General features: G+C 69.0%; 56 protein-coding genes, 4 tRNA genes and 3 pseudogenes (2 of these 63 running past the window's edge). 25 read left to right on the top strand and 38 right to left on the bottom strand.

Features of this window, described 5'->3' with window-relative positions; genetic code table 11:
* On the bottom strand, positions 1-429 hold the 5' portion of the coding sequence (locus DDV73_RS13485) for an ArsI/CadI family heavy metal resistance metalloenzyme (RefSeq protein WP_109507768.1). It extends 66 nt beyond the left edge of the window; only the first 429 of its 495 coding nucleotides appear in the window; its start codon is at positions 427-429; its stop codon lies beyond the left edge, outside the window.
* Positions 430-556: 127 nt separating this feature from the next.
* Here DDV73_RS13485 and DDV73_RS13480 point away from each other — a divergent pair, with 127 nt between their 5' ends.
* Both DDV73_RS13480 and DDV73_RS13475 read left to right on the top strand, forming a co-directional pair.
* Positions 557-916: an ArsR/SmtB family transcription factor gene (locus DDV73_RS13480; protein WP_109507767.1), complete on the top strand. Its 360-nt coding sequence runs from the start codon at positions 557-559 to the stop codon at positions 914-916.
* Positions 917-1097: 181 nt separating this feature from the next.
* Positions 1098-2033 carry a DMT family transporter gene (locus tag DDV73_RS13475; protein WP_109507766.1) on the top strand — a complete coding sequence of 312 codons (936 nt, stop codon included), beginning with the start codon at positions 1098-1100 and terminating at the stop codon, positions 2031-2033.
* Here the strand turns inward: DDV73_RS13475 and DDV73_RS13470 are convergent.
* From DDV73_RS13470 to DDV73_RS13445, 6 genes are all read right to left on the bottom strand, one after another.
* A complete protein-coding gene (locus DDV73_RS13470) occupies positions 1944-2654 on the bottom strand; it encodes an aquaporin (protein ID WP_240617269.1) in 711 nt (236 codons plus the stop codon). The genes DDV73_RS13475 and DDV73_RS13470 overlap by 90 nt on opposite strands.
* Positions 2655-2659: 5 nt before the next feature.
* Positions 2660-3430: a phosphate ABC transporter ATP-binding protein PstB gene (pstB, locus tag DDV73_RS13465; protein ID WP_206050864.1), complete on the bottom strand. Its 771-nt coding sequence runs from the start codon at positions 3428-3430 to the stop codon at positions 2660-2662.
* Positions 3431-3566: 136 nt separating this feature from the next.
* A complete protein-coding gene (pstA, locus tag DDV73_RS13460; RefSeq protein WP_109507763.1) occupies positions 3567-4475 on the bottom strand; it encodes a phosphate ABC transporter permease PstA in 909 nt (302 codons plus the stop codon).
* Positions 4475-5407, bottom strand: coding sequence for a phosphate ABC transporter permease subunit PstC (gene pstC, locus DDV73_RS13455; protein ID WP_109507762.1), 933 nt, complete (start codon positions 5405-5407; stop codon positions 4475-4477). Before pstC ends, pstA begins: the two co-directional genes overlap by 1 nt.
* A gap of 28 nt (positions 5408-5435) precedes the next feature.
* On the bottom strand, positions 5436-6395 hold the full coding sequence (locus DDV73_RS13450; protein WP_109507761.1) for a PstS family phosphate ABC transporter substrate-binding protein: 960 nt from the start codon (positions 6393-6395) through the stop codon (positions 5436-5438).
* Between the two features lie 212 nt (positions 6396-6607).
* Positions 6608-7477, bottom strand: coding sequence for an NUDIX hydrolase (locus DDV73_RS13445; protein ID WP_109507760.1), 870 nt, complete (start codon positions 7475-7477; stop codon positions 6608-6610).
* Positions 7478-7520: 43 nt separating this feature from the next.
* Here DDV73_RS13445 and DDV73_RS13440 point away from each other — a divergent pair, with 43 nt between their 5' ends.
* Positions 7521-8585, top strand: a complete 1065-nt coding sequence (locus tag DDV73_RS13440; RefSeq protein WP_109507759.1) for a hypothetical protein — start codon at positions 7521-7523, stop codon at positions 8583-8585.
* A gap of 4 nt (positions 8586-8589) precedes the next feature.
* Here the strand turns inward: DDV73_RS13440 and DDV73_RS13435 are convergent, their stop codons facing one another.
* A complete protein-coding gene (locus DDV73_RS13435) occupies positions 8590-10185 on the bottom strand; it encodes an ABC transporter permease (RefSeq protein WP_109507758.1) in 1596 nt (531 codons plus the stop codon).
* Positions 10182-11090: an ABC transporter ATP-binding protein gene (locus tag DDV73_RS13430; protein WP_109507757.1), complete on the bottom strand. Its 909-nt coding sequence runs from the start codon at positions 11088-11090 to the stop codon at positions 10182-10184. Before DDV73_RS13430 ends, DDV73_RS13435 begins: the two co-directional genes overlap by 4 nt.
* A 60-nt stretch (positions 11091-11150) precedes the next feature.
* Here DDV73_RS13430 and DDV73_RS13425 point away from each other — a divergent pair, with 60 nt between their 5' ends.
* Positions 11151-11621, top strand: a complete 471-nt coding sequence (locus DDV73_RS13425; protein WP_161962385.1) for a GbsR/MarR family transcriptional regulator — start codon at positions 11151-11153, stop codon at positions 11619-11621.
* Positions 11622-11729: 108 nt separating this feature from the next.
* Here DDV73_RS13425 and DDV73_RS13420 read toward each other — a convergent pair whose 3' ends face one another.
* The 6 genes from DDV73_RS13420 to DDV73_RS13395 form a co-directional block, all read right to left on the bottom strand.
* Positions 11730-13955 (bottom strand): heavy metal translocating P-type ATPase, encoded by a 2226-nt coding sequence (locus DDV73_RS13420; protein WP_109507755.1) that lies wholly within the window; start codon positions 13953-13955, stop codon positions 11730-11732.
* The gene (locus tag DDV73_RS13415; RefSeq protein WP_109507754.1) at positions 13945-14925 is read right to left on the bottom strand and encodes a hypothetical protein; all 981 of its coding nucleotides are present in this window, start codon (positions 14923-14925) and stop codon (positions 13945-13947) included. The genes DDV73_RS13420 and DDV73_RS13415 overlap by 11 nt, the downstream gene beginning before the upstream one ends.
* A complete protein-coding gene (locus DDV73_RS13410; RefSeq protein WP_109507753.1) occupies positions 14922-15128 on the bottom strand; it encodes a heavy-metal-associated domain-containing protein in 207 nt (68 codons plus the stop codon). Before DDV73_RS13410 ends, DDV73_RS13415 begins: the two co-directional genes overlap by 4 nt.
* A gap of 28 nt (positions 15129-15156) precedes the next feature.
* A complete protein-coding gene (locus DDV73_RS13405) occupies positions 15157-15450 on the bottom strand; it encodes a metal-sensitive transcriptional regulator (RefSeq protein ID WP_109507752.1) in 294 nt (97 codons plus the stop codon).
* A 66-nt stretch (positions 15451-15516) separates the two neighbouring features.
* Positions 15517-15702: a hypothetical protein gene (locus DDV73_RS13400; protein ID WP_109507751.1), complete on the bottom strand. Its 186-nt coding sequence runs from the start codon at positions 15700-15702 to the stop codon at positions 15517-15519.
* 206 nt (positions 15703-15908) lie between these two features.
* Positions 15909-16112, bottom strand: a complete 204-nt coding sequence (locus DDV73_RS13395; RefSeq protein ID WP_109507750.1) for a cold-shock protein — start codon at positions 16110-16112, stop codon at positions 15909-15911.
* A 371-nt stretch (positions 16113-16483) separates the two neighbouring features.
* On the opposite strand from DDV73_RS13395, the gene DDV73_RS13390 reads away from it, so the two are divergent.
* From DDV73_RS13390 to DDV73_RS28730, 5 genes and pseudogenes are all read left to right on the top strand, one after another.
* Positions 16484-16559, top strand: a tRNA-Lys gene (locus tag DDV73_RS13390).
* Between the two features lie 175 nt (positions 16560-16734).
* Positions 16735-17454: pseudogene (locus tag DDV73_RS27965) on the top strand (IS1634 family transposase); the annotation flags it as partial.
* Positions 17455-18051: 597 nt separating this feature from the next.
* Positions 18052-18315: pseudogene (locus DDV73_RS29180) on the top strand (reverse transcriptase N-terminal domain-containing protein); the annotation flags it as partial.
* 40 nt (positions 18316-18355) lie between these two features.
* Positions 18356-19606 (top strand): group II intron reverse transcriptase/maturase, encoded by a 1251-nt coding sequence (ltrA, locus tag DDV73_RS29175; protein ID WP_338066396.1) that lies wholly within the window; start codon positions 18356-18358, stop codon positions 19604-19606.
* An 86-nt stretch (positions 19607-19692) separates the two neighbouring features.
* A pseudogene (locus tag DDV73_RS28730) lies at positions 19693-20569 on the top strand (IS1634 family transposase); the annotation flags it as partial.
* Between the two features lie 575 nt (positions 20570-21144).
* Here DDV73_RS28730 and DDV73_RS13370 read toward each other — a convergent pair.
* From DDV73_RS13370 to DDV73_RS13350, 5 genes are all read right to left on the bottom strand, one after another.
* Positions 21145-21774: a hypothetical protein gene (locus DDV73_RS13370; protein ID WP_109507748.1), complete on the bottom strand. Its 630-nt coding sequence runs from the start codon at positions 21772-21774 to the stop codon at positions 21145-21147.
* 32 nt (positions 21775-21806) lie between these two features.
* Complete coding sequence (locus DDV73_RS27960) at positions 21807-23057, bottom strand: hypothetical protein (protein WP_154402757.1); 1251 nt, start codon at positions 23055-23057, stop codon at positions 21807-21809.
* Positions 23058-23333: 276 nt separating this feature from the next.
* Positions 23334-23879 (bottom strand): hypothetical protein, encoded by a 546-nt coding sequence (locus DDV73_RS13360; protein ID WP_420818477.1) that lies wholly within the window; start codon positions 23877-23879, stop codon positions 23334-23336.
* 298 nt (positions 23880-24177) lie between these two features.
* Positions 24178-25320 (bottom strand): hypothetical protein, encoded by a 1143-nt coding sequence (locus tag DDV73_RS13355; protein ID WP_109507746.1) that lies wholly within the window; start codon positions 25318-25320, stop codon positions 24178-24180.
* Between the two features lie 312 nt (positions 25321-25632).
* Entirely contained in the window at positions 25633-26298 is a 666-nt protein-coding gene (locus tag DDV73_RS13350) for a TetR family transcriptional regulator (protein WP_161962384.1), read from the bottom strand.
* 67 nt (positions 26299-26365) lie between these two features.
* Here DDV73_RS13350 and DDV73_RS13345 point away from each other — a divergent pair, with 67 nt between their 5' ends.
* The gene (locus DDV73_RS13345; protein WP_161962383.1) at positions 26366-27223 is read left to right on the top strand and encodes an oxygenase MpaB family protein; all 858 of its coding nucleotides are present in this window, start codon (positions 26366-26368) and stop codon (positions 27221-27223) included.
* A gap of 10 nt (positions 27224-27233) precedes the next feature.
* Entirely contained in the window at positions 27234-27470 is a 237-nt protein-coding gene (locus tag DDV73_RS13340) for a hypothetical protein (RefSeq protein WP_109507743.1), read from the top strand.
* A 20-nt stretch (positions 27471-27490) separates the two neighbouring features.
* On the opposite strand, the gene DDV73_RS13335 is transcribed toward DDV73_RS13340, so the two are convergent.
* The 5 genes from DDV73_RS13335 to DDV73_RS13315 form a co-directional block, all read right to left on the bottom strand.
* Complete coding sequence (locus DDV73_RS13335; protein WP_109507742.1) at positions 27491-28435, bottom strand: lysylphosphatidylglycerol synthase domain-containing protein; 945 nt, start codon at positions 28433-28435, stop codon at positions 27491-27493.
* Positions 28432-29127, bottom strand: a complete 696-nt coding sequence (locus DDV73_RS13330; protein WP_109507741.1) for a class I SAM-dependent methyltransferase — start codon at positions 29125-29127, stop codon at positions 28432-28434. The genes DDV73_RS13335 and DDV73_RS13330 overlap by 4 nt, the downstream gene beginning before the upstream one ends.
* Positions 29124-31226, bottom strand: a complete 2103-nt coding sequence (locus DDV73_RS13325) for a hypothetical protein (RefSeq protein ID WP_109507740.1) — start codon at positions 31224-31226, stop codon at positions 29124-29126. Before DDV73_RS13325 ends, DDV73_RS13330 begins: the two co-directional genes overlap by 4 nt.
* On the bottom strand, positions 31223-32143 hold the full coding sequence (locus DDV73_RS13320) for a glycosyltransferase family 2 protein (protein ID WP_161962382.1): 921 nt from the start codon (positions 32141-32143) through the stop codon (positions 31223-31225). Before DDV73_RS13320 ends, DDV73_RS13325 begins: the two co-directional genes overlap by 4 nt.
* 100 nt (positions 32144-32243) lie before the next feature.
* Positions 32244-32690, bottom strand: coding sequence for a DUF3291 domain-containing protein (locus DDV73_RS13315; RefSeq protein WP_161962381.1), 447 nt, complete (start codon positions 32688-32690; stop codon positions 32244-32246).
* A gap of 58 nt (positions 32691-32748) precedes the next feature.
* Between DDV73_RS13315 and DDV73_RS13310 the strand changes: the two genes are divergently transcribed.
* Both DDV73_RS13310 and DDV73_RS13305 read left to right on the top strand, forming a co-directional pair.
* Positions 32749-33339, top strand: a complete 591-nt coding sequence (locus DDV73_RS13310; protein ID WP_109507737.1) for a TetR/AcrR family transcriptional regulator — start codon at positions 32749-32751, stop codon at positions 33337-33339.
* Positions 33340-33357: 18 nt separating this feature from the next.
* A complete protein-coding gene (locus DDV73_RS13305; RefSeq protein ID WP_109507736.1) occupies positions 33358-33885 on the top strand; it encodes a hypothetical protein in 528 nt (175 codons plus the stop codon).
* A 10-nt stretch (positions 33886-33895) separates the two neighbouring features.
* Here the strand turns inward: DDV73_RS13305 and DDV73_RS13300 are convergent, their stop codons facing one another.
* From DDV73_RS13300 to DDV73_RS13290, 3 genes are all read right to left on the bottom strand, one after another.
* Positions 33896-34714, bottom strand: a complete 819-nt coding sequence (locus DDV73_RS13300; protein ID WP_206050854.1) for a C1 family peptidase — start codon at positions 34712-34714, stop codon at positions 33896-33898.
* Between the two features lie 158 nt (positions 34715-34872).
* Entirely contained in the window at positions 34873-36198 is a 1326-nt protein-coding gene (locus DDV73_RS13295) for a CehA/McbA family metallohydrolase (RefSeq protein ID WP_109507735.1), read from the bottom strand.
* Positions 36199-36311: 113 nt separating this feature from the next.
* Positions 36312-37802 (bottom strand): NAD(P)/FAD-dependent oxidoreductase, encoded by a 1491-nt coding sequence (locus tag DDV73_RS13290; RefSeq protein ID WP_109507734.1) that lies wholly within the window; start codon positions 37800-37802, stop codon positions 36312-36314.
* A gap of 227 nt (positions 37803-38029) precedes the next feature.
* Here DDV73_RS13290 and DDV73_RS13285 point away from each other — a divergent pair, with 227 nt between their 5' ends.
* The 4 genes from DDV73_RS13285 to DDV73_RS13270 are packed head-to-tail and all read left to right on the top strand — an operon-like array spanning position 38030 to position 40149.
* Complete coding sequence (locus tag DDV73_RS13285) at positions 38030-38947, top strand: ATP-binding protein (RefSeq protein ID WP_109507733.1); 918 nt, start codon at positions 38030-38032, stop codon at positions 38945-38947.
* A gap of 22 nt (positions 38948-38969) precedes the next feature.
* A complete protein-coding gene (locus DDV73_RS13280) occupies positions 38970-39389 on the top strand; it encodes a fluoride efflux transporter FluC (RefSeq protein ID WP_109507732.1) in 420 nt (139 codons plus the stop codon).
* Positions 39386-39718, top strand: coding sequence for a fluoride efflux transporter FluC (locus DDV73_RS13275; RefSeq protein ID WP_109507731.1), 333 nt, complete (start codon positions 39386-39388; stop codon positions 39716-39718). Before DDV73_RS13280 ends, DDV73_RS13275 begins: the two co-directional genes overlap by 4 nt.
* A gap of 32 nt (positions 39719-39750) precedes the next feature.
* Positions 39751-40149, top strand: a complete 399-nt coding sequence (locus tag DDV73_RS13270; RefSeq protein ID WP_109507730.1) for a YunG family protein — start codon at positions 39751-39753, stop codon at positions 40147-40149.
* Between the two features lie 10 nt (positions 40150-40159).
* On the opposite strand, the gene DDV73_RS13265 is transcribed toward DDV73_RS13270, so the two are convergent.
* The 4 genes from DDV73_RS13265 to DDV73_RS13250 all read right to left on the bottom strand — a co-directional run bounded on the left by DDV73_RS13265 (position 40160) and on the right by DDV73_RS13250 (position 41139).
* Complete coding sequence (locus DDV73_RS13265) at positions 40160-40513, bottom strand: metallopeptidase family protein (protein ID WP_109507729.1); 354 nt, start codon at positions 40511-40513, stop codon at positions 40160-40162.
* A gap of 58 nt (positions 40514-40571) precedes the next feature.
* Positions 40572-40727, bottom strand: coding sequence for a type II toxin-antitoxin system VapB family antitoxin (locus DDV73_RS13260; protein ID WP_109507728.1), 156 nt, complete (start codon positions 40725-40727; stop codon positions 40572-40574).
* Positions 40728-40823: 96 nt separating this feature from the next.
* Positions 40824-40897: transfer RNA gene (locus DDV73_RS13255), tRNA-Asp, on the bottom strand.
* Between the two features lie 169 nt (positions 40898-41066).
* Positions 41067-41139 (bottom strand) — tRNA-Glu (locus DDV73_RS13250).
* Between the two features lie 83 nt (positions 41140-41222).
* Here DDV73_RS13250 and DDV73_RS13245 point away from each other — a divergent pair.
* From DDV73_RS13245 to DDV73_RS13235, 3 genes are all read left to right on the top strand, one after another.
* A tRNA-Phe gene (locus DDV73_RS13245) sits at positions 41223-41296 on the top strand.
* Positions 41297-41356: 60 nt separating this feature from the next.
* Positions 41357-42190 carry a helix-turn-helix domain-containing protein gene (locus tag DDV73_RS13240; protein WP_109507727.1) on the top strand — a complete coding sequence of 278 codons (834 nt, stop codon included), beginning with the start codon at positions 41357-41359 and terminating at the stop codon, positions 42188-42190.
* A gap of 201 nt (positions 42191-42391) precedes the next feature.
* Entirely contained in the window at positions 42392-43294 is a 903-nt protein-coding gene (locus DDV73_RS13235) for a hypothetical protein (protein WP_109507794.1), read from the top strand.
* Here DDV73_RS13235 and DDV73_RS13230 read toward each other — a convergent pair.
* Together DDV73_RS13230 and DDV73_RS13225 are read right to left on the bottom strand one after the other, a co-directional pair.
* Entirely contained in the window at positions 43254-44183 is a 930-nt protein-coding gene (locus DDV73_RS13230) for an FAD-dependent oxidoreductase (RefSeq protein WP_109507726.1), read from the bottom strand. The two genes, DDV73_RS13235 and DDV73_RS13230, sit on opposite strands and share 41 nt — an antisense overlap.
* A gap of 12 nt (positions 44184-44195) precedes the next feature.
* The gene (locus tag DDV73_RS13225; protein WP_161962379.1) at positions 44196-45323 is read right to left on the bottom strand and encodes a glutamate-cysteine ligase family protein; all 1128 of its coding nucleotides are present in this window, start codon (positions 45321-45323) and stop codon (positions 44196-44198) included.
* Between the two features lie 99 nt (positions 45324-45422).
* Between DDV73_RS13225 and DDV73_RS13220 the strand changes: the two genes are divergently transcribed.
* Positions 45423-47924 (top strand): SCO7613 C-terminal domain-containing membrane protein, encoded by a 2502-nt coding sequence (locus tag DDV73_RS13220; protein ID WP_109507724.1) that lies wholly within the window; start codon positions 45423-45425, stop codon positions 47922-47924.
* A gap of 284 nt (positions 47925-48208) precedes the next feature.
* Positions 48209-49303 carry a hypothetical protein gene (locus DDV73_RS13215; RefSeq protein ID WP_109507723.1) on the top strand — a complete coding sequence of 365 codons (1095 nt, stop codon included), beginning with the start codon at positions 48209-48211 and terminating at the stop codon, positions 49301-49303.
* Between the two features lie 6 nt (positions 49304-49309).
* Here the strand turns inward: DDV73_RS13215 and DDV73_RS13210 are convergent, their stop codons facing one another.
* Positions 49310-49870 (bottom strand): RNA polymerase sigma factor, encoded by a 561-nt coding sequence (locus DDV73_RS13210; protein WP_109507722.1) that lies wholly within the window; start codon positions 49868-49870, stop codon positions 49310-49312.
* A 53-nt stretch (positions 49871-49923) separates the two neighbouring features.
* Between DDV73_RS13210 and DDV73_RS13205 the strand changes: the two genes are divergently transcribed.
* Positions 49924-50982, top strand: a complete 1059-nt coding sequence (locus tag DDV73_RS13205) for a serine/threonine-protein kinase (protein WP_161962378.1) — start codon at positions 49924-49926, stop codon at positions 50980-50982.
* Positions 50983-51104: 122 nt separating this feature from the next.
* On the opposite strand, the gene DDV73_RS13200 is transcribed toward DDV73_RS13205, so the two are convergent.
* Entirely contained in the window at positions 51105-51296 is a 192-nt protein-coding gene (locus DDV73_RS13200) for a BldC family transcriptional regulator (RefSeq protein WP_109507793.1), read from the bottom strand.
* 260 nt (positions 51297-51556) lie between these two features.
* On the opposite strand from DDV73_RS13200, the gene DDV73_RS13195 reads away from it, so the two are divergent.
* The gene (locus DDV73_RS13195; protein ID WP_109507720.1) at positions 51557-52651 is read left to right on the top strand and encodes a Glu/Leu/Phe/Val dehydrogenase dimerization domain-containing protein; all 1095 of its coding nucleotides are present in this window, start codon (positions 51557-51559) and stop codon (positions 52649-52651) included.
* A 137-nt stretch (positions 52652-52788) separates the two neighbouring features.
* Entirely contained in the window at positions 52789-53577 is a 789-nt protein-coding gene (locus DDV73_RS13190; RefSeq protein WP_109507719.1) for a CPBP family intramembrane glutamic endopeptidase, read from the top strand.
* Between the two features lie 208 nt (positions 53578-53785).
* Here DDV73_RS13190 and DDV73_RS13185 read toward each other — a convergent pair whose 3' ends face one another.
* Together DDV73_RS13185 and purM are read right to left on the bottom strand one after the other, a co-directional pair.
* The gene (locus DDV73_RS13185; protein WP_109507718.1) at positions 53786-53980 is read right to left on the bottom strand and encodes a DUF3073 domain-containing protein; all 195 of its coding nucleotides are present in this window, start codon (positions 53978-53980) and stop codon (positions 53786-53788) included.
* A gap of 177 nt (positions 53981-54157) precedes the next feature.
* Positions 54158-54547, bottom strand: the 3' portion of a protein-coding gene (gene purM / locus DDV73_RS13180; RefSeq protein WP_206050853.1) for a phosphoribosylformylglycinamidine cyclo-ligase. It continues 672 nt past the right edge of the window; only the last 390 of its 1062 coding nucleotides appear in the window; its start codon lies off the right edge, out of view — the gene reads right to left on this strand; its stop codon occupies positions 54158-54160.

The raw sequence follows: 54547 nt of genomic DNA, 5'->3' as shown, positions 1-54547 counted from the left end.
GCAGCCGGTGTTGGCGCGATCGACCGCTGCAACCTCGGCGCTGCTCTTACCCTCGAGCTCAGGCTGGGCGTCAGCGAGCACGACGTAGTTCTCCCACCGCTGACCGTCAGGTCCGGTGACCCAATGCTTGTCCTGGCGGGCGTAGCAGCACACGACGTCGCCTTCGACATCAAGCGAAAGCCCGGCGGCTTCGAGCCGGTTGGCCTCGGCTTCGACCTCCTCCATCGAGACACGCTCGACTCCGACGTGGTTGAGAGTGCCAGTGGCCGTCGGGTTCTCGAACAGAACGAGCTTCACCGGCGGGTTCTCCACCGCGAAGTTGGCGTACCCGGGGCGGCGCTTGGCCGGCTCGGTGTCGAACAGCGTCGAGTAGAACTCGACCGCGGTGTCGATGTCGTCAACGTTGAGTGCGAGCTGGATGCGGGACATACGAGGCCTCCTGATGAGAGCGAGCGATCTATCGACGGTTGTCGATGGATTGAAATCGTACCGATCCATTGATGGAAGTCAATGGATCAGGCAAGATGGGTTCTGAACATCGAGAGAAGGAGACCTCGTGGGGGTCAAGGAGCTACCGGTACTAAGCCCGTCGGATCAGGCGACTCCGTGCTGCACGCCGCTGGTGACGACCTTGCTACCCGAGCCGGAAGCACAGATCCTCTCGGAGCGCTTCGCGGCCTTGGGCGACCCGGTGCGGCTGCGGCTGGTGTCGCTGTTGGCCAACGCGGAGGGCGGCGCCATCTGTGTCTGCGACCTCACCGCGCCGGTCAACAGGTCTCAAGGCACGGTCAGCCACCATCTCAAAGTGCTCAGCAAGGCTGGCCTGGTCACGAGCGAGAAGCGTGGCCGCAACATGTGGTACTCGGTGGCGCCGTCGGCTCTCGAAGCGCTACGCGCTGCACTCGTAACCAGGTAGCCACCATCAGGGGTAGCGTGGCGGGCATGGCACTGCACGTCTCCTCGCGTCGGCCGGCGAAGCCGTGCCGGGTGCCGGCCTACGACTGCTGCGACTGCGAAGACGCGACGAGCTGACGTCGCCGGCGCAACGTACGCGCCAGCACTCAGCTCTGCTCCTCTCGTCTTCCCTCGGAGTTGCCATGCACCATCACACCTCACTCGGTCGCGCCTTTACGGCGTGGACCTCGATCGCTGCGCTGATCGCTGCCGCTGCCTGCTGGGGACTAGGCACCGTCGTGACCAAGCAGGTCGTCGATGACGTCGTACCTCTGACTCTCCTCCCCATGCAGCTGGCCGCGAGCTGTGCGCTGCTGTTCCTGAGCACGCTGGCCCGCCACGAGACTTTCGGCTGGACACCACAGGGGCGTCGGCTCGCGGCTCTCGGGATCCTCAATCCCGGAATCGCCTATGCGTTGGCCCTCATCGGGCTGACCACGATCACCGCGAGCATGTCCGTCCTGCTGTGGGCACTCGAGCCGGCCGCGATCCTGTTGCTCGCCATGCTCGTGCTCCGCGAGCGCATCCCGGTCGAGCTTGCGATCTTGATCGGCGTCGCCATCGTCGGGGTGCTTCTCGTTGTGTACCAGCCCGGCACCGCCGGCAATACCGTCGGCGTCACGCTCACCGTGGTGTCGATCGGGTTCTGCGCCCTGTACACGGTGCTCACCCGACGCCTCATGCTGGACGACTCGTCGCTCAGCGTGGTGCTCGCCCAGCAGACCGCGGCCCTGATCTTCGCTGTCGTCCTGGCGACCGTCATTGAGATAGCGGGCGGCCCAGGTTGGGACATCGGCGGGCTCACCGCCGGCGAATGGCTCGGTGCCGCCGCTTCCGGGATCCTCTACTACGGGATGGGCTTCTGGTTCTACGTGTCGGGCCTTCGCCACGTCTCAGCGTCCTACGCGGCCGCGTTCCTGCCACTCATCCCTGTCTTTGGTGTCGCGGCCGGCTACTTGGTCGGCGAGCGGCTGGAGGCGCGGCAGTGGCTAGGCGCGGTCGTGATCGTGGCTGCCACCATCGCGATCGCGATCGGACAGCGCACGCGCGACGATCACGGCCAGCGCCGCTCCGACTAGCTGCATCAGCACGAACATCGACACCGATCCGGGTTCGATCCCGGCGAACGTGTCGGAGAACATCCGCGCGACGGTCACCGCCGGGTTGGCGAAGCTGGTCGAGCTGGTGAACCAGTACGCCGCGGTGATGTAGCCGCCGACGGCGTACGCGATGGAGTCGCCGCGTCCGCTCCGGCTCATCATGAGGACGACGAGCACCAGGCCCAGCGTCGCCACCACCTCGCCGAGCCAGAGATGCGAGCCGCTGCGGTCGGTCGTCGACCAGGTGACGGCGTGGAGGTCGAACATCAAGTTCGCCACCACCGCGCCCACGATGCCGCCGGCAACCTGCGCGGCGACCAGCACGCTCGCGGCCAGTGCGGCTGTCCTGGTCACCGGACCGGTGACCAGCTCCGCCAGCGTCACCACCGGGTTGAACGCCGCCGAGACCGGCTGCAGGGCCAGGATCAGCGCCACCAGTACGGCGCCGGTCGCGAGGCTGTTGGCCAACAGCTGCAGACCGACGTCGTCGGTCAACTCGGTCGCCATGATCCCCGAGCCCACCACCGTGGCCACGAGGAACGCCGTACCAACGAGCTCCGCGGTCGCCCGACGGGCGACCGCGGAGTCCAGCGCAAGCACGTTGCTCAGCCGAAACGACCCGAGATGTAGTCCTCGGTCCGCTTGTCGTTGGGGTTCGAGAACAGCTTGTTGGTCAGGTTGTACTCGACCAACAGGCCGGTGCGGTTGCCGGTGGTCTCGTCGGGCTTCGCGGTGAAGAATGCGGTCCGGTCGGAGACGCGAGCGGCCTGCTGCATGTTGTGGGTGACGATGATGATCGTGTACTGCTCGCGCAGCTCCAGCATCAGGTCCTCGATGCGCGAGGTGGCGATCGGGTCGAGCGCGGAGCACGGCTCGTCCATCAGGATCACGTCGGGCTTGGTCGCGATCGTGCGGGCGATGCACAGACGCTGCTGCTGGCCGCCGGAGAGACCGTACGCCGACTGCTTGAGCTTGTCCTTGACCTCGTCCCACAGCGCCGCGCCACGCAGGGCCTCCTCGACGACGTCGTCCATCTTGTCGACCTTCATCCCCGTGACCCTCGGGCCGTAGGCGATGTTGTCGTAGATCGACTTCGGGAACGGGTTCGGCTTCTGGAAGACCATGCCGATGTGGGTGCGGACCATGATCGGGTCCACGCCACGGGCGTAGATGTCCTGGCCGTGGTAGGTCACCTGGCCCTCGACCCGGGCACCCGCCACCAGGTCGTTCATCCGGTTCAGGCAGCGCAGCACGGTCGACTTGCCGCAGCCCGACGGACCGATCAGGGCGGTGATCTCGTTCTTGCCGAACGACAGCTTGACGTCATGCACGGCGTGGAAGTCGCCGTAGAAGACGTTGAGGTCGATGGCTTCCATCACCGGGTTAGGCGGCAGGTCGGGAAGCTCGCGCTCGGCCTCCTGGTGGACCTGGGCGAGTGATCCGACGTGGCCGTCGTCGTCGCCGCCCTTGCGGATCGTGACGGTGGCAGGTGGGTTCGGCATGTGTGGTCCTTTACCAGGATCGCTGGAACTTGTTGCGGATGAAGATGGCCAGAGCGTTGAGACCAAGCACCATCAGGAGCAAGACGATGATGGCCGCGTTGGCAGCTTGCTGATACGCCTCTTGCGAGTTCGACGCTAGACCGTAGATCTGAATCGGCAGCGCACTAGCCATGTCAGTCAGTGAGGCGGGGTCGAAGCGGACTGAGACGAAGATCCCGACCATGACCAACGGGGCCGCTTCGCCGATCGCCCTCGAAAGGCCAAGGATCGTGCCCGTGGCGATGCCGGGAACGGCGGACGGCAGGCTGTTGCGCCAGGTGGTCTGCCATACCGTCGCACCCAAGGCGAGAGAACCCTGCCGGATCTCACTCGGGACCGCGCGAAGCGCTTCTCGCGTTGTGATGATGATGATCGGCAGTGTCAGCAGCGACAGCGCGAGGATGCCGCCGATGACGAGGCCATCTGCCAGACCGAACAGTCCCATGACGCCGAGCGCGAGGATGCCGTACACGATGGCCGGCACGGCGGCGAGGTTCTGGATGTTGATCTCGATGATCCGGTTGTACCACTTCTTGTTGTCCGCGAACTCCTCGAGGTAGGTCGCGGCGGCGATGCCAAGCGGGACGGTGAACAATGCAGTCCCGAGCATCAGCCAGATGCTGCCCAGGATGCCGGCGCGGAAGCCGTGCTTCTCCGGAAACAGCGTCGAGTCGTACTCGGTCAGCAGGTTGCCGTCCATCCGCGGCAGGCCCTTGATGGCGGTGTCGACCAGGAGGACCGTCAGGACGGCGATGCCGAAGAAGAGGCTGAGCCACAGAGCGATCAGGAAGATCAGCGAACCGGGCGTCCGGTCCCTGCTCTTGCCGGTCGCGATCGTGTGGGCCGTGGTCTCGCGGGCGGCGACGGTTGCGGCGCTCATCAGTAGGCCTGCCTGTAGCGACGGACGATCGAGATGCTGATGAAGTTGACCACGAGGGTGATCACGAACAGCAGCATGCCGACAGCGAACAACATGTTGTAGCCCGGCGTACCGACCGGGTCCTCACCGCCGGCCTTGATCGCCATGAACGAAGTCATCGTCTGCATCGACTCGGTCGGGTTGAAGGACAGGTTCTTGAGGGTGCCGGCGGCGATGGTCACGATCATGGTTTCGCCGATCGCGCGGGACATCCCCAGCACGATCGCCGCCATCACTCCGGAGAGTGCCGCCGGCAGCACCACGCGGAGCGTGGTCTGCATCCGGTTGGCACCCATCGCCAGCGAGCCCTGCCGCATCGCCTGCGGTACGGCGCTGAGCGCGTCCTCAGCGAGCGAGGCGATCGTCGGGATCACCATGACGCCGAGGATGAGCCCGGCCGACAGCGCATTGAGCAATCCGAGCGACTGCCAGTTGAACCACTTCTGGAAGAAGATCTCGGAGACAAAGTAGACGGCGAAGAAGCCGTAGACGACCGACGGCACTCCCGCCAGCAGCTCCACGGTGGGCTTGAGGATCTTCCGTGCTCGAGGTGAGGCGTATTCGGAGAGGTACATCGCCGCACCCAACCCGATCGGCACCGCGACGGCGAGTGCGATAACAGTGGTCACCAGCGTGCCCATGACCAGCGGAAGGACCGCGAACTCCTTCTGGTCGTCAGCGCTGAAGAACTCCCCGAACGGAACCTCACGGAAGAAGTCCAGGGTGGGCGCGAGCAGCGCGATGACGATCCCGAAGGTGATCGCGACCGAGAGGACGGCAGCCGTCAGCAGCAGTGCCTTGACGACCGCCTCACCGGGTCGGCTCTTGGCGGCAAGGTTGACGGCGGGCAGGCCCGCCCCGGAGGGCGGGCCTGCCGTCTTGTCTGCACTCATGGCTGACAGTCTGCGTCTGATCGCCTGATTAGGCGATGCCCTCGAGCGCGGCCTGCGTCGTGCCGTAGTCCTCCTCGTTGAGGGGAATGAACTTCGCGGCGGTCGCGATCTGCTCGAGGTGCTCGATGTAGAAGTCGACGTACGCGGCGACAGCCTTGTTGTCGTTGTACTTCTTGTTGTTGACGTAGATGAACAGCGGGCGAGCCAGCGGGCTGTACGAGCCGTCCTGAGCCGTCTCCACCGACGGCGCGACGCACTCGCCGGTCTCCGGGTTCTCGACCTGCAGCGCCTTCAGCTTGTCGGAATTCTGCTCGTAGTAGGTGAAGCCGAAGAAGCCGACTGCACCCTCGGTGCCGGAGACGCCCTGGACCAGGACGTTGTCGTCCTCGGAGGCCTGCACGTCCGAGCGAAGCTCCTCGGACTCGTTCTCGAACACGTCGGCAGCCATGTAGTCGTAGGTGCCGGAGTCGGTGCCCGGGAAGAAGAAGGAGACCTCCTGGTCCGGGAAGCTCGGGTCGATCTCGTTCCAGTTCTTGACCTTCGAGCCCTTGATGAACAGCTTGCTGATCTGGTCGACCTTCAGGCAGTCGATGTCCAGGTCGGGGTGGACCGCGATCGTCAGCGCGTCGGTCGCGACGAGCAGCTCGGTGTACTCGATGCCGGCCTCCTGGCACACCGGCACCTCCTCGTCCTCCTTGATCGGGCGCGAGGCGTCGGAGATGTCGGTCTTGTCGGCGCAGAACTTCTCGAACCCGCCACCGGTACCGGCTGCACCCACGGCAACCTTGATCTTGCCCTGCTCCTCGGACAGCAGCTCGGAGGCCGCCTTGCTCATCGGCTCGACAGTCGACGAACCGTCAACGACGACATTGCCGCTGATCTGCTCGCCATCTGAGCCCTCGCCGTCGTTGCCGCCACACGCGGTCAGGGCGAGGGCCAGGGCGGCCACGGTCGGGACGAGCGCCCGGCGGAAAGAAGTGCGATTCACTTCGGAACTCCTGATGTCTTGATAAGGCTGACCCTGGCACGCTAAGGACGGCAGGTGTCCGGACCCGTGGTCGGTGGTGAACGCGACGTGAACGCTGTGGAGCCGAATGATCACTTACAGGGAGCCACGAGGCGGACATCACATGAACAGGCCCGGTTGGGGCTTGACTCGCGGCCGGATGTCCCCTTTTGTCCCCTCATGTCGCGCTTGGATCAGCGGATCTGGTGCCGCTCGGTCGCGACGACCCGGTCCTTGCGGTGGTGTACAACGAACAGGCCGCCCGGATCCAGGCGCACGTCGTCGACGCCCAGCGCATCGAAGAGCGTCGGCAGGACGGGCCGATGGGTGCAGACGACAGCGCTGTCCTCGGCGTCCAGGAGCTCGTCGACCAGCCGGGCCACGTCGGTGTCGGTCCGCTCCTCCTCGCTGAGCCAGCGATAGGTCTGCAGTTCGCGGCCGGTGACGTCGGCGTACGGCTGCAGGGTGTCGACGCAGCGGGTGCTGCTCGACGAGATCAGCAGCGACACGTCGTACGCCGCCAGCACCGGCACCACCCGCTCCGCCTGGAGTGTGCCCACCCTGAGCAGCGGCCGCTGCCGATCGTCGCCGCGCCAGGCCCGGCGCGACCGCGCCTCTCCGTGCCGGAGTACGACGAGCGCCCGGGTCTTCTTGCGCACCGTGAGCGACTCGCGCAGCGTCTCCCGGTCGTACGGGTAGGACAGCAGCTGCATCGCGTCGTCGTACGGCGCCCACACCACCTGGTCGATCTCGTGGTTGGGCAGGTAGCGGCTGACGTCGTCCTCGCCGACCGCCCGGGCGACCCAGTAGTGGACGGTCTTCATCCGGGCGCCGGTGGAGTAGCGCTGGACCCGCAGCGGCGGGCCGAGCCGAATGTCGATGCCGGTCTCCTCGGCCACCTCGCGCACGGCCGCGGCGGTGACATGCTCGCCGCGCTCGACCTTGCCCTTGGGGAACGACCAGTCGTCGTACTTGGGCCGGTGCACGAGGAGCACCTGCTTGCCGCGACGGGTGACGACGGCACCCGCGGCCACCACGTCGGGCGGCTGCTTCAGCTCCGGCATGCCGTTAGTCTCACATCAGGTCGGAGTACTTGAGGAGTCAACTGTGCGCAAACGTCGTCTGACGATCGTCGGCGTCGTACTCGCACTTGTGGCGGCCGTCGCGATCGGCGTGGTCGTCTGGCAGCGCCAGGATCGCACCGACCTGGAGCGCGCGCTGGAGTTCCTGCCGGGCGAAACCATGCGCGTGGCCTGGACCGACTGGCACGGCGTCCGCGACGAGCTGGGCGCCGACGTGGACGCCGACTCGCCCGGCGAGGACGCCCAGAAGCTCGTCGACGACGGCTTCGAGCCGGACCTCACCTCAGGCTCGGCGATGGTCCAGTCGGCGCTGGCGCTGCACGAGAAGTTCGGCTTCTCCCCGGCGTCGGTCGAGTGGGAGGCGTTGGGACAGTCCGACGAGGGCGCCGTGGTGGCGCTCCGGCTGGCCGACGACGCCGACTTCGACGAACTCGCGAAGAACCTGGTCGCCTTGGGCTACACCGATCCTGCGGAGGAGGACGGCGTCTGGCAGGGCGGCATCGACCTGATGCCCAAGATCGACCCCAGCCTCAACCCTGAGTTCCAGTACGTCGCCCTGCTCGCCGACGAGCGGATGGTGCTGACCTCCGACGAGAGCACCTACCTGGAGACCGCGCTCGAGACCGCGAAGGGCGACCACGACAGCCTGGAGAGCGTCGACGACGTCGCCAGTGTCGCGGCCGCGGCCGGCGACGCCGTGAGCGGCGTACTCATGCAGGGCGAGCACGCCTGCCAGGCGCTGGCGATGTCACAGGCCGACAGCGAGGACCAGCGAATCGCCGAGGACCTCGTCGCCGACGCCGGCGACGTGAACCCACTCACCGGCTTCCTGCTCGCCAGCCAGCCGGGCGGCGAGATCCGTGCCGTGCTCGGCTTCGAGGGCGACGACCAGGCCGAGGCGAACACCGAGTCCCGCCGCCGCCTCGCCGAAGGCCCCGCACCCGGACAGGGCGGCGACTTCAGCGAGCGGTTCTCCGTCGAGTCCGCCGAGCAGGACGGCCGCAACGTCGTACTCACCCTCGACCCGGTCGAAGGTGAGTACGTCGTCTCCGACCTGAGCCACGGCCCGGTCCTGTTCGCGACCTGCTGACCGGTCAGCCGATGTCGCGGCGGCGTACGCCGAGGACGCCGGCCGCGGCCAGCGCCGCCGAGATCACCAGCAGCACCAGACCGGGCGTGACCTCGAACGACTCACTGGGAACCCGCGGCAGGTGCCACAGCGGCGAGATGCCGTCGACCCAGCTGGGGAACTTCAGGGTGTCGCCCAGCAGCGACTGCAGGAACACCACGGCTACCAGCGCCCAGGCGAGCATGGTCCAGCGCGGCAGCAGGCCGGTAAGCGCCATCGCGAAGCCGACCAGCACCAGCACGCCCGGCGCGAACGACAGCTGGTCCACGACGATCTCGCCGACCCGGTCCCACTCGGACATGCCGAACGAGTAGCCGAGTGCGATCCCGATGCCGTTGAGGACCAGGATCACCAGCGTGCCGACGACGGTGACCGCGAGCGACCCGACCACCCAGCCGACCCGGGAGAGCCCGGTCGCCAACAGGGCCTCGGCGCGGCCCGCCTCCTCCTCCGAGCGCAGCCGCAGTACCGACGCGACCGCGAAGGCACCGGTGAGCATGGCCAGGAAGACGTAGCTGTAGGAGAGGAACGAGTTGATCGCCGCGGCTTCGAGGTCGCCGCCCTCGATGCCCAGCGTCTTGCCGATGTCGGGGTTGGACTCCAGCAGTTCCGGGATCATCGGGACCACGGCGCCGTAGATCACCGCGAGGATGAACAGCCCGGCCGTCCAGCCGATCAGGGTGCCGCGCTGCAGGCAGAAAGCCAGACCCGGTGAGGTGCCGAGCACCCGGGTGGCCCGGGGGCTGCCGGGTCGCTCCTGGAGCAGCCCGCCGGCGAAGTCTCGGTGTTCGGCCAGGTACGCCGCCACCGCGAACGCGACCACCGTTGCGGCGGCCAGCAGGCCGAGCGTCCACCACCGCTCGGCGCCGAATGCGTCGATCTCCTGCGCCCAGCCGAACGGCGAGAGCCAGACCAGCCAGTTGTCGTTGATCGCACCGAAGCCGCGGACCAAGTAGGCCAGCGCGATCGCCGTACCGCCGATGGCGAGGGCACCCCGGGCGCTCGTGGACAGCTGGGCGGCCGCAACGCTCACGCCGGCGAAGGTGACGCCGAGCAGGGTCAGGCTGGCGCCGTACGCGAGGCTGCCAGTGACCTCCAGGTCCGCACCGATCATCGCCGCGGTGGTGATCGCGCCGATCAGGACCGCCGCCGCGACCGCGTACAGCGTGGCCGACAGGGTGGCGGCGTGCCGGCCGAGCACCGTCGAGCGGAGCATCTCCGCGCGGCCGCTCTCCTCCTCGGCCCGGGTGTGCCGGACCACCAGGAACAGCACCATCAGGCAGATGCCGAGCGTGGCGACCTGGCCGATCTCGTTGGCGGTGATGCCGCCAATCGTGTCCAGCGCGGCCTGCCGCCCGGACATCAGGAAGCTGACCGCGCTGTCGCCGACGGTCTTCTCATAGCCCGCGATCTTCTCCGGCGTGCCATACGCCTCGGGCACGGCGTACGCGCTGGCCGCGATCACACCGCCCAGCCCGGCCACCCAGAGCGGGAGCCGGACCCGGTCGCGGCGCAGGATCAGCCGGAGCAGGTGGCCGGTGCCGGTGAACGGGGCGCTCACGCCGGCACCTCTTCCCCATACTGGCGCAGGAACAGCTCCTCCAGCGTCGGCGGGTGCGCGGTCAGGCTCTGGATGCCGTGGTCGGAGAGCACCTTGACCGCCTCGTCGAGGTGGTCGGAGTCGACGTCGAAGGTCACCCGGTGCTGGTCGCCGGCGTCGGTGAACTCGGGGCTGTGTACGCCGGGCACGTCGGCGATCCGGTCGGCGCGCGCGCCGGTCTCGGCGATCACCGTGGTCCGGGTCAGGTGCCGCAGCTCGGACAGCGTCCCGCTCTGCACGTTGACGCCGTTGCGGATGATGCTGACCCGGTCGCAGAGCGCCTCGACCTCAGCCAGGATGTGGCTGCTGAGCAGCACGGTGACTCCTTCACTCGTCTTCGCCTCCACCACGCAGCGCTGGAACTCCGCCTCCATCAGCGGGTCCAGACCGGACGTCGGCTCGTCCAGGAGCAGCAGCTCGGCGTCGGAGGCGAACGCCGCGACCAGCGCCAACTTCTGCCGGTTGCCCTTGGAGTAGGTGCGCGCCTTCTTGCTCGGGTCGAGCTCGAACCGATCGAGCAGGTCGGCTCGCTTGGCCTCGTCGAGCCCGCCGCGCATCCGGCCCAGCAGGTCGACCACCTCACCGCCGGTCAGGTTCGGCCAGAGGTTCACGTCGCCGGGCACGTACGCGATCCGGCGGTGCAGCTCGGCCGCCTCCCGCCACGGGTCTCCGCCGAGCATTCGCGCCTGCCCGCTGTCGGCGTGGAGGAGGCCCAGCAGAACCCGCATCGTCGTTGACTTGCCGGCGCCGTTCGGCCCGAGGAAGCCGTGCACCTCACCCGTGGCCACCTCGAGGTCGAGCCCGTCCAGGGCTCGCACCGCACCGAAGGTCTTGACCAGCTCCGAGAGGGAGATTGCAGATGTCATGCGAGCCACGCTACACAGATTTCACAATTTTGTGAATGTTTTGAAGGTAGGATGCGTCGCATGAGTACCGAGGAGGGCCTGATGGCGGCGGTCGAGCGGTTCGGCCAGACCTTGGAGGGCGCCGGCATGGCCCGGATGCCGGCCCGGGTCTTCGCGTACGTGCTGGCCGAGGACCGCGATCGCTACACCGCCCGCGAGCTGGCCGACGGCCTGCACGTCAGCGCCGCCGCGATCTCCGGCGCGGTCCGCTACCTGATCGACGCCCGACTGCTGGTCCGCGAGCGCGCCCTGGGCGGGCGGGGCGACATCTTCCGGGTGGTCGAGGGCGACGTCTGGGCGACCATCATGGGCGCCCGGCTGCCGATGATGCAGGGCATGCTCGAAGCCATCGACGACGCGATCACCCTGCTCGGCGAGGACTCCCCCGGCCGCCGCCGGCTGGAGGAGACACGCGAGTTCTTCGCCTTCACGCTGGACGACATGTCCGGCATGCTCGACCGCTGGCGCGCCTATCGGGTGAAGCCCGAGTAGCCGGCGGCAGTTTCGCAAGGTACCTCGTGAAACGTTCCCAGCCCGTCGGAAACTTCGCACGGGCGAGGACAAATTCACAAGGTACCTTGTGAAACTGCCCGCACCGACTCAGCGGAAGGCGCGGAGGCGGAGGCTGTTGGCGACGACGAAGGCCGAGGAGAGGGCCATCGCTCCGCCGGCGAGCATCGGGTTGAGCAGGCCGGCGGCGGCCAGCGGCAGCGCCGCGACGTTGTAGCCGAAGGCCCAGACCAGGTTGACCTGGATCGTCCGGAGCGTACGCCGCGCCAGCCGGATCGCGTCCGGCGCCACCCGTAGGTCGCCGCGCACCAGCGTCAGGTCGCTGGCCTCGATCGCCACGTCGGTGCCGGTGCCCATCGCCAGCCCGAGGTCGGCCTGGGCGAGCGCGGCCGCGTCGTTGACGCCGTCGCCGACCATCGCCACCACCCGGCCCTCGCTCTGCAGCCGGCGAACGACCGCCACCTTGTCCTGCGGCAGCACGTCCGCCTCGACCCGCTCGATCCCAACCTCGGCCGCGACCGCCTCCGCGGTACGGCGGTTGTCGCCGGTGAGCAGGATCGGGGTCAGCCCGAGCCGCTTGAGCTTGGCGACGGCCTCGGCCGACGTCGGCTTCACGGTGTCCGAGACGACGAGCACTCCGTGCGCGTGGTGGTCCCAGCCGACCGCGACGGCGGTCTGACCGCGCCGCTCGGCCTCGTCGGCCACCTCGGCGAGCCGCTTCGGCAGCGGCATCCCGTCCGCCTCCAGCAGGCTCGGGCGGCCGATCACCACCGTGTGCCAGCCGACGTTGCCGCGCACGCCGTACCCCGGGACGTTGTTGAAGTCCGTGACATCCGGCAGCGCGCCGCCGATCCGGTCCTGCGCGCCGGCGACGATCGCCCGGGCGATCGGGTGCTCCGATGCGAGCTCGAGCGCACCGGCGAAGCGCAGTACGTCGGTCACCGAGTCGCCCGCGGCGGCAACCACGTCGACCAAGGTCATCTCGCCGGTGGTCACGGTGCCGGTCTTGTCGAGTACGACGGTGTCCGCGCGGCGGGTCTGCTCCAGCACCTCCGGGCCGCGGATCAGGATCCCGAGCTGGGCTCCGCGGCCGGTGCCGACCAGCAGCGCGGTCGGCGTGGCCAGACCCAGCGCACACGGGCAGGCGATGATCAGCACCGCCACCGCCGCCGTCATCGCGGCCGTCTGCCCGCCGCCGGCGCCCAGCCAGAAGCCGAATGTCGCCACGGCCAGGGCGATCACCACCGGCACGAAGACGCCGGAGATCCGGTCGGCGAGCCGCTGCACCTCGGCCTTGCCGGTCTGCGCCTCCTCGACCAGCCGCGCCATCTGTGCCAGCTGGGTGTCGGCGCCGACCCGGGTCGCCCGGACCACCAGCCGACCCCCAGAGTTGATAGTCGCGCCGATCACGGCATCGCCGGGGCCGACCTCGACCGGCACCGACTCACCGGTCACCAGCGACGCGTCGACCGCGGACGCTCCGGACTCGACCACGCCGTCGGTGGCGAGCTTCTCGCCCGGCCGGACCACGAAGCGGTCGCCCACCTCGAGGTCGGCGATCGGCACGGTGACCTCGGTCTTGCCACGCAGCAGGGTCGCCTGCTTCGCGCCCTCGTCGTGCAGCGCCCGCAGCGCCGCCCCGGCCTGCCGCCGGGACCGCTTCTCGAAGTAGCGGCCGGCGAGCAGGAACGTCGTGACCCCGGTAGCCGCCTCCAGGTAGATGTTGCCGGAGCCGTCGGTCCGCTCGATGGTGAACCGGAACGGGTGCGTCATGCCCGGGTCGCCCGCCGTACCCCAGAAGAGCGCGTAGACCGACCAGCCTGTCGCCGCCACGACGCCGAGCGAGACCAGGGTGTCCATGGTGGTGGCGCCGTGCCGGAGGTTCAGTAGCGCGGCCCGGTGGAACGGCCACGCGCCCCACACCACGACCGGTGCGGCGAGCGTCAGCGACGCCCACTGCCAGTGCTCGAACTGGAACCGGCTGACCATCGCCATCGCGATCACCGGCACGGTCAGCAGCGCGCTCGCGATCAGCCGTTCCTTCAGGCCCTGGAGCTCCGGGTCCGGGGCGTCACGAACATCGGTCGCGGGAGCGACGGGCTCGCGTGAGACCGGGGTGGCGGCGTACCCGGCCGCCTCGACCGCACGCAACAGCTCCTCGGTGCGTACGCCGTCCCCGTAGGTCACCTTCGCCTTCTCGGTCGCGTAGTTGACGCTGGCGTCGACGCCCTCCAGCTTGTTGAGCTTGCGCTCGATCCGGTTGGCGCAGGAAGCGCAGGTCATCCCGGTAATCGCGAGCTCGACGTCAGTGGTCATGACCGGCCTCTCCCGTCGACTCGGAAGGCTGGGAAACGTCGGCAGCAGGCAGGGTGAAGACCGCGGTTCGCACCACGCCACCGTGTCGGAACTCCACAAAGATCCGATAGAGGTCAGCGCTCGGAATCTCAGCATGGAAGAGAACATCTGGCCCGGCGGCCCCACTCGCCGCGTCGGCGTCCGAATGCACGTGCGCGTAGCCCAGATCGCCGGCCCGCAGCACGACCATGTGTCCGAAGGCGCCGAGGTACGGCTGCAGGTCCTTGACCGGCTTGCCGCGCTTGCTGATCTTGACCGTCAGCGGAGACTCGCCGGGCTTCAGCTCGCCGGTCAGGCTCACCTGGTAGCCGTCGACGCGATAGGACCGCGAAGGCTTCCCGAGCGCCTCCGGCTGGAACTTCCCGGCCACGAACAGATCCGCACCCAGCGCGAGCTTGTCGGCCCCGGTCGGGTGGAAGTCCGCGAGCACCCGCCACGCGCCCGGCCGCAGCTCGGCCTTCGTCGTCCAGCGGCCGGTCGCCTGGTCGAGCGTGGGGTGCAGGTGCTGGTAGCCGGTGAGGTCGCGCCGGACCACGATCAGGTGCAGGCGCCTCTCGTGCTCGACGTCGTACGCCGTCACCGGGCGGCCGTCCTCGCCGAGAATCGTGAACGCCAGTCCCTGCGCCTTGCCGGCGGGGAGTGTGTTCTTCGCGAGCCGGAGCGAGTAGCCCTTCTCGCTGGTGTTGAGGCCACCGACGGTGATCGCCTGCGACGCCGGCACCTCCGGCTCGGGCTCCGCCTGATGGTCACCGTGGCCTTCGCTCTCCGGGTCCGCCGCCGCCGGCGCGTGCTCCTCCTCGTGCGCCTTCGGCTCCGGCTCGTCGATCGGCCCGACCAGCCGGCCGACGCCGAGCCCGGCGACCAGCACGGCCGCCAGCCCCACGACGAAGGCGACCACCCGCAGTGCCCCACTCCCCTCAGCCAGGTTCATGACAGGGCGTACCCCGCTTCACGCACGGCCGTCTCGACCGCGGCCCGCTCCAGGGCGTTCTCGCTGGTGATGTCCAGCGCTCCGCTGGCCAGGTCGACCTCGACCGACTGCACGCCGGGAATCTCGGCGACCTCTTCATTCACCGACGCCACGCAGTGCCCGCAGGTCATGCCGGTGACCGTCCAGTTGCTGATCTCGCTCATTGCCTTCTCCTTCGCGCTTCAGATCTCGTCAGGACCGCACCAGGCGGGTGATTGCGTCGACGGCTTCCTTGACCTTCTCCTGGGCTTCGCGGTCGCCGGTACGCGCGGCGTCGACGACGCAGTGGTTGATGTGCTCTTCGAGCAGACCGAGCGAGACCGCCTGCAGTGCCTTGGTCATCGCGGATACCTGGGTGAGGATGTCGATGCAGTACTTCTCCTCCTCGACCATCCGCTGGATGCCCCGGGCCTGCCCTTCAATACGCTTCAGACGACGCAGGTAGTCGTCCTTGTTGTGCATGTAGCCGTGCTGGTGTTCGGTCATAGAAACACCATACCCCCCTAGGGTATTTTTCAACCCTTATCTTGCGGAGGGTACGGCGAACATCGCTCAGGACTCCGGCTCCACGGGCGTCTCGGCAGCTGCGGTGACGGGTACGACACCGAGGATCCGGTCGATCTCCTCGGTGGACAGGACGCCGTCGGACTCGCTGGCCGCGATGATCAGGTTGGTGGTGAGCTCCACCTCGATGAGAAGGTCGCTGTCTTCCAGCGTGACGTCGAACTGATCGTGCACGCCGCCTCCTCTGGGCCGAATCGAAGCCGGGATGGGCAGGGCTCCGGATGCAGGGTGCCCGCTACCTAGATGCCCAAACCTCCCACCCATCTAAATCGTGGCACGACCTCGCAAACACGCAAGCAAAATCAGACAACCCCGACCCGGATCCCGGGTCGGGGTTGCATGCTGATGAAGTTTCGGACAGGTGCGTCCGAGGTTCAGCCTCAGAGAGGCTTGACGTTCTCCGCCTGCGGGCCCTTCGGACCCTGGGTGACGTCGAACTCAACCTTCTGGTTCTCGTCCAGCGACTTGTAGCCGGTGGTCTGGATGGCCGAGTAGTGCACGAAGACGTCGTCGCCGCCGTCCTCCTGCGCGATGAAGCCGAAACCCTTCTCGGCGTTGAACCACTTCACGGTGCCCTGAGCCATTGCTCGTAACTCCTTTGTCGGGGCGAGGAGCCGTCACTTCAACGGCTCCGCTCCAGATGCGGGTGACACGCCGCTCCGACTTGCGCACCTGGCCGGGTCGCTGAGTGAAACGCCGTTGGATCACAAACTCCGCGGGCGTCAGACCTGCTGGAACTTGCACCTGTTGCACCACAAACAGTATCAAGGAACCTCGCTAGGTGAACCCTCGGACTGGCCGGATCCGGATGGAGCGGCGTGAACTCTTCGGAACGCAGCCGTAACCACCAGGTCAAACCGACCCGTGTCGATATGTCCGAAATTCGGATTCTGAGCGCGCTTCAGCGCGCCCTCATCCGCGCCTCCTCGCGAACGTCAGCCATACTTGGGCGCGCGGGCCCCTAGCTCAGTTGGTAGAGCACCGGACTTTTAATCCGAGGGTCGTCGGTTCGAGCCCGACGGGGCCTACCAGCTGCGGCCTGGGGAAACCCGGCTCTGACCTGGGCAAACACTCCGCAGCATCACGCCGGGCCGTCCGGCCTGACTTGCACAGGTCGAGCCTGATTTCGTGACCGGCTGAGGGTTTGTGCTGGTCAGGGCGGGGTTGGGTCGGCTGGGTGGCACACTAAGCGGCTAGATTTCGGCGGTGGTGTACCTGCGGAAGGTGAAGACGGCCTCGGGCGCCACTGCCGTACAGATCGCTCGTAAGGAAGACCGTCGCGATGTCGTGATCGAGCACCTCGGCTCAGCGCACACCGATGCTGAGCTGGCGGCGTTGATGCAGGTCGGGCGCCGCAAGATCGAGGAGGGCCAGGGCGTTCTCGACCTCGGTCTGGACGCTGGCAGCGACCCGGGCGAGGCGATCGTGGAGTCGCAGGCTTCGCGCCTTCTGGTCGAGGTCGTCACCGCGGCGTGGCGCACCCTCGGGTTCGATGCCATCGCCGATGAGGCGTTCTTCCAGCTCGTGCTGGCGCGGCTGGTCGAGCCGACCTCGATGCTCGATGCTGCTCGGGTTCTTGGCGAGCTCGGGATGACGCCGGCGCATCGCAACACCTTCGCCGCCACGCTTCGCCGGTGCGGCCAACGCGACTACCGCGACACGATCGCCACGGCCTGCTTCAACCATGCCCTGGCCAACGGGGACGTCTCGCTGTGTCTGTACGACGTGACCACGCTCTACTTCGAGGCAGAGAAGGAAGACGATCTCCGCAAGGTCGGTTACTCCAAGGAACGACGTGTCGATCCCCAGGTCGTCGTGGGTTTGCTGGTCGACCGACGGGGGTTCCCACTGGAGATCGGCTGCTTCGAAGGAAACAAGGCCGAGTGCGACACGAGGTCGCATGTGGTGAGTGGATCACGGCGAAGGAGGCTCCTGGTGGTGACGTGATTCCCGGTCCGTGCTCAGTGACCGGTCTCCTCCCTGGCGTGCGTCGCGGGTAACTGCGGGGTGCGAAGCCCAGGGTTCAAGCCGAAGGGTCCTCGTTCCTTCCGAGGGCTACGGGTGAGGAGAAGGGCGGGCGGGCGAACACGGATGAACCCTCGGTTGATGCCTCGTCATGTTGAAGGTCCGGGTGAAGGGAAGCGGGACCGGGCCGAGGTCAGGGACGTGCCGCTGGAATGCGGCGGATGCCGACGGCTGATTGGCAAGCGGTCGGGTGAGCACCATCGTCCCCGGGGTATAGAGGGCGCCCACTCCGTTCGTGTCTTACGCATGTGGAACGTGGAAACCCCGTCTGGGTCCAGCCCTGGTGGCTGGTAGGCCGACCGTGAGGAACGCGCAATCCCCAGCCGGGAACAGGATGACCCGAGAAGCGAACGCCGGCGCGTCGAAAGGCGACGGGAAGGGCTCCACCAAGGGCGGCCGCCTCCTGGTCGTGGTGGAGTCGAACCGGCCGGATACGAGCGGTGTGCTCGGCCCGAGAGGGAGCCCACGCGGGTCAGGTGAGTTCGTGAAGAGAGGACGATGATCGTGACGTCAGCATCTGCGGGGACGTTGGACGCCGCCACTTCGGTGACGGTGAACGGACCGCAGGACCTTGTTGAGGATTGGGACCAGGTCGACTGGGGCCGGGCCGAGGCGGAGGTACGGCGGCTGCGGCAGCGCATCTTCACGGCGTCGAGGGCGGGTGAGCACCGCAAGGTGCGTAGCCTGCAACGGTTGATGCTGCGGTCCCGGGCGAACGCGCTGGTCGCTACGCGCCGAGTCACGCAGATCAACCAAGGGCGACGAACCGCAGGGATCGATGGCTTGACCGCGCTGCACGGGCCTGATCGGGCCGAACTGGCCCGGTGGGGTCCAGCAGGGTGGCCACAGGTCGCCGGCTCTACCGGTCCGTCGGATCTACATCCCGAAGGCGAACGGCAAACGGCGTCCGCTCGGCATCCCGGTGATCGCCGACCGCGTGTCGCAGGCCGTGGTGCTCAACGCGCTGGAGCCCGAATGGGAGGCCCGGTTCGAGCCACGGAGCTACGGCTTCCGGCCCGGCCGGGGCTGTCACGATGCGATCGAGGCCATCTTCACCGTCTGCAAGGGCAAGAGCCCGACGCGGGCGTGGGTCCTCGACGCGGACCTGACAGCGGCGTTCGACCGGATCGACCATGACCGACTGCTCGACCACCTGAACGGGTTCCCTGCCAGGGACCGCGTTGCTCGGTGGCTGAGGGCAGGGGTCATCGAGAACCGGCAGTTCGCTCCGACCACCGAGGGCACGCCGCAGGGTGGAGTCATCAGCCCACTGCTGATGAACATCGCGTTGCACGGGATGGAGGCCGCTGCTGGTGTTCGGTACAAGCCCTGGCGTTCAACGCGAGGGTGGTCAGCACCGGGCACACCGGTGCTGATCAGGTACGCCGACGACCTGGTGGCGCTGTGCCACTCACGGCAAGAAGCCGAACAGGTCAAGGAACGCCTTTCCGCGTGGCTGGCACCCCGGGGGCTGACGTTCAACGAGGACAAGACACGGATCGTGCACCTGTCCGAGGGGTTCGACTTCCTCGGGTTCACCGTCCGCCACTACCGCAACCCGGGGAAGCTACTGATCACTCCGTCGACAGCCGCTGTCAAGCGGTTCCGTGCCCGGCTGCGCGCCGAGGTGCGCAGCCTTCACGGCGCGCCCGCGTCGGCTGTGATCAGCAGACTCAACCCGATCCTGCGGGGATGGGCCGCGTACTACCGAACGGCTGTGTCCAAGAGGGTCTTCGCCGACATCGACTCCACCCTGTGGTGGACGATGTTCAAGTGGGGCAGACGCCAACACAACACGAAGACCGGCCAGTGGATCGTGGACCGCTACTTCGCAGGGTTCAATCCGACCAGACAGGACCGCTGGATCTTCGGCGACCGGGAAACCGGCGCCTACCTGCGGAAACTGTCGTGGACGCCGATCCGTCGCCACCGGATGGTCAAGGCCGACGCGTCGCCAGACGACCCGGCCCTGACCGAGTACTGGCAACAGCGACGACGGCGCCGGCCACCGGACACGCCAGCACCACTGGCTCGTCACCCTCGAGGCCCGTAGGGGCTTGCTTGAGCCGGATGCGGTGAAAGTCGCACGTCCGGTTCTGAGGGGGCCCCGGCCCGGCAACGGGTCGGGGCTACCCGACGACGCTGACCATCGTCCCGATCGTGAAGCAGTTCCAAGAACGACACGGACTCGCGGACATGGTCGTCGTCGCCGACGCGGGGATGCTCTCGTCCACGAATCTGAAGGACCTCGACGAGGCCGGGCTGAGGTTCATCGTGGGGTCCCGGTCGGTGAAGGCACCCAAGGATCTGGAGTCCCACTTCGGCTGGCACGGCGACGCGTTCAGCGACGGCCAGGTCATCGACACCATCACTCCTCGCACCGGTCACAGGGTCGAGAACGACACGAAGGTGAGACACGAAGGTGAAGGCCGAACCCGTCTGGGACCCCGAGCAGCACGTCGGGTCGTGGCGCGCGGTGTGGGCGTACTCGAACAAGCGGGCGGCGCGTGACAACAAGACACTCACCTTGCAGGAGAACCGTGCCAAGCAGGTCGTGGCCGGTCAGAAGGCCGCGCGCACGCCACGGTTCGTGAGGACCAATAACGGTGCCGCTGAACTCGACGAGGCCTCACTCGCCAGGGCCCGACGGCTGGTCGGGTTGAAGGGCTACGTCACCAACATCCCCGCCGACCTCATGCCCGCCGGTGAGGTCATCGCCAGCTACCACGACCTGTGGCAGGTCGAGCAGTCCTTCCGGATGAGCAAGACCGACCTACGTGCCCGACCGAGGTTCCACCACAAGCGCGACTCGATCGAAGCGCACCTGACCGTCGTGTTCGCCGCGCTCGCGATGGCCAGGCATCTTCAGCAGCGGACCGGGGTCAGCATCAAGAAGGCCGTGCAGACCCTGCGGCCGCTACGCGAGGTCACCGTCACCTTCGCGGGGCAGACCATCACGGCCCGCCCCAAGGTCAGCGACGACATCCGGGAACTCATCGACCGAGCGGCACACTAAATCTGTGCAACTCAGGTCCGGCAGTGTCCGGCTGGCAACGGCAACGTACGGCTGGTTCTGCAGAATCGGCGCAGAAGTTTGTCAGACAAGCATCTGACGGGCGACGTCGATCCGGACCGGCGCCGCGACCAGAGTCCAGCCGCCCTACAGCTCATGGCGCCTAAGACCGGGACGGCAGATCTGTGCCCGACTGGGGATCCTCCCGACGCCGACGCCAGGTTCTCCTTGACCTACCGAGCGAAGGCGATCGCGTCGCCAGCTGACGAGCCGGCCGCGGGGGTGCAAGGAAGTAGCCCATCACGCCCAATCGGGCCGTACTCGTCCAGCAGCTCTCGAACGTCGGTGAGGTGGGGTGGACATACGCATTGCCTCTGTCCCAGAGCGTCGGGCGTTGGTCTCTCGCAGAACTCCAGCTCGTCGCCCGCCCACCCGCGCATGCTCGGGTGGGCGGTGGTCCAATCCGTCCTACTTGGATTCCGAGTCGCATAATCTGATCGCGGAGGTTGGCCGCGCTGACTAGACGCTGCGACACCTGGACAGTCTTGAACGAACGGTCGTCACCTACGGGCTGCTGCTCATCCGCCTGCTTCATCGCAGCGGTCGCGGGTGGCCGTGCCGCACAGAACCATCTCCCAGTCGATCTCGAGCGAGTAGGGCCGTCCGTCGGCGATGTAGTCGATAAAGAAGCGGGGGGACGCAGCACCTTTTGCGCCGGACTCGATGGTCAGGAGCAGCTCGGTGAACCCTTCCTTGTGGCTAGGCTCTTGACCCTCGGGCGCGTCCGAGCAGCGCTGCGCGACTCGATAGCCCTTGAGGTCGGAGAAGGTTCCCGCCAGTGTCGGGGCGTGCTCCGCGTACGGCTCATTCCACGCGGGTGGCTCACCGACCCAGCCGCCAAGAGGCAGCAGTTCATCCTTCGCGGGATGTGAGGCGATCAGGCTCTTCTCCACGGTTCGGATCCGGGCCCGCACCGCGATGGGCTTGACCGATGGTGCCAGTCGTACGCGCTCCAGGTCGATCTCGGACTTGTCCCGCGCACACAGAAGGAATGCACCGTACGTGCTCACCCAAGGGACTGGTCCAGGCGCAGGTACAACACCGCCTCCGATCATCGGGCCATCGGTGGTCAGCGGTCCGTCGTCGTCACGTCGCTGTTCGCGCTCGTCAGGACCGCACGCGGAGACGAGGAGCAGCGCGACCGTCATGAGCCACGCTGCTCCCAACCGTCGCCTTCTTGTCACGGTGTCCAGGACGCGTACCGCTCGCGAAGCTTCGAGGCGTAGGCGGGATCGTCGTCCTTGCCACAGATCTTCCGCCCTGTCGGCCGCTGGCTACCGTAGTAGAGCCTTGCTCCGGAACTGTACGCACGCTGTGTGCTGAGGTCGATTCCGATAATCTCGTTGAACTTGACGCCATAGGACAGTTCATAGTCCCGGCCGCGGCTGGTGCCTCGATACCACTGCATTGGCCCGACGTGCTGGCAGTGTCGCCAGTCAGGCGCATTTCCGGGACCGGCAGGCAGAACATTTCCCCATGCGCCTCCGGGCTGACGGATAGGCTGCCACTGACGGTCAGTTTCGGTCGTGCCCCAGAAGCACTTGATAAGGCTGTACCTCACATTGACTCGGTAGGACCGGTTGTAGTTCCTCGGATGAAAGTCCGCACCCCATTCGTCACCCAGGGTCACCGCACCGCGGGCACTCCATGAACCACCTTTGTCCGCGCTGAAACCTACGCCGAAAGTCGTACTGGTGCTTGCGGAGTAGGTGAGCCACGAGTTGTCTTCCCCGACGGGGTAACTCGTGCCGACCGTTGCGCCACGTTCTTGGGTTTGGTCAGTGCGCGTGCAGTGCGGCGACTCTTCCGCGGCGTCGGTGCCAGCCGCGAGACTGGCCGGACCTTCACTCGACGCGAGGCCGCTAATCGCCTGCGGGTCACCTTCGGTGAGGGTCGCCGTCACGGACGGCAAAGCTGCACGTAGCTCGTCAGGTACTGAAGTGCGACTGGTCGGCGCGTCTGCACCGAGGTCGGAGGCCACCAGCGCGGGTGCACGTGAATGGTCGCCAACGGCAGCCCCTCCGCTCTCGTCCAAACTTGCCACGTACTGCATCGGGTCCGCCCAGGCGACGTCGCCATTCACGGTCACGCGCCGAAGACTGGTGGTCGTGACTCCGATCCTCGAGGACGCCGGGTCAACGACGTATACCTTCATGGTGACCAGGCCATCCGCCGCGATGAACTCGTCGGGAATGGATGTCGGATCGACGGCCACAGAGAACTCATTGCCATTTGCGCGAACCGCGTCTGCCGGCAGCCGCAAAGTCGAAAACTCCGAACCAGGCTGCATCCGGTCCAGCGCGATAGAAGGAGGTTGGACAACCGCGATGATCGACTTCCCCTCCAGGGAGGCGACATTCGAGACCGTTCCAGTAAAGGCGATATTTTCGCCTACGTGCAGGTTGTCTGCGCTGGCATCGGACGATGCCACCGAGGGATTCCCGGCAAACGTGGTAACGACGGCGATCCCGAGTAGACCGGCTGCAGATGTACGAACTGACCGTCTGTACGACCGCGCTCGAGAAAGAGGCGGTTCAACCAGTTCCGATAAGATCGATTCAGTTTTGAACCGTGGGTGTTCCGACATAATGTCAGGCCTTTCGTCCCCCGTGGCCCCCGTTGGCTCACGTGGGCAGGATGGTACATCAGCGCTTGTACCAGCCAAAAGGGGCGATCTGGAGGCTGTGGAGGAGCGGAAGGCAGGAAGTCACGCCGCGGCGAGAGCGTCCATGATCCGGCGTCGCAGCACATCCTCCTGACCAACGATGCACTTGGCGTAGATGGTCAGGAGCACCTTGGTGCTGTGACCAGCCCACTCGGCCACCTGAGGCGCCGGGACGCCGGCGTTGAGCCAGGTCGACAGGCAAGCGTGCCGTAGGTCGTACGGGCGACGGGAGAGCGGGGAGGCGACCTCCTCAACCGTTAGCGCATCGCGGCGGGCCTTCTTCCACGCGCGGCTGATCGTGACCTTGGGCAGCTCGTCGCTACGCACGCCATAGAACAGCCGGCCATCCGCCGGGCCATCCGGGAACAGATCGAAGTGGCGCCAGAGCAGCCGGACCATGTGGGGCGGAACTGGCACCGGCCTCGTCGCACCGTCCGCCCGGTGCTTGAGTGCGCGGTCCTCCCGCTCCTCGCCGTCATCGGTCCACTCGCGGCCGGCGACGGGCCGAGCGCGGCGGAGGTCAAGCTCACCCCAATCCTCGAAGGCCACCCGCGGTGGCATCAGGAAGTCATCGCGGCGAACTGCCACGGCCTCCTCAGGTCGAAGACCGCAGTAGTACATCAGGCCGAAGAATGCGACCAGGCGTGGGCCGCTCGGCCTCTGCCGGCGCACCGCCTTCAGCAGTGTCCGGGCGCGCGGAGGGTCCACTACGACCCGCCGGTCAGCCTCCTCGTTTGACTCAGGCGCCTTCCACTTCAGCTCTCGGACCGAGATTGGCGGCGAGCAGGTCCAACTCAACCGCGTAGTCGAGAGCATTGTTCAGGACCACGCGGTGCCGTCGAGCCGTCGAGGCAGCCACCAGCGTGCCATCGAGTTTCGACGTGGATCAGTCGTCTGTGGACTCCGATGTCGTGGCTGGAGGAGGCGAATCTGCTACTACGGCGTCCCCTGATTGCCCACTACCGGGGTCCGGGAGAGTGGCGATCACGGGGTCATCCGTGCTCCACCACGTCGGAGGCCAGCCTGGACTCGGGGGTGAGATTCCTACGTGGTTCGATACCCGCCATCGTTCATCGGCGTAGCGGACCAAGAAGATCATCGCGTCCGGGAGCGCGGTGGCGGACATGACGAAGTACCCGCCTGTCGGCCCAACGGGGGCGAGGATGACGACATCGAGATCGGCCGCGACCCGCCTCCGATTGCCGGCGACTCCGTAGGAATCGAAGTCCACGTCACCCCAAGCGCGCCCGAACTGATGCGCCTCCGAGTTGACGAAGTCGGACCACGTCGCATGACCCGACAGATCCGCGGCCATCTCGTCAAGGTGACTCTCGAGTTCGGGGATGCCCGGTCCGTAGTGCTCGCGGTTGTTCCACAACCAGCTCTGAAGCCGACACAAGAGCCAGTTGTCGTCAGCAAGATCTAGCGCCGCCTCGTACGCGCCGAGTTGGAGGAGCTTTGCGAATCGAAGTACGACGTCCGCCTGCATGCCGGGCTGGAGGCGATTGTCGATACCTCCGGCTGCCGCGAGAGCAAGGGAGGTTGCCACCCGCTCACTCGCCCACTCGGTCGATGCAGCAACAGCGCCGGGCGGCAGCGGACCCTGTTCGTGTGGCGCCTTCTCGCGCCCGGTGACCTGCCCCATGAGCGACAGAGCCATGAGTGCAGCCACAGTTCCCGGGATTACCGAGTACCAGACAAATCCGTCTCGGACGAGCCAGTACGTCCACGCGGCGGATACCAACCCAAGAACCGCGGCGAAGACGACTCCGCCCCAGGGGATCGGCTTCTTGCCCGTGTCCAGTTCCTGACCCGTCAGCTTGGCGACGTCGAGGGCGATGCGACCGTGAAGCCAGCCCGAGACCAGGCTGAACTCTCGCAGCGGCTCTGACTTCTCAATCTCCTCGACCAAAGCGAGGTTCTCGCGGATCTCGCCGCGAAGCCGGCGCTTTCTGCTCCCAAGTCCGACGATTGCCGCCACTGGCGCCCCAACGGTGAGACCCGCCTTTGCGATCGCCTCCCAGTCCATGGGCGAGACCCTACGGCGATCGGGGCGAAGCGACCTCGACTTTCCAGACCTCGCTGTCGGCACGGCTACCGGACCTGCTTGAGGCCGGTACGGCCCGTCTACATCTGGGGCTGGGCTGCCCCGGCTCGTGCTGGCCCTCGAAGGCTCCAGCAACGACGAGCGGACGACCTCAGCCACACCTGCCCTGCACCGCAGAATGCGTGCAGAAGTGTGCTGCGGGTCGCCGGGGGATACGCCGTCTGACCTGGGTAAACGGCCGCGGAGTGCATCGTTCTTGTGATCCGAGGGTCGTCGGTTCGAGCCCGACGGGGCCTACTCCAGCGTTGCGAAGTGGTCGATCGCCGCGAAGAACATCTCCACGACGTCGTCGACCAGGTCCTCCCGCGGCACCGGCATGCCGGCCTCGAGCCAGTCGACGAGCAGCTCGTGGAAGCCACCGGCGAGCATCGTCGCGGCGTGCCGGGCGGTCCGCGCCTCGCGGGCGTCGCGCGGCTGCCGGATCAGGCTCGTTCCCTGCGCCACCATCAGGTCGACGAACGTGTCGATGGCGGTACGCCGGTGCGGCCTCATCACCGGGTGCGCGGACGACTCGACCAGCAGACAGCTCAGCAGCCGGTCGTCGGCAACCCGGTCCACGAAACTGCGCACCGCGGCCGCAGCCGCCGCCCGCGGCGTGGGCGGGGCCTCGGCGACAGCCGCCATCACGCCGCCCACACCGATCGCCAACTGCTCCTCGAACACCGCTAGCAGCAGCTCGTCGACACTGGCGAAGCTCTCGTAGAAGTAGCGCTCGGTCAGGCCCGCGGTCCGGCACACGGCTCGGTAGCTGACAGCGGCCAGCCCGCGTTCGCGGATGATCTCGGCGCCGGCGTCGAGCAGGCGCCTGCGGCGCTCGGCCCGCCGGTCGGCCGCGCTGACTCCGCCGTACTTCCGCTTCACCTGGGACGTCCCGACCATCGCACCCTTCCCGAATCTCAAACTGACACTCTATGATGTCAGAATGAATCTGACGCTACCCGATGTCAGAAATGGGTCGGTAGAAAGCGTGCCGCTCGGACCGGACTCGCTGACCTGGCGGTACTTCGGCGCGTGGATCGGCTTCGCGGGCGGCAGCGTGCCGCAGCTCTACCAGCTGATGCACCCGGTTCTCGGGCACGCGGTCGAGGAGCACTCCAACTACAAGGAGGACCCGTTCGACCGGCTGCTCCGGTCGATGGGACCGATCTACGGCGTGGTGTACGACGGGCCCAAGGCCGAGGCGACCGCGCTGGCGGTCCGCGGGTTCCACCGCCACATCAAAGGCACGATGCCCGACGGCGAGCGCTACAGCGGGCTCAACCCCGAGGTCTTCCGCTGGGCGCACGCGACGTTCGTGCACGGACTGGTCTACGGGTTCTCCGACATCTTCGGACCCTTCAGCCGCTCCGAGCAGAAGCAGCTGTACGCCGAGTCGCGGCAGTGGTACCGGCTCTACGGCATGACCATGCGCGACGTACCGGAGACCCTCGACGAGTTCGACGCGTACTGGCAGCACTACCAGCGCGACGTACTCGAGGCGACGCCCGCGGCGCGGACCCTGCACGCCATCTTCCGGTCGCCACCACGCCCGCCGGGACTCGAGTGGATCCCGGCGCCGCTGTGGCGGCCCCTCGGCCTGGTCGGCGGACACCTGGCCATGGCGTTCGCAGCCGGTCAGCTGTCACCCGAGGCGCGGGAGAAGCTCGGGTTCCCGTGGGGACCGCACCGACGCCTGGAGTACCGCCTGATGTTCCGGCTGGTGCGCACGGTCGGACGCGCCACGCCCCCTCACCGCCGCTTCCACCCACGGGCCGCGGCCGCCTGGCGGCGCGAGGCAAGGCGCCACGGCGTCTCGGTTGCCACGCTGCTCAAGCAGCAGGAGTAGGTTCGTGGGCATGCGAGGCGATCGCGTCGAGATCGTGGTGGACACCGGTGGCGGGGTCCGGGTGTACGACGTGGTGGCCAGCCGGGCCGGCCGCCGAGTCGAGATCACCAGCGGTCGCGGTGTCGTCGAGGTAACCGAGGTAACCCGCAGCGGTACGCCCGTGCGCACCGCTCGCTTCATGACCGGCCGCGTAGTCGCGCTCGTGGAGCACCCGGCCGGCGGACAGCCGACAGAGCACACGCCCTGATCAGGTCCGCGCCTACCTGATCATTCCTCGTCGCCTGCGGAGACAAGGCCGGCTTGGCTGCTCCCTGTCGCCGTACGAGCGCGGCTGGAAAGCCACCAGGTGGCGCCGGCGACGCCGAAGTCCGCCACCAGGTGTACGACGCGCGCGAGCAGGGCCACCGAAGTGGCGACGGCCAGGCCGGTGACCGGGGCGAGCAGGGCGATGAAGGTGGCCTCCCGGGCGCCGAGGCCGGCGGGGGCGACGACGACGATCATGCCCAGGCCGTAGCCGAGGGTGAACCCGCCCGCCAGTGCGACCAGCACTCGCCAGGACGGATCCGGCGTGATCGTCAGCAGGGCGAGCGCGTAGATCGCCCAGACCATCACCAGCCCCACGGCCAGGAACCCCGCGTCCAGGAGACGGAGCCGCAGCTGAGCACCGCCGAAGCGGGCTCCGATCGGGTTTGCAACCACCGGCAGCATCCCGGCGACAGCGACCAGGACACCGGTGGCCACCAGCCACCACGGCAGGGCCACGCCGACACCACCCGCCAGCGCGACCAGGCCACCGGCGACCACGGCGGTCGCGACGTTGTAGCCCACGAAGACCAGCGCGGCGCCGACGGTCACCCGGACCGGCACCTCGTGGCGGCGGGCGAGCTGGGCCTGGGCGCCGATCGCCCAGACCGTGCCCGGCACGTACTTGCCCAACCTGCCGACCAGATAGATCGCGAGGCCGTCCACGAGCGGCAGCCGGCACCCGTAGGCATCGAGCACCCGCAGCCACAGGAAGCCGGTGAGCAGCAGGCCGACGGAGGTCAGGCCCACGGCAGCCAGCATGCCCAGCGGTGAGGTATCGCCGATCGCCCGGCCGATGTCACCGAAGTGCCCGCGCAGGCTCCACCAGGCGAAGAAGGCCACGGCCAGCAGGAGCAGCACCCGCAACAGCGCGAGCACTCCGACCTGACGGGACGCGGGTTCGGTCATGCGGACCGCGAGATCAGGGCGGTGCGGGTCGGGTACGGCAACGACGGGGTCAGGCCGCGGGTCCAGGTCACGTTGAGGTCGGGGCAGTGCTTGTCGATGGCCTCGCGGTAGCGCGCCCGGTCGACGTTGTCGAGCACGATCAGCCCGCCCTCGGCCAGCCGCGGCAGCGCCCGCTCCAGGCACACCTCACGCGCCCGCCCGTCGATCACGATCAGGTCGAAGTCGCCGTCGGTGGCCTCGATCGCCGCGACGTACGACGAGAAGTCGAGGCCCTCGAAGCCGGCCTTCGCCGACTGCACCCCCGCCGACGACGGGAGCGGCTCCACCACCTTCAGCGAGGCGTTGCCGGGCAGCACCTCCGCCATCGTGTCGGCCCATGCCCGGTCGTGCTCGACCGAGGTGACCGTCGCCGAGCGCCGGCCGAGCCAAACCGTCGAGGCGCCCGAGCCCCACTCGAAGACGCGAGCGGCCGGCTTGTCCTCGAGGAAGTCGGAGACCAGGTCGGCGGAGCGGAACGTCCACCACGGCACGTCGTACCGGAGCAGGTCGGCGAGGTCGTAGATCGAGAACAGCGACCGCACCCACACCCCGGCGCGGGACCGGGCCGCCCACCGGTCGAGCAGTGCGAGCACGCCGATCGCGCGGAGCGCCGCGCGCAGGCCGCGCATGACGGTGACGTAGTGCTTCTTCATCGTGCGTCCTCCTGGATGTCCAGTGAGAGCAGGTGTACGTCGGTCTCGGCGTCCGGGTCGGCGAAGGTCAGCAGCAGCCGCCCACGACCATAGGTGTCGGCGAGGGCGGCGGGCACGCGTGCCTCGAACAGCTCGTCGCCGACGGGCGCCAGGTCGACCGGCTCGCCGTTCGCCTCGACGTCGAACGGCGTCGTACCGACGATTTCGAGCCTGACCACCAGGTCGGTCCCGCGCAGCTCGTCGGGCAGCGTGGTCCCGAGCTGGGCGCGGTCCCACTTGATCCAGTCGCCGCGGACCAGCTTGTGTGAGTCCCAGCCGCCGAGCGAGTACGGCCGGCCGTTGCCGCCGGGCTGGCCGTAGGTCACCGGCCCGCCCTCCCACTCCCGCGGCCGCAGGTCGCAGCGGGCGAGGTAGCTCAGGTCGCGCTCGCCCCAGCGGCCGGGCCTGGTGACGTTGTCGACCACCTCGCAGTTCGAGCCGAACTGGTCGGTGTGGAACATCACCGCGTAGAACGTCATCGGCGAGGCGGCCGGCGCCGCCGGCCGCTGGTCGTCGTACGCCGCGAGCGGGCCGACGGTGTCGATGCCGCAGTCGTGGTGGCTCTCGAAGGAGTACCGCATCAGCTCGCCGTCGACGATGCTCGGCGAGCAGGTCACCCAGGCACCGGCCGGGATGCTCGGGGCAAGGGCACGCGCGCTGGTCCGCCAGTAGTCGGACTCGTACGTCGGCACGAAGATCGAGCCCGGCACGCTGCCGTAGCCGTAGTTGTAGGGGAACAGCCGCAGCTGGTCCACCGTGGGTGCGGCGACCGTCAGACAGGCCAGCACCAGTGCGGCGACCCGCTTCCGGCCGTCTGCGACAGCGCCGAAGCGCGCCAGGAAGGCGGCCAGCCCGAGCGTGGCCAGGACGGCGAGGGCCGGCGTCACGAAGAGCAGCTGCCGCAGGCCGTTGTAGAGGTTCGACTCCATCGCCATCGCCACCAGCGGCAGCGTGAACGCCTGCACGCCGACCAGCGTGATCCCGATCGCCCGCGGGTCGAACCGCCAGCGGCCGGCCCACACGATCCGGAGCCCGACCACGGCCCCGCCGAGGGCGGCGATCAGCAGCAGCGTCGGCATGTCGGCGAGCGCGTGCACCGGGACGTACCACCAGTCGGCACTACGGCCGCCGTACGAGCCGGAGGCGGAGGCCGACTCCCGCATCAGTTTCAGCGGGGTGCCGAACGCGACCGGGTAGAGCGCGGCCAGCACGCCGTACGCGATCGGCACCGGCACCAGTGCCTCCGCGAGCCGCCGACGGTTGCGGCGCACGGCACCCACCAGCCCGCCCTCTCCCCACTCCCCCGCGGTGGTGATTACGACGAACGCGGTCACGCTGGCGAACAGCCCCGGCCACATGCCGGGCCGGGTGCCGAGCATGAACAACAGGCCGGCCAGCCCGATCCCGCCGACCAGCAGCCCGCGGCGCCACCCACCGCCGTGCTCACGCGCGGCGAGCACCAGGGCCAGGGTCAGCAGCGCATAGCCGGCGCCGACCGGGATGTCCTTGATGTTGAACATCGCGTGCCCGGTCCACATCGGGGTCGCCAGCAGCACCGCGCCGGCGACCGCGCCCCACTGCCAGCTGCGGAGCAGCTGCCGTGCGGTGGCAGCGACGGCGGCGGCGCCGAGCAGCGCGATCAGGCCGACTCCGACATGGCGGATGGCGAAGGCGTGCGCCGAGTCGGCGATCTCGCCTCGGCCCTCGATGCCCCAGAGCATCGACCAGGCGTGTAGCAGCGTCATCGTGAACGGCGCGTAGACGTAGTCGTCCTTCACCCACTCGCCGGGCTCGCCGTTCACCAGGTCCTGGTCCAGCAGGTACCAGCCGCTGTCCATGAAGTTGCGCATCCGCATCACGTGGTACGTCTCGTCCCACGCGGTGCCAGTCAGCCAGCCGCCGACCAGGATCACCACCGGCATCGTCGCCAGGACCGCGATCGCCACCCACAGCAGCGGCCGCGGCACGGTCACTGCGCCCGGGTGGTCGAGCAGCGAGCCCCGGCGAGCGATGTCGAGACCACCCTCGGCGGGCTTGGTGCGGCTGGGAGCCTGGGTCACGCCCGGCTCTCCGGCCCGCGGTTGCGAGCGTGTACGACGAGCTCGGCGAGCAGGCCGAACAGGGTGAGCTGGAGGCCGACCATCACCATCAGCACGCCGGCGATCAGCAGCGGCCGGTCGCCGATCGTGGCACCGGTGAACTTGAGGCCGGTCATGTACAGCAGCACGCCCATGCCGAGCAGCAGGCTGACGAAGCCGACGCCGCCGAACAGGTGCGAGGGCCTGTGCTCATAGGACAGCAGGAAGCGGACCGTGATCAGGTCGGCGAAGCCGCGCCAGAACCGGGCCAGGCCGTACTTGCTCGAGCCGTGCATCCGGGCGTGGTGCTTGACCGGCACCTCGGCGACCTCGTAGCCCATGCCGTGCGAGATCACGGTGAGGTAGCGGTGCATCTCGCCGTACAGCATCGGCAGCAGGTCCTGCGCCACCTCGGCCCGCATCGCCTTGAAGCCGGAGTTGAAGTCGCGGCCCGGCGCGCCGGACAGCAGTGCCGTGGTCTGGTTGTACAGCCGCGAGGTGGTGCGCTTGACGAAGCGGTCGTTGCGCTCCAAGCGGGCGCCGGTCACCAGGTCGGCGCCCTGGCCGACCCGCTCCAGCAGCCGGCCGAGCTCGGTCGGGTCGTCCTGGCCGTCGGCGTCCATCATCACGACCGTGTCGGCACCGCCGTCGATCGCGCGCCGGAACCCGCGTTTCAGCGCCGCGGCCTTGCCGAGGTTGTGGCGCAGCGTCTCCAGCTCGACGCACGGGTGGTCGGCCATCAGCGCGGCCATCACCTTGCCGGTGTCGTCGGTGGACCCGTCGTCGACCACCAGCACCCGGCCGACCGGGTCGAGCGCGGTGACCTCGGTGACGATGCGCGGGATGAGCTCATCGAGGTTCTCGGCCTCGTTCAGGGCCGGAACGACTACCCAGAGCACGGCTACTCCTGTTCCTCGCGGGACATGGCAACACGGGATAGTCACGCGTTGGAATGAACGAGGCGTGACGACGCCATGTCCTGCGCGTGTAGCGCGGCGTTCATCGCGTCTGGCGCCTCCTCGGGAGCGGGATCGGGATGCCGTAGCGGGGCACCGGCAGTACGCCGCTCAGGTGGTCCTGGTCCGGTCGGTGGAGCTCGACGAAGCGCGGTCTACGCACCATCTGCCGCGAGGCCTCCTCCCAGCTCGGCAGCGTCTCCTCCTCGGTGCGCCAGGCGGTCACCGAGGTCTGGCGTGCCCAGCCGGCCATGCGCGGCACCAGCGCCCCGTGCGCTCCGCCGTCGCGGAAGGCGACCATGCTGCGCCCGTCGCGCCAGACGGTCAGCGTCCAGTACGACAGCCAGGGCTCACCGGTGACCCGCAGCGCGCCCGCCAGGTAGCCCGGCGTACGCCGCGCCTGCAGACCGGCCCGGATGCTGCCGATGCCGAACGGCGCGAAGTACCGCGGCTTGATCAGGACCGTGCGGGTCACAACGGCGACAGGCATATCGACCTGCTCCATCCATAACGTTGTTATATAACAACGTAACCATTAGCCTGAGCGCATGGCAAGGCCGAAGACCCACACTGCTGAGGTCGCCGAACGGCTGATGGAGTGCGCCCTGGAGGCGGTGGCTCGCGACGGGATCGGCTCGCTCCCGCTGCGCAGCATCGCCGAGCGTGCGGAGACCTCGACGACGGCGGTGTATGCGCTGTTCGGCAACAAGGAAGGCATGCAGCGGGCGGTCCTGACCCGGGCCTTCGGTGAGTTCGCCGACGACCAGGAGCTGATCGAGGTGACCGACGACCCGGTCACCGACATCGCGGGCCTCGGGGCCCACTACGTGCAGTGGGCGATCGACCACCCACGGCTCTACGAGGCGATGTACGGCGAGGCGCTCGCGGGGCTGACGCCGTCCGAGGAGCTCAGCGAGGCCCGGCTCCGGGCGGTGGCCCGGATCTCGGACGCCGTGCAGCGGGCGCTTGACAGCGGAGCCTTCCGCCCCGCGGACCACGCCACCGTGGTCGTGTCGCTGTGGGCCCAGGTCCACGGCCTCGCGACGCTGATGATGGCCGGCCACCTACCGGACGGAGCCGATCCGGCCCTCGCGGCGTGGGCCACGATCGAAGGCTGGTTTGCCGACGCCCGGCGCTGAACGGCGGTACCGTCGCTCATGACCAGCCGCCGCGTGCTCGCCGTACTCCCGGTGCTCGCCCTGAGCATGCTGGTCGCCTGCGGCGAGGAGACCCGGCCCGAGGCCGCTGACCCGCCGCAGAAGAACGAGCTGACCTTCACCAAGCCGGACGGCGACACCTTCACCGTCGTCCCCAAGAAGGTGACCTGCGGTCCCAGCGACCACTACGAGTCGGTTCAGGTGGTCAAGGTCAACGACTTCGACAAGTCGTCGATCCTGCTGATCGACGTGGTGCCGGACAAGGTCGACGGCGAGACCTTCGAGCTCCCCGTGGACGCCGGCGACGAAGAGGGTGCTGCGAACGCCCTCCTGTTCTACAGCGCGGAGCGCGCCGAGCTCGACGTCGAGGTCTCCACCGCCCAAGAAGACAGCTCCGGCACGCTCACGATCGTCCGCGCCGGCTGCGACCCCGCGATGCTCGAGCTCGACATCGACGCGCACCTCGACTCCGAGCTCAACGGCGGCACCGAGCTCGACGTGCGGGGTCACGTCGAGCTCGGTGGGTAGCGGGCGTGACTCAGAGGGTCACGCCGTACGACTCACCGAAGAAGGCCTCCTCGATGTACGCCGGCGCCAGATAGCCGAAGCCCTCGTCGCCCCAGCCGGTGCCCCAGCTGTTGCGCACGATGAACCTGCCGTCGGCCCGATAGCCGACGATCGCGATCGCGTGCCCGCCGACGACGGTTGCGGGCTGGAACACGTCGACCAGGCCGTCCTTCTCGGTCGCCTCGTACCAGCTGTCGTCGACCTGGAAGCCGGCCAGGATCGGACCGCGCCCCTCGGCGAGCCACCGCTTCCAGCCCTCGAGGTTCAGGCCGAGGTTGAAGTAGCGGGCGATCTTCCGCTCCGCCGCCTTGGCGTAGTACACGTTCTCGTTGCCGATGTACATCGTGGTGTTGATGTGGAATGGCTGGTCGGTCTCCAGGGCCGCACCGTAGTTGCGCAGTACGTCGACCGCCGGCTTCAGCATCGTCCCGGCGGCCTCGATGAACGTCGACGGGCGGTCGGTGAACTGGTCGGTCTCCTTCGAACCCATCCAGACGTGCCGCGGCGACAGCAGCTCGTCGGCGCCGATCTTGCCGACGGTGAAGAAGTGCCACCGAGCGACGCCGTCGGCGCTCGCCCAGCCCACGCAGGAGCCGGTGCTCTCCTGGTTGTTGATCGTCCACCAGTCGGCCCGCAGGTCGACCGAGGGCGGCAGCGCGGCCGCTTCCTCCAGCACCCCGGCGTCGAGTGAGTCTTCGTAGGTCCAGTCGGTCTCGGTGCCGACCGAAGGGACGAGGTTGGTGATGAACCGGTCTTTCGCCTCGCTCGCCGTCATCTTGTCGTAGGGCATGTCTCTGTCTCCTCCGTACGACGGCCGCAAATCGGCCGTAATACGTGGAAGAGACCAGGCGCAGGTCTTAGATACGGCTACTCGCCCTCGACGCCGACCTCGGCCTCGGACTTAACTTTCCGCACCGGGCCGGTGACGGTGGCGGACGATCCCGGCGGTCAGCTGGTGGCCAGCCACCAGGGGCTGGAGTAGGCGATGCCGAGGTCATTGCAGGGGTGGCCGCCCGGGCCGGGAGTGTCGTTGGGCGCACTCGGGTCGCTGATCCGGAGCACCACCCAGTCGCCGTCGGCCGCCGCGAGCGAAACCCGGAACCGCAGCTCGGGGCCGACCTCGAACTCCACGACGTCGACCACCTCGGGTACTTCGCCGCCCGACCGCAGCACCTGGCAGGCGAGGCGCCGGCCGACCCAGTCGGCGCCGCGAGCGAGGTCGACGGCGAACGTGACCACCCCGGAGGTGTGCGGCAGGGTCGAGCCCATCCGCACCGGCTGGCGGCCGCCTGAGCCACTCGCCGTCGCGGTCGCGTCGAGCCGCAGTCCCGACGTACGCGTGGCGAAGAAGCGCCGCGCCAGCATCGCCGCCTTCACCCCGCGCCGCGAGTGCTCCTCGACCCACATCCCGGTCCGGCCCTTGCCCTCCGGATGACCCCAGTCGGTGCCGTGCTCGTCGGTCACCCCGGACAGCCCGGTCCGCCAGCCCGCGTCCAGGCAGGCCACCAGCGGCGAGCGCCGGCCCTGCTCGTAGCCGCGGAACAGATAGTCGTCCGCCCGGTTGAACATCTCCAGCGAGACCATCCGGTCACGCACCCGCGGGTCGTAGCGGAAGCCGCTGAACCGCAGCGGCTCGCGGCCGGGGTGGTTGAAGCCGGCGATCCCGTCGGCGCCGCCGTCGAGGATCAGTCCGGGCTTGCGGGCCAGCCAGTCGAACAGCAGCGCCATCAGCCCGGCCTGGCGAACGTCGGTGTAGTGCTCGGTGAACCACACGTTCACGTGACCGAGCAGCGGCTCGCTCCACTCGAAGCCGCGGATCGCGGTGAACGCGCCGTCCTCGTTGGCGAGGTCCGCGAGCTCCTTGGTACGGCGCCACCCGGACCTGGTCAGGCCGGCCACGTCGCGGTACTCCGGCGGCAGGATCCCGTCCAGGACGTCGCCAAGCACGTTGTCCGACAGCGTGGCGTGGTCGGTCAGCGCCGCCACGTCGAGCCCGGCGCTGCGCATCGAGGCGAACGCCCGCGCGGGGTCGCCGTCACCGTCGGAGAGCAGCGTGTGGTTATGCAGGTCGGCGTGGAGCAGCGTCGTACCGCTGGAGATGCGGGACGCCCGGTCGGCGCCCGGCAGCGGAGCCGAGCGGCCGGCGCGATCGCTGATCACGCCGGCCTGGGCCGAGGTCGCGCCGGCCATCAGCAGCGCCGAGCCCGCCGCCCCCAGCGCGGTGCGCCGGGTCAGCGAGATCCCGTGCTGCTGCTCTGCGTCGTCCTCACACATGTCTTAGATCTACCCACACCCGGTCGGCGGTGGGGGTGGATTTGGATAGTCCGTCATGGAAACGTCGGTCACGAGCCGCCGTACCAACGTCTCGTGACGGACCATCCCGCGCCTTAGCCGACGGTACGCCGTTCCGCCGGTACGCCGCGCTCCCGGGCGTCGGTGAGGCGGGCCTCCTCGGCCGCGATCGCCTCCAGCTCCTTGCGCCGCTCCTCGAGCGCCGCGTCGTACACACCCGGATCGCTGACCAGGTCGGCGGCGCCGTGTTCGAGCCGGGCCAGGGCGGCGCGGCCGAAGATCTGCTGCTCGGTCGAGGTGCGGTTGGCGCGGCCGCGGCCGACGAAGGCGATCGCCCACTTCATCAGCGCGGAGACCCGGTTCTTGAAGCCGGTGAGGTAGACCAGGTGGACGCCGAGCCACATCAGCCAGGCGAGCAGCCCGCTCAGCTTGAGCTTGCCGACCATCGCGACCGCGCTGAACCGGCTGATGATCGCGATCGAACCCTTGTCGAAGTAGTGGAACGGCTTCTGCGCGGGCTTGCCGGCCAGCCGGCCCTTGATCTCCTTGGCGGCGTACTTGCCGCCCTGGATCGCCACCTGGGCGACACCGGGCAGGTTGTCGAGCGCGATCATGTCGCCGACCACGAACACCTCGGGGTGCCCGGGCAGCGTGAGGTCGGGGTTCACGTGGATCCGGCCGGCCCGGTCGAGCGGCGCGCCGGTCTGCTCGGACAGGGTCCTGGTCAGCGGGCTCGCCGAGACGCCGGCGGCCCAGATCTTGGTGACCGAGTCGATCCGGCGCAGCGTGCCGTCCTTGTCCTTGACCTCGATGCCGCGCTCGTCGACGTCGGTGACCATCGCGCCGAGCTGGACCTCGACGTCGTGCTTCTCCAGCTCCCGCTTGGTCCAGGCGCCGAGCTTGTGGCCGAACGGCGGCAGTACCTGCGGCGCCGCGTCCAGCAGGATCACCCGGGCGGTCCGGGTGTTGATGTAGCGGAAGTCCTTCTTGAGCGTGCGGTGCGCCAGCTCGGCGATCTGGCCGGCCATCTCGACGCCGGTCGGGCCGGCACCGACCACCACGAAGGTGAGCAGGTGGTCGACGTCGTCGCCGCGGCTGGCACCCAGCTCGGCCATCTCGAACGCGCCGAAGATCCGGGCCCGCAGCTCGAGCGCGTCGTCGATGCTCTTCATGCCGGGCGCGAACTCCGCGAACTGGTCGTTGCCGAAGTAGGACTGGCTGGCCCCGGCGGCCACGATCAGGGAGTCGTACGACGTCTCGGTGGGCCGTCCGAGCACCTGGGAGGTGACCACCCGGCGCTCGAGGTCGATGTCGGTGACCTCGCCGAGCAGCACGGTGGCGTTCTTCTGGGAGGCGAGCACCTCGCGGGTCGGCGGCGCCACCTCACCGGCGGCGAGGATGCCCGTCGCGACCTGGTAGATCAGCGGCTGGAAGAGGTGGTGTGTCGTCTTGGCGACCATGGTGACGTCGACGTCGGCTCGCCGAAGCGCCTTGGTGCCGAACAGGCCGCCGAATCCCGAGCCGACCACGACGACCTGGTGGCGCTGGCCCTTCGCTACTCCGCCTGCAGTGCTCGTGCCTGACATCGAAAGCCTCTCTGCCCATTCGCGGCCCGCGGATGTGTGCAGGTGCGAAAGTTCACGACTCTGTCCCTACAACCATCCCACTGCTCATGAGAGGGTTCGTGGGTGCCCATCACTAGTCCTGCGAAACAGTGGTTTGGGACACAATATTTGCGGGTAGTCAGGGCAAGATGGTCTGACCAGTTCACAACACCACTTGCGGGACCGGCTGGTCCCCCGCCCCGCTAAAGGTGCCGGACTTGCCGCTGAACCGAAAAGCACTAGAGCTACCTGCAAATCCGCGGTCCGTACAGGACGCGCGGCGGTGGGTCGCGGGCATCTGCCATGACATCGGCCGTGATGACCTGGTCGACTCCGCCGAGCTGGGCGTCTCCGAGCTGGTGACCAACGCCCTCCTGCATGCCGAGCCGCCGTTCCGGGTGGCGGTGCGCGGCACCGTGGAGCACCCGCGGATCGAGGTCTACGACGGCTCCACCACCCCACCCAGGGCCGACCTCGGGATGACCGACGATGACAACCTGCTGTCCACGATCGGCCGCGGGCTCGGGATGCTCGCGATGAGCTCGAGCGCGTGGGGCGCCGACATCGACCGGCACGGCAAGGTGGTGTGGTTCTTGCCCGTGGCGGAGGCTCGCGCCGACGTCGACCTGGCCGGCCGCATCGACATCGACGACGCGGTGTCCTACGAGCCGCAGCCGGTGGTCGACGGGATCGTCGTACAGCTTCTGAAGCTGCCGGTCGACCTGTACGCCGACTTCCGCCGGCACTACCGGGAGCTGCGGCGCGAGCTGCGGCTGCTGTCGCTGGCCGACGAGACCAGCTACCCGATCGCCAAGAGCCTCTCCGACCTGTTCCTGCAGTTCGAGCGCGAGCTGCTGGTCGGCGTCGAGTCGGACCGGCTGGAGGGGGCGATCCAGGGCGGCCTCACGGTCACCGACCACGAGGTGGAGATCCCCCGCAGCGCCCCGGCCACCATCAAGCAGATGCTGGAGCTGCTGGAGCTCGCCGACGCGTTCTGCCGGGCCGAGCGGCTGCTCGCGCTGGCCACCACCGCCCAGCAGCACCAGTTCCAGCGGTGGTACCTCGGCGAGTTCGTCCGCCAGGGCCGCGGCGAGACGGCGCAGCCCTGGGCGGCGGCGCCCAGGTGAAGCAGCACAAGCAGAGCGCTTCGTGAAAGGTGCCGCTCCGACCCCCCGACTTCTCGCCGCGGTCGCGGTGGGCGGCGCGCTCGGTGCACTGCTCCGCTGGTACGCCGGCGTGCTGGTCGCCGACGGTGCCGGGATTCCTTGGACGACCCTCGCGATCAACCTGTCCGGATCGTTCCTGCTGGCCCTGCTACCGGCCTCGTCGTACATCCGCGACCACCCGGTGCTCCCGGTCTTCCTCGGCACCGGCGTGCTGGGCGGCTACACCACGCTCTCGGCGTACACCGAGCACTCGCGCCGGATGCTTGCCGACGGGTCGACCGCCCTGGCGTTCGCCTACCTGGCCGGGACCCTGCTGTCGTGCGTGGTCGCGGTCCGGCTCGCCCATCTGCTGTCGTCCGCCGAGGCGCAGCACGAGTTCGAGGACGAGGAGGGCAACGAATGACGCCGCTCCTCGTCGCCGTCGGCGCCGCGGCCGGCGCCGTGCTGCGTTACCTCGCCGGCCACTACCTCGACGGCACCTGGCACCGGGGCACGCTGCTGGTCAACGTCGCCGGCTCGTTCCTCCTCGGCGTCTTCTCGGGCTGGGCGCTGTCCGGCGCCTGGCTCGCGCTGCTCGGGACCGGCTTCTGTGGAGGGCTGACGACGTACTCCGCCTTCGCGGTCCAAGCAACTGAGCACGGCCCACGCCGCGGCACGGCGTACGCGCTGGTCACGGTGGCCGCGGGGCTGGCCGCGGCCTACCTCGGCTTCGTGCTCGGACGCGCGCTGTAGCGCGTCTTTGTCGGTGCCGGGCGACATAGTCCATGCCCGCTTGGAGCCTGCTCGACCTCGACCGTGCGCTGCGCGCCAGCTGGTCGGTGGACACCGCATCCCCTGACGATGTCGACGGCTGGAGCCCGGACAACCCGGCCTTCGGTCACTGCGACGTCACCGCGCTCGTCGTCAACGACCTCTTCGGTGGCGACCTGGTGATGGCGGAGGTGTACGTCGACGGCGCCCAGCGCGGCTACCACTGGTGGAACAAGCTGGCGAGCGGCGTCGAGCTCGACCTGACCCTCGAGCAGTTCCGGCGCGGGGAGACGCTCCGCGACTCCCGGGTCAGGCAGCGCCCGCCTGGCCCGCTGCCGCGCCGCTGGGACGCCTACCTGCTGCTGCGCGAGCGGGTCGGCGCGCACCTCGGGCCGCTGCCGCCGGCGTACTGACTCGCAGCCCTCAGGCGTAGCCGAGGTCGTGCAGGCGGTCGTCGTCGATGCCGAAGTGGTGGGCGACCTCGTGGACCACGGTGATCCGGACCTCGTCGACCAGTTCCTCCTCGGACTCGCACATCTCCTGCAGCGGGTTGCGGAAAATGAAGATCCGGTCCGGCAGCTGGCCGGCGTACGAGCCGTCGCGGTCGGTGAGCGCGACCCCGTCGTACAGGCCGAGCAGGTCGGGGTCGTCCGCGGGGGGCTCGTCCTCGACGAGGACGACGACGTTGCGGATCAGCGCGGCCAGCTCGTCGGGAATGTCGTCGAGCGCCTGGTCCACCAGGGCCTCGAACCGCTCGCGGGTCATGTCGATCGCCATCCTGCAATTGTGACCGGCGGCCAGTAGCCGCTGCGACCGGCCAGAGCGAGCTCGGCGATCAGTCTTCGACGTGCGCCAGCTTGCGGTCCCGCGATTGGCGGTCTGCGATGAGCTCTTCGAGCGCGAGGGTCACGGCTTCTTCCTCGGATCGCAGCCCGCTGATCTCCAGGGCATGCTGCACGAGGTCGGAGTCGATCGAGATGTTCGCAGTCATGCGTGCCTCCTTGCGCGTGAGTGCGCACAAGCATTGTGACTCGCATTGCCCAGAAATGGCTCGACGCTCCGGACCATGCGGTCCGGAGCGTCTCTGCGACCCCGACGGGACTCGAACCCGCGGCCTCCGCCGTGACAGGGCGGCGCGCTAACCAACTGCGCTACGGGGCCAGGTTGCTCGTTCAGGAGCGGTGGAACTCTAACCTACCCAACGCGGTCTCTCCCAATCGGTAACGAAGAGCTGCGCTGGAGTACCCCGCACCCCTGGCAGGAACCGGGAGTTTGGAGTATTGCCGTACCCCGCACCCCCGGCAGGAGCCGGGAGTTTGGAGTATTGCCGTACCCCCAACGGGATTCGAACCCGTGCTACCGCCGTGAAAGGGCGACGTCCTAGGCCACTAGACGATGGGGGCTGGGACCGGTACAGCATAGGGGTCGGCTCGGAAGCGCCTCAAATTCATCGCGCCGCCACGTCTGAGGTATGGTTTCTCCGCTCGGGCAGGTAGCTCAGTTGGTACGAGCGATCGCCTGAAAAGTGATAGGTCGGCGGTTCGACCCCGCCCCTGCCCACGAGCAGCAGGCTCTTGACCTGCGCCAAAGGCCCCCGCCGGACTCGGCGGGGGCCTTTGCATGTCGGTTGTCTTGTCGGCGCTGCGTGCCAGCATGGACAAGGTGGACGACGACAGCGTCACCCAGGGGTACGTCGAGCTGCCGGCCGAGCTGCCGGACGTGTTCCGCTGCGCGTGGCGCCGTACCGGGTCGGACCTCGGCGGAGCCAGCGCGACCGTGCTGCCCGACGGCTGCGCCGACATCATCGTCGACCAGTCCGGAGGCGCGGTCCTGGTCGGGCCGACGCTGCTGCCCCACCGCCATGCGCTCGGCTCGAAGGTGACGCTGCGCGGGCTGCGGCTGCAGCCGTGGGCGGTGCCGCTGCTGTTCCGGCTGACGGCGACCGAGGTGCGGGACCGGGTGCTGCCGCTGGACGCGCTGGTGGGCAGCCGGTGGGCCCGCGAGATCGCGGCCGAGGTGTGGCGCGGCCGAGTGCCGAGGCGCTGGCGGTCGATCGACACGACTCCGTGGCAGATGGACCTGGTCAAGGGCCTGCTGCGGGCACCCAGCGGTGCGGTCGAGGTGACCGGACGCGAGTGGGGAGTCTCCGAGCGGCACGCCCGTCGCGCGGTCCGGGACCTGACCGGCATGTCGCCGCGGGAACTCGGCCACGTCGGCCGGCTGCAGCGGCTGCTGCCACTGCTCGACGAGGCGAGGTTCCCGCTCGCCCGGCTCGCCGCAGAGGCCGGCTACACCGACCAGGCGCACATGTCCCGTGACCTCAAGCGGCTTGCCGGGGTGACGCCGCTGAGCCTGCGGCGCGAGCGGTCAGGGGCCGCCGCCTGGCCGGGCGGGCGGCTGCTCACCGGGACCGAGGACCTAGTGGTCACGCCCGGAAGTTCGTCGAGGGTCTGAGTGGTCAGGGTGCGTGCAGCGCAAGGCGTCGGAGGGAGGCGGGCCGGTGGCCCGTCGACCGACGACAACGCAGCGATGTGCGTGCCCTGGCCGCTCAGACCCCGATGAACTTCCGAGCGTGACCACTAATCCGCGGCGCCTGATCGCGGTGTGGCCGATTGGTACAAGAGCTGGCCGCCGCCGCACGACAGCATCGAACACATGACTACCGACATCAAGGCCGCAGAACAGTTCGTCTACGCCAACGCCCGCCTGCTCGACCGGCGGCGGCTGGAGCACCTTACCGGTGCCGGGACCGCGGACGCGGTCGTCGAGGCGCTGCGTGCCTACCAGAACGACGACGGCGGCTTCGGGCACGCGCTCGAGCCCGACATGCGCGCACCCGGCAGTGAGCCGGCGGCAACGCTGCTCGCGCTGGAGACGCTGGTCGAGGCCGGCGCCACCAAGGACCCGCTGATCGACGGCGCCGCCGAGTGGCTGGCCAGCGCCGCGGCGCCGGACGGCACCCTGCCGCAGATGATGGCGACCGGCGCCGGCTATCCGCACGCGCCGTTCATCAACCCCGGCGGCCCGACGTTCCTCACCTACGCCCTGGCCGGCGCGCTCTGGCGGACCGAGGCCCGGCCGGACTGGCTGGACCGCGCCACCACTTGGGCCTGGACCGAGCTGGAGAGCCTGGAGGCGCCGCATACCTACACCGTCGTGTTCGCGCTGCGCTTCCTGGACGCCGTACCGGACGCCGACCGTGCCGGCGCCGTACTCGACAGCCTGCGTCCGCTCCTGGACGACGCCGGCTGCATGCCCGTACCCGGCGGCGTCGAGGGCGAGCAGGTCACCCCGCTGGCCCTGTCACCGGAGCCGGGGAGCCGCAGCCGGACCCTGTTCACCGGCGAGCAGGTGGCCGCCGACCTGGACCGGCTGCAGCGCGAGCAGCTCGACGACGGCGGGTGGGACTTCGACTTCCTGCACTGGTCGCCCGGACAGGCGCTCGACTGGCGCGGCAGCTTCACCGTGAGCAACCTGCGCCAGCTGGAGCAGCACGGCCGGATCAGCTTTTCCCTGACTACGTCGGCGCGGAGGTCGCCGCCGCCCGCTGAGCCGTGAGTACGGCGTCCGCGGCGGCCCGGCCGACGGCGATGCAGGAGCGCACCGCGCTGCCACAGTTCACGCTGATCAGGCCGGGGGCAGGCTCATGGACGTGGGGCTCCTTGCCGGCCCAGTCGGAGCCCCAGCGCACCTGGGCGGTGCTGGCGCCGGCGAGGAACGGGAACCGCTCCGCGAGGCCGGCGCCGAAGAGCTGCGGCAGGTAGTCGACCGGGCTGGCGTGGTCCTCGTCCTCGACCAGGTCCTCCTGGCCGACGACGAAGCGGAGCCGGCCGTCGATCTCCTTGATGAACACGTAGACGAAGCCCTCGCCGAGCCGCGTGATGATGTGTGGAAGCCGCTGCTGGCTCGGTGTGACCGGAAGGTCCAGCACGAGCAGCTGGCGCTTCTCGACCTCGCCGGTCAGACCCGGCGAGAGGCCGACGTTGGCCACGCCGAGCGCCAGCAGCACCACCTCCGCCTCGACCTCGCCGTCAGTGCCGACAACCCGGTGGCTGCCGTCGCCCGGCTCGACCGCGCGGACCTCGCCGACGTCGAGGTCGGCCACCCCGTCCGTACTCCGGCGCAGGTGGTCGACCAGGTCGTCGGCCTCGATGTTGATCCCGTCGACCAGCTCACCGGTGTCGAGGTAGAGGTAGGGCTCGTCGCGCATCCGGATCGGCGCACCGGAAGCCACCTCGGAGCGAATGAACCGCGCCGTCTCCTCGATCGCCCGCGACCGCTCCGGATCCGGCCGGTGCCAGCTCACGCTGCCTCCGGACTGCCGGAATGCGCCCCGCACGGCGGACCCGTCGACCCGGACCACGCCGGGCACCCGGCGCTGGGCGAGATGGTAGGCGGCGGCCGACCCCACGGGGCCGGCCCCGACGACGGCGATCGCATGGACCATGGCAGGGGCCTCTCAGGCAGGGGGCGGCACCGGTTCCGGTAGCGGAATCCTCCCATTCTCCTCAAATGCGGTCACCAGGGCATGGGCAGGTGTGCGCCGCTCCTGGAGTGCTATGTGCAGCGCTTCCAGGTACGGCGCGTGGCTGCTGCCGGCGAGCGCGGCAGTCGCCGCGTCGAGCACCGTGGCGGCCTCGGCACGCAGCCGGTCGTCGTCGAACCCGAGTACGGCGGCCCGCCGCAGCGCCGCGACGTCGGCCTTGTCGGCACGGCCGGGCAGCTCGGTGTCGAGAGCCAGGCCGCCGAGCAGTGCCATCAGCGGCCCGAACAGCGCCAGGTCGGCGAACGCGTCGAACGCCTTGAACTCGATCCGGCCGGCCTCGGCCTCGATCCGGGCGCGGGCGATCAGCCTCGACGGATTCCCGGCTGGTGGAGTCGCGAGGAAGACCCGGGCGACCGGTCGATGGCCGGCCCGGAGGTGGCCGCGGACCGACAGCCCGTCCCACCGCTTGCCTGCGTGGAACGGGCTGCCGGCGGCGAACGACACCAGCGCCGGCGCGTAGTAGGCGAGCTTGCGGCCGATGTCCACGGACTGCTCCGGGCCCCAGCCGGAATGGGAGAAGTTCACGTCCGGCCCGTAGGTGAGCATGTAGACCTCGGGGGCGTCGTACTCCGGGTGCGCGCGCCGCATCTCCAGCTCCCACGGCAGGTACGGCGGCTCCGGGACGTACGCAGGGAGGTGCGGGTTGTAGCCGATCGCGGCCAGGCGGCAGCCCTCGGCCGCCGCGGCGGCCGACAGGGCTGTCGTCTGCTGGCCGAGCGCCTGCAACGTGGGCTCGATCCCGTCGCAGATCGGGGTCCTGGTCTCGACCCCCTTCGGCACGCAGCGCAGGAACGTTCCCTCGGCGTCGAAGCGCTCGTCGCCCTCGACGTACCACCGGGTCCACTTGATCGCGAGGTCGCCGCGAGTGAGGTCGGCGTCGCTGTGGTCGGGCAGCCGGTCGATGATCCGCTGCGACCGCTGGCCGGCCGTGTCCGCGGTGAAGTCGAAGAGCCGGTCTCCCTCGGCGACCAGGCCGAACTCGGCCTCGATCCCGAACCGTAGGTCGTCTGCGTCGAAGTCGGTGTGGATGGCGGGTCGCACGCGCGACACCCTGGCAGATAGCGCTTGAGCGTGCATACTCAGCGGCATTGAGCGATACGGAGATGGTCGGCGACCTCCGGGCCGTGGGGAAATGACCCCATGACCCGCTTCGCCGATCCTCAGAAGTGCCCCGACTGCGGCGCCCCGATCACGCCCGGCGCGCCCGCGTGCGTGGCATGCCGACTGCCGCTGACCGGCATCACCGCGCAGACGCTCTTCCAGACCCTGCAGCGGGCCGACCTGCTGCTCACCCAGCTCCGCACCTCCGACGCCTCGGTCGGCGCGGCCGCGCCCATGGCGCCGCCCCAGCCGGCCATGCACCCCCACAGGCCGCCGCCGGTCTTCACGCCCGGCCCGCTCCCCACTGCGCCTCCGCTGCCGCCCAGCCCGGCGCCGCCGCGCCGCGGCTTGAGCGCCCCGTCGGTACCCAAGATCCTGCTCGGCCTCGGCGCGCTCTGCCTGCTGGTCGCGGCGCTGGTCTTCCTGGCGTTCGCGTGGTCGGTGCTCGGCGTCGGCGGCCGGACCGCGGTCCTGGTCGGCCTGACCCTGCTGGCCGGAGCCGGCTCGCTCACCTCGGCGAAGTTCGACCTGCGCGGTGCCGCCGAGTCGCTCGCTGTGGTCACCTTCGGCTTCGTCGGCCTGGACATCGCCGGCGCCGCCAACGCCGGCTGGTTCGGCGACGCCGGGATCGGCGCACTGCTGATGGTCACCGGTGTCACGGTCGGCGTCCTCGGCGCCGGCGGCGCGCTCGCGGGGGCCGCGCTCCCGATCAAGCGCCTGGTGGTGGCCGAGCTCGGCGTCGCCGGCGGCACCGCCCTGACTGTGATCGGCTCGCTCGCCGCGGCCAACGACGACCACGGCGTCGTACTCACCCTCGGCCTGGCCGGCGCCGTACTCGTCGCCTACCTCGGCTACCGGCTGCGCCTGGTCGTGGCCGCCTTCGCGACCACCGTGGTCGCCGGCTTCACCTGGCTGTCGCTGACCATCAACGGGTTCGTGCAGGCCTCCGACGAGCCCACCCTCGCTGCGATGTACGGCGAGCTGAACGCCTGGACGCTGCTGGTGGCGATCGTCGCGATGGCGGCCGTGGCGCTGGTCCGGCCGCTGCCGGTGTGGGCCCGGGTGGGCGCAGCCACGATCGCGGCTGTGGTCGCGGTCTTCACGCTGACACTGCCCGTCCTTGACGAGACGGCGACTCGGACCACGCTGGCCTGGCTGCTGGTGCTCGCGGTGACCGCGGTCGCGACGTACGTCGTCCCGAACCCGTGGCGGGCGGTGCCCGCCGCGCCGATGGTGATCGCGGCCATCGACCAGCTCGTGGTCCAGCTGACGCTGAGCGGCCAGGCACTCGGCCGGCTGGCACCGGAATCCGCGTGGGCGGCGCCGACCGGCGTCCGGCTCCCGGACGAGGCTGCCGCGTTCGCGCCGTGGATCCTGGTCCCGTCGTTCCTGTGCCTGGTCGCGGCCGGTGTCGCGACCGCGCGGTTCTGGGTGAACCCGCTGCCGACGGTCCAGCGGTACGCCGTACCGCTGGGCGCCGCGGTCCTCCTCGCCGGGCTGGCGACGCTGGCGCTGTACCCGGTGCCGGTGGCGGTCGTGTTGGCCGGCCTGGTCGCGGTGGCTGTCGCGGTCGGCGCCTGGACCCAGCTCGCGGCGGCCGACGCCCGGTGGCCGTGGCTGGCCCCGGCGGCCGTGGTGCTGCTGCTGGCGGTCGGGACCGCCCTGGTGGACGAGGTGCTCACCGCACTCGTGCTCGCGGTCGTGGTGGCCGCTGCCGCGGCGCTGGAGTGGGCCGGCCGCCCGGCGGTGGCAAGGCAGCTCGGCGAAGCGGTGCTGGCCCCGGCTCTGGCCGGCCTGATCTGGACGGTCGCGGAGATCGGCGCACTGCCGACCGAACATCGCGCCGTACCCATCCTGCTGCTGGTCGGCGGCCTCGCGATCGCGCGACCGCGGGTCGTGGGCGAGATCAGCTCCGCGCTCGCGATGCTGGTGACCGCCGGTGTGGCCACGGCCGCCGCGGACCGCCCGCAGACCTGGCTCGCGGTGCACCTCACGCTCGCCGGCGCGGTCGTGGTGACCTCGTCACTGGTGAACCGGGACCGGCGCCTGCTGGGCTGGCTCGGCGGCGCTCTGCTCGCGGCCGCGACCTGGGTGCGGCTTGAGGAGATCGGGGTGACCGAGCCGGAGCCGTACACGCTGCCGACCGCCCTCGCGCTGCTTGTCGTCGGCCTGCTGCACCTGCGCCGGCGCCCGGAGACCTCGACGTACACCGCGCTGATGCCGGGCCTCGCGCTGGCACTGGTGCCGAGCCTGCTCTGGGCGCTGACCGACCCGGTCTCGCTGCGGGCGCTGCTGCTCGGCGTCGGCTGCCTGGCTCTGGTGCTGGTCGGCGTGCAGCTGAAGTGGAGCGCACCCCTCGTGGCCGGCGCCACCGCGGGTGGGCTGCTGGTGCTGCGCGAGGCGGCGCCGTACGCCGGCAGCGTGCCCCAGTGGGCCACCATCGGCCTCGCCGGCACCCTGCTGCTCGTCCTGGGCATCACCTGGGAACGACGCCTCCGCGAGGTCCGTCTCGCCGGCACCTACCTCCGCGCCCTCCGCTGACCCGGCCCGTCTTCACGCCACAGCACGCCGCCAGCGGAGCTCCGGGTCGACATCAGCCTTCGCAAGCTCAGGCTGATGCTGACCCGGCCCGTCTTCACGCCACAGCACGCTGACCCGGCCCGTATTGACACCGATCGCGTCAACAAGGGCCGGGTCGGCGACGTACCGCGTCAACACGGGCCGGGTGAGCGCCGTACGACGTCAACACGAGGCGTGTCGGCGGGGGCTTGGGGTGCACGGCATAGTGGGCGGACGCGAACTTCCGGGTGCGGATGGAGGCAGGAGTGAACCGGATCGGCGGCGTGCTGCTCGCCTCGGCTGCGGTGGTGGGGATCGTCGCGGGCGGGTACGCCGGAATCATGATCGGACGGCCCGGCGACGACGGCAGCCCCTCCGGCAGCCCCTCAGGCAGCCCGTCGGCCACCGACCAGCAGGACCTGGCTGTCGACCAGCCACTCTTCTACGCCACGCCGGACGAGATCCACGACACCGGCGCGATCGTGCCGCTGACCGGGCTGCCGGCGGACCAGCACGACCGGATCGTCGCCGTGCAGCGGCTGGCCGGCGACGCCTGGCTGCTGGTGCTGTCGACCAGCGACAGCATCAACACCTACCAGGCGGTCCGGGTGGACCAGACTGGCGCCGTGCGGGTGATCGGTGACTTCGCCGGCGTGTGGGACCTGTCCGAGGCTGGCGACCAGCTGATCGCGATGACCACCGACTCCAGCGCGTACGTCGTCCGCTCGACCCAGGACGGATCCGAGCTCGGCCGGATCGCGCCCGCCGACGTCGGGGAGGCCAAGGCCGCCGAGGCCGCGGGGGTCGGGGCCTTCTCGGCGACCGGCGTCGTCACCGCGTGGACGCCGTTCGAAAGCAACCGCTCAAGGCTCTACGAGACCGAGCTAGGCACCCGGCTGACCGACGTGGTCGGGACCGACTTCTACGACTGGTCGGCGTCACCGGGCGGGCTGCTGCTGGCCGGCGAGAAGGCGGAGGACCCGGCGAACCCCGACGGCGCGCGCTGCCTGCAGGGCGGTCCGGTCGGCAACGCCGCGGGCTGGTGGAAGGACTGCGAGTGGGCGGCCGGCTCCAGCTACGGGCCGCGCTACAGCCCGTCCGGCGAGAAGCTGCTCGCGGTCCCGACCGACTCCGGGTCGGCGACCACGTTCGCGATCGTCGACGCCGAGGACCAAGCGGGGCCGATCGAGTTCCAGATCGCGGGCGACCCGCCCGCGGCCGAGTGGTACGACGACCACAGCTTCTTCGTGCTGTCCCGGACGGACGACGGGCCGAGCGTCATCTCGATCTGCAAGGAGTCGTCGGGCGCCTGTGCCGAGGTCACCCGGATCGACAACCAGGTCGTCCTCGGCGCTCCCTGACCGGCGTCAGTCGTGGATGGCCAGCAGCGGCCGGACGGCGTGCCGGGCCTGGTGGATCCGCGACTTGATGGTGCCGAGCGGAACCTCGAGCGTCTGCGCGATCTCGTCGTACGGCAGACCCTGGACATCGCGCAGCACCAGCGGCTCGACGAGCTCGGGGTGGGTCGAGCCAAGGATCTCCAGCGCCTCAAGCAGGTCGAGCCGGCTGCCTGCGATCACGCTGGTGGTGCGCGGGTCGGCCAGCACCGGCATGTCGTCGGCCGAGCGCTCCGCGGCGCGCCGCTTCAGGGAGCGGTACGTCGAGCGCGCGCTGTTGGACGCCACCGCGTGCAGCCAGGTCGTGAACTTGCTCCGGCCTGCGAACGAGCTGATCTTCGTCGCGACCAGCAGCAGCGCGTCCTGCGCGGCCTCCTCGGCGTCCTGCGGGTACAGCAGCATCCGCCCGCAGATGCGCTGCACCCGGGGCTGGATGGCGGCCAAGAGGTCTTCGAGCGCATCCCGATCCCCGGCGGCGGCGCGCAGCGCCAACTCGTCGAGATCGATGGGCTCGTCGTGCCCTGTGGTCACGGTCAGGTCCTCCCGTGGATTCAAAAATCTGGCCTTACGGCACAATACCCAGCGTGTCCTTACCTGATCGCCTCGGCAGGCTGCGGCGGGTGGAGCGGCTGGGTGTCGGGGGTTTCGCGACCGTGTGGCTCTACCACGACGACGAGCTACGCTCCGACGTCGCCGTGAAAGCCCTCGCCGACAACTGGGCACAGCGCTTCGACATCCGCGAGCGGTTCCTCGAAGAGGCGCGGATCCTGCGCCGCGCTGACTCCGATCACGTGGTCCGGGTCTACGACATCGGCGAGCACGACGGCACGCCGTACTTCGTGATGTCGTACGCCGACCGCGGCTCCCTAGCCGACCTCATGGAGAAGTCGGCGCCGGTCCCGGTGCCGACTACCGTCGAGCTGATCCGGCAGGCCGGGCTCGGGCTGTCGGTGCTGCACGAGCACGGCGTCGTGCACCGCGACATCAAGCCGCAGAACCTGCTGCTGCGCACCGCCGGATCCGGCGGTACCCGACTCCTGGTCGCCGACCTCGGCGTCGCGAAGGCGATGCTGCACGCGAGCGGGCTGACCCAGGTGGTCGGCACGCCGTCCTACATGGCGCCTGAGCAGGCGGCGGGGATCGGCATCGACATCCGGGCCGATGTGCACGCGCTGGGCGCGGTGGCGTACCACATGCTGACCGGCAAGCTGGTCCGCGAGGGCGGCATCTCCGACCTGATCGACGCCCGGCTGCCGCAGGCGCCGTCGGCGATCGCGGATCTGCCGCGCAGCGTCGACGAGGTGATGTTCCGGGCGCTGCACCCGCGACCGGAGGAGCGCTGGCCCGACGTCGCGACGTTCACCCGGGAGTTCGGCCGGGCGCTGGCCGGGCACACCGGTACGGCGCCGCCGTACTCGCAGGCCACGGTCACCCACAGCCCGCCGCTGGCCAGCCCCTCCCCGAGCCCGCGCCCGAGGACGGCCGGGACCTCGACGCCGTCGGCGACACCGCTGAGCACACCACAGCCGGCCGGCGAGAGCCGTGGGATGCCTGGCTGGATGCTCGCAGTGCTGTGCTTGCTTGTGCTCGCCACGACGTTCGTTGCGTCGTACGCCGTCACGGTGCTGCTCGAACGAGGCTAATACTGGGGTGTCCCGGGTGCCTGGGGTGCTCGGAAACGAGCACCTGACAGCCCTCGAACATGCAACGAGGCCAGGGCAGCTGCCCCGGCCTCGTTGACGTTGAAGGACGAACGGTAACCCCGTCAGCCCGCCTTGCGATCCAGAAGTTCCAGCACCTCGGTCTCACGGAACCTACGGTGCCCTCCCAACGTTCGGATCGAACTGATCTTGCCCGCCTTAGCCCACCGCGTGACCGTTTTCGGATCCACGCGGAAGAGTGCCGCAACTTCGGCTGGCGTCAGCAGGGTCTCCGCTTCTGCACTGTTGGGCGTCATCGCCATCTAACCCTCACATGTTCGTAGGCTCGCGCGCCCTCGTCATGCCCGTCGTGAGCGCACTGCCTTGCTTCCCTGGAATGACCCACCTTCAAACCCCCCGGAAATCCAAGCCGAAGGCGGGAACTGCTACCTCTTCAAACAACTGCGGGCTTGCGCCCTAGGCTGTGTCTCGGAGGACGCGCTCAACCCATGCACGTCTCCGAAACAGGACAAACGATGCCATACACCCATGGCAACATAGAAAGCAGGCACAACCAATGTCTGAGGCAGTTCCTGGGGTCAATTTCTTCGACCTAGGGGCCGATCACGAGCAGATTCTCTTTTGCAACGACTCTGCTTCCGGCCTTCGTGCGATCATCGCGATCCACTCGACAGCGCTCGGCCCGGCGCTCGGCGGCACCCGTTTCTATCCGTTCGCCTCCACCGAGGAGGCCGTTAGGGACGTTTTGAACCTGTCCCGTGGCATGTCATACAAGGCGGCACTTGCCGGCCTCGACCTCGGTGGCGGCAAGGCGGTGATCATCGGTGATCCCGCCACCCTCAAGTCCGAGCCGCTGCTTCGGGCCTACGGCCGATTCGTCCAGTCACTGCACGGCCGCTACTACACCGCGTGCGACGTCGGCACGTTCTCCGAGGACATGGACCACATCGCGCGCGAGTGCGACTACGTCACCGGCCGGACCGTCGCCCACGGCGGCGCCGGTGACAGCTCGGTGCTGACGGCGTACGGCGTCTTCCAGGGCATGCGCGCGGCCGCAGAGGTGGTCTGGGGCGCACCCACCCTGGACGGCCGGGTGGTCGGCGTCGCCGGCGTCGGCAAGGTCGGCCGCCACTTGGTGCGGCACCTGGTCGAGGACGGCGCCTCGGTCGTGGTCACCGACGTCGCCCCAGCCGCCGTCGAGAGGGTGCGGGCGGAGTTCCCCGACGTCACCGCCGTCGCCTCGACCGCCGAGCTCGTCGCGGCGAACCTGGACGTGTACGCGCCCTGCGCCCTCGGTGGCGCGCTGACCGACGATGTGGTCGGCACGCTGTCGGCCAAGATCGTGTGTGGTGCCGCTAACAACCAACTGGCGCACCCCGGCGTGGAGAAGCTGCTCGCGGACCGCGGCATCCTCTACGCGCCCGACTACTGCGTGAACTCCGGTGGCCTGATCCAGGTCGCCGACGAGCTCGAGGGCTTCTCCTTCGAGCGCGCCAAGCAGCGCGCCACCGGCATCTTCGACACCACGAAGAAGGTCTTCGCGCTCGCTGAGGCCGACGGTGTACCTCCCGCTGTGGCTGCCGACAGGCTGGCCGAGCGGCGGATGCACGAGGTCGGTCGACTCCGCGGCATCTGGCTTTCCTCGACGTAACCACGGCGCATCCGGGGCTCCTCCTAGAACAAGTCCTAGGAGGAGCCCCGATGCTTCGGTTTTGTCGCGCCGCAGTCGGCGTACTCGCGTTGGTCGTGGTCACCGCGGCAGGTCAGTGGCTCCCCTAGAGTTCCGCCATGACAACGTCCGTGCCAGCTGGGTCGCCGCACAGGCTCTCCTACCTCTGGTTCGCCGTCATCGTGATTTCCTACCTGGCGATCATCAAGGGCGTCGGGTACGTGGCCGGCCAGATCTGGGACGTCAACGACGGGATCTACACCACGCAGGACGTGGTGGTGGGGATGTGGCTGCCGTTGGGGGCCGCCCTGGTGTTCACCTACGCCGTCGTCGCGGTGCTGCGGTGGTGGGACCCGGTGCTCCGGGAACGGCACCCGGTGCAGCGGTGGGTGTGGGCGGTGCCGATCATCTTCGCCGTCTGCATCGGCCTCGCGATCGACTACGCCGATCTCGCCGACAAGGGCCTCGGCTACATCCTGGCCCTCCTGGTCGCCACCCAGTTCGTCGGCTGGGGCGAGGAAGGCATGTTCCGCGGCATCGGTGTCACCACCCTGCGTTCCCACGGACTCACCGAAGGAAAGGTGGCGATGTGGTCCAGCGTGATCTTCGGCGCCGTTCACATCAGCAACGCCCTCACCGGAGACATCAGCAAGGCGTTGCCGCAGGCCATCGCGGTCAGCTTCGCCGGCTACTTCTTCTATCTCATCCGACGCGTCAGCGGCGGCAACGTCCTCAACTCGGTCCTGCACGGCCTGTTCGACTTCTCGATCCTCTCGGCCACCGCCATCGCTGTGGACCAGGGCGGTTACCTCGGCTCCATGGCCGCGATCCTCGCCTACCTCATCGTCGGGACACTTCTCATCGTGCGCCGCCGCAGCATCGAGCCCGCTCCTGCGCTCGCCAAGTGACCCGTCACCGAAGCCGATGAGCGGGCCCCACGACACGCCGGCCTGAAGGCGTCCGTTCCCGCTGTCCAACGCGGTCGGCGACTTCAAGGCGGCGTCGTGCGGCTCGAGCTGGTCGCCGCGTCATTGCCGGTGATCGCCACCGGATCCTGACCGCGCTACCTGGACAGGCGAAAGGCCGGGGCGTCGAGCGCCCCGGTCTCCACCACGCTTAGTCGCGTCGCGAGTCGGAGTAATCGGACCAGTCGTCGTACTCGTCGCCATCTTGGCTCGAGTCGGTCTGGTCAGTGTTCGGCTTCTCGCCATGCAGCTCCGCCGCCAGTGCCCCGAAGTCCGTCTCGTGAGTGCGGTACTTCAGGTCGCGGGCGACCTTCGTCTGCTTGGCCTTAGCTCGGCCGCGCCCCATAGGGTCGACCCCCTCGCACGCTTGGCCGGGGCCCAGCCATTGGCAGGGGGGAACCCGGTCTGGTCGGTCAGTTTCTCGTGGTGCTAACGCTACCGGGTGGGTGGGTGTTCCCGCACACCGAGATCGGTTTTTTGGGCCCGTTGAGCCGTGTGCAGACGAAAATTGGCCTCTCGGAGGTCACCAACCGGGGTGCTGGCCCTCCAGGACCACCTCGCCGCCGCGATCCGCGGACTCGGAAACGGTGCCGGCGACCCAGGCTCGGAGCCCGAATCCGCCCAGCAGATCGATCGCCCGGTCGGCGTCGTCGGGGGCGGTCAGCGAGACCATGCCGACCCCGCAGTTGAGGGTCTGCTCAAGGTCGGGCTGCGCGACCTCGCCGACCCGGCGTACGACGTCGAAGATCGGCTGCGGGGTCCAGGTGCCGCGGTCGATGGTCGCGGTGAGCTCGGTCGGCATCACCCTGGCCAGGTTGGCGGCCAGACCGCCGCCGGTGACATGGGAGAGCGCGTGGGTGTCGGTCTCGGCCGCCAGCGCCAGGCAGGCCTTGGTGTAGATCCGGGTCGGCTC

This window comes from Nocardioides speluncae (assembly GCF_003121585.1).
GTDB lineage: Bacteria > Actinomycetota > Actinomycetes > Propionibacteriales > Nocardioidaceae > Nocardioides > Nocardioides speluncae.
This window is presented reverse-complemented; position numbering and strand designations above follow the sequence as displayed.

Coding starts and splice junctions, on each gene's coding strand:
- DDV73_RS13230 (WP_109507726.1), bottom strand. CDS start 44,183: ATGGTCCATGCGATCGCCGTCGTCGGGGCCGGCCCCGTGGGGTCGGCC.
- DDV73_RS13190 (WP_109507719.1), top strand. CDS start 52,789: ATGACAACGTCCGTGCCAGCTGGGTCGCCGCACAGGCTCTCCTACCTC.
- DDV73_RS13265 (WP_109507729.1), bottom strand. CDS start 40,513: ATGGCGATCGACATGACCCGCGAGCGGTTCGAGGCCCTGGTGGACCAG.
- DDV73_RS13370 (WP_109507748.1), bottom strand. CDS start 21,774: ATGACGGTCGCGCTGCTCCTCGTCTCCGCGTGCGGTCCTGACGAGCGC.
- DDV73_RS13295 (WP_109507735.1), bottom strand. CDS start 36,198: ATGTGTGAGGACGACGCAGAGCAGCAGCACGGGATCTCGCTGACCCGG.
- DDV73_RS13305 (WP_109507736.1), top strand. CDS start 33,358: ATGACCAGCCGCCGCGTGCTCGCCGTACTCCCGGTGCTCGCCCTGAGC.
- DDV73_RS13275 (WP_109507731.1), top strand. CDS start 39,386: ATGACGCCGCTCCTCGTCGCCGTCGGCGCCGCGGCCGGCGCCGTGCTG.
- DDV73_RS13290 (WP_109507734.1), bottom strand. CDS start 37,802: ATGTCAGGCACGAGCACTGCAGGCGGAGTAGCGAAGGGCCAGCGCCAC.
- DDV73_RS13445 (WP_109507760.1), bottom strand. CDS start 7,477: ATGCCGGAGCTGAAGCAGCCGCCCGACGTGGTGGCCGCGGGTGCCGTC.
- DDV73_RS13335 (WP_109507742.1), bottom strand. CDS start 28,435: ATGACCGAACCCGCGTCCCGTCAGGTCGGAGTGCTCGCGCTGTTGCGG.
- DDV73_RS13235 (WP_109507794.1), top strand. CDS start 42,392: ATGACTACCGACATCAAGGCCGCAGAACAGTTCGTCTACGCCAACGCC.
- DDV73_RS13340 (WP_109507743.1), top strand. CDS start 27,234: ATGCGAGGCGATCGCGTCGAGATCGTGGTGGACACCGGTGGCGGGGTC.
- DDV73_RS13240 (WP_109507727.1), top strand. CDS start 41,357: ATGTCGGTTGTCTTGTCGGCGCTGCGTGCCAGCATGGACAAGGTGGAC.
- DDV73_RS13475 (WP_109507766.1), top strand. CDS start 1,098: ATGCACCATCACACCTCACTCGGTCGCGCCTTTACGGCGTGGACCTCG.
- DDV73_RS13410 (WP_109507753.1), bottom strand. CDS start 15,128: ATGAGCGAGATCAGCAACTGGACGGTCACCGGCATGACCTGCGGGCAC.
- DDV73_RS13260 (WP_109507728.1), bottom strand. CDS start 40,727: ATGACTGCGAACATCTCGATCGACTCCGACCTCGTGCAGCATGCCCTG.
- DDV73_RS13220 (WP_109507724.1), top strand. CDS start 45,423: ATGACCCGCTTCGCCGATCCTCAGAAGTGCCCCGACTGCGGCGCCCCG.
- pstA (WP_109507763.1), bottom strand. CDS start 4,475: ATGAGCGCCGCAACCGTCGCCGCCCGCGAGACCACGGCCCACACGATC.
- DDV73_RS13395 (WP_109507750.1), bottom strand. CDS start 16,112: ATGGCTCAGGGCACCGTGAAGTGGTTCAACGCCGAGAAGGGTTTCGGC.
- DDV73_RS13195 (WP_109507720.1), top strand. CDS start 51,557: ATGTCTGAGGCAGTTCCTGGGGTCAATTTCTTCGACCTAGGGGCCGAT.
- DDV73_RS13300 (WP_206050854.1), bottom strand. CDS start 34,714: ATGCCCTACGACAAGATGACGGCGAGCGAGGCGAAAGACCGGTTCATC.
- pstB (WP_206050864.1), bottom strand. CDS start 3,430: ATGGAAGCCATCGACCTCAACGTCTTCTACGGCGACTTCCACGCCGTG.
- DDV73_RS13315 (WP_161962381.1), bottom strand. CDS start 32,690: ATGCCTGTCGCCGTTGTGACCCGCACGGTCCTGATCAAGCCGCGGTAC.
- pstC (WP_109507762.1), bottom strand. CDS start 5,407: ATGAGTGCAGACAAGACGGCAGGCCCGCCCTCCGGGGCGGGCCTGCCC.
- DDV73_RS13430 (WP_109507757.1), bottom strand. CDS start 11,090: ATGACATCTGCAATCTCCCTCTCGGAGCTGGTCAAGACCTTCGGTGCG.
- DDV73_RS13355 (WP_109507746.1), bottom strand. CDS start 25,320: ATGGACTGGGAGGCGATCGCAAAGGCGGGTCTCACCGTTGGGGCGCCA.
- DDV73_RS13270 (WP_109507730.1), top strand. CDS start 39,751: ATGCCCGCTTGGAGCCTGCTCGACCTCGACCGTGCGCTGCGCGCCAGC.
- DDV73_RS13185 (WP_109507718.1), bottom strand. CDS start 53,980: ATGGGGCGCGGCCGAGCTAAGGCCAAGCAGACGAAGGTCGCCCGCGAC.
- DDV73_RS13310 (WP_109507737.1), top strand. CDS start 32,749: ATGGCAAGGCCGAAGACCCACACTGCTGAGGTCGCCGAACGGCTGATG.
- DDV73_RS13415 (WP_109507754.1), bottom strand. CDS start 14,925: ATGAACCTGGCTGAGGGGAGTGGGGCACTGCGGGTGGTCGCCTTCGTC.
- DDV73_RS13405 (WP_109507752.1), bottom strand. CDS start 15,450: ATGACCGAACACCAGCACGGCTACATGCACAACAAGGACGACTACCTG.
- DDV73_RS13425 (WP_161962385.1), top strand. CDS start 11,151: ATGAGTACCGAGGAGGGCCTGATGGCGGCGGTCGAGCGGTTCGGCCAG.
- DDV73_RS13200 (WP_109507793.1), bottom strand. CDS start 51,296: ATGACGCCCAACAGTGCAGAAGCGGAGACCCTGCTGACGCCAGCCGAA.
- DDV73_RS13420 (WP_109507755.1), bottom strand. CDS start 13,955: ATGACCACTGACGTCGAGCTCGCGATTACCGGGATGACCTGCGCTTCC.
- DDV73_RS13330 (WP_109507741.1), bottom strand. CDS start 29,127: ATGAAGAAGCACTACGTCACCGTCATGCGCGGCCTGCGCGCGGCGCTC.